The 54,427-nt window shown below is 67.4% G+C and carries 53 protein-coding genes and 1 pseudogene (1 of these 54 cut by a window edge); 27 read left to right on the top strand and 27 right to left on the bottom strand.

From position 1 onward, the window contains the following. The 6 genes from D578_RS16110 to D578_RS0103685 form a co-directional block, all read left to right on the top strand. Window positions 1-521, top strand: a 521-nt coding sequence (locus tag D578_RS16110) for an energy transducer TonB (protein ID WP_018948636.1), incomplete at its 5' end; no start/stop codon positions are given. 42 nt (window positions 522-563) lie between these two features. Next, window positions 564-1,313 carry a MotA/TolQ/ExbB proton channel family protein gene (locus D578_RS0103705; protein ID WP_018948635.1) on the top strand — a complete coding sequence of 250 codons (750 nt, stop codon included), beginning with the start codon at window positions 564-566 and terminating at the stop codon, window positions 1,311-1,313. Window positions 1,314-1,316: 3 nt separating this feature from the next. Next, window positions 1,317-1,733, top strand: a complete 417-nt coding sequence (locus tag D578_RS0103700) for a biopolymer transporter ExbD (RefSeq protein WP_018948634.1) — start codon at window positions 1,317-1,319, stop codon at window positions 1,731-1,733. Beyond that, window positions 1,730-1,903 carry a hemin uptake protein HemP gene (hemP, locus tag D578_RS15270; protein WP_018948633.1) on the top strand — a complete coding sequence of 58 codons (174 nt, stop codon included), beginning with the start codon at window positions 1,730-1,732 and terminating at the stop codon, window positions 1,901-1,903. Before D578_RS0103700 ends, hemP begins: the two co-directional genes overlap by 4 nt. A gap of 257 nt (window positions 1,904-2,160) precedes the next feature. Beyond that, entirely contained in the window at window positions 2,161-4,284 is a 2,124-nt protein-coding gene (locus D578_RS0103690; protein WP_026289157.1) for a TonB-dependent receptor domain-containing protein, read from the top strand. Between the two features lie 223 nt (window positions 4,285-4,507). Further along, window positions 4,508-4,696: a hypothetical protein gene (locus D578_RS0103685; RefSeq protein WP_018145331.1), complete on the top strand. Its 189-nt coding sequence runs from the start codon at window positions 4,508-4,510 to the stop codon at window positions 4,694-4,696. 109 nt (window positions 4,697-4,805) lie between these two features. Here the strand turns inward: D578_RS0103685 and D578_RS0103680 are convergent, their stop codons facing one another. Further along, a complete protein-coding gene (locus D578_RS0103680) occupies window positions 4,806-5,084 on the bottom strand; it encodes a hypothetical protein (RefSeq protein WP_018948631.1) in 279 nt (92 codons plus the stop codon). Window positions 5,085-5,294: 210 nt separating this feature from the next. On the opposite strand from D578_RS0103680, the gene D578_RS0103675 reads away from it, so the two are divergent. Further along, a complete protein-coding gene (locus D578_RS0103675) occupies window positions 5,295-5,969 on the top strand; it encodes a tetratricopeptide repeat protein (RefSeq protein WP_018948630.1) in 675 nt (224 codons plus the stop codon). 64 nt (window positions 5,970-6,033) lie between these two features. Here D578_RS0103675 and D578_RS0103670 read toward each other — a convergent pair whose 3' ends face one another. The 3 genes from D578_RS0103670 to D578_RS0103660 form a co-directional block, all read right to left on the bottom strand. After that, window positions 6,034-6,465: a hypothetical protein gene (locus tag D578_RS0103670; RefSeq protein WP_018948629.1), complete on the bottom strand. Its 432-nt coding sequence runs from the start codon at window positions 6,463-6,465 to the stop codon at window positions 6,034-6,036. A 53-nt stretch (window positions 6,466-6,518) separates the two neighbouring features. After that, window positions 6,519-6,734: a hypothetical protein gene (locus D578_RS0103665; protein ID WP_018948628.1), complete on the bottom strand. Its 216-nt coding sequence runs from the start codon at window positions 6,732-6,734 to the stop codon at window positions 6,519-6,521. Between the two features lie 94 nt (window positions 6,735-6,828). Further along, a complete protein-coding gene (locus D578_RS0103660) occupies window positions 6,829-7,965 on the bottom strand; it encodes a hypothetical protein (protein ID WP_018948627.1) in 1,137 nt (378 codons plus the stop codon). 102 nt (window positions 7,966-8,067) lie between these two features. Between D578_RS0103660 and D578_RS0103655 the strand changes: the two genes are divergently transcribed. From D578_RS0103655 to D578_RS0103645, 3 genes are read left to right on the top strand one after another with little or no spacing between them, the layout of a single operon-like run. Further along, a complete protein-coding gene (locus D578_RS0103655; protein WP_018948626.1) occupies window positions 8,068-8,769 on the top strand; it encodes a hypothetical protein in 702 nt (233 codons plus the stop codon). Continuing rightward, window positions 8,762-9,274: a YcgN family cysteine cluster protein gene (locus D578_RS0103650; RefSeq protein ID WP_018145338.1), complete on the top strand. Its 513-nt coding sequence runs from the start codon at window positions 8,762-8,764 to the stop codon at window positions 9,272-9,274. The genes D578_RS0103655 and D578_RS0103650 overlap by 8 nt, the downstream gene beginning before the upstream one ends. 2 nt (window positions 9,275-9,276) lie before the next feature. Then, window positions 9,277-9,762, top strand: coding sequence for a gamma-glutamylcyclotransferase (locus tag D578_RS0103645; RefSeq protein ID WP_018948625.1), 486 nt, complete (start codon window positions 9,277-9,279; stop codon window positions 9,760-9,762). Between the two features lie 187 nt (window positions 9,763-9,949). Here the strand turns inward: D578_RS0103645 and recN are convergent, their stop codons facing one another. Both recN and D578_RS0103635 read right to left on the bottom strand, forming a co-directional pair. Continuing rightward, window positions 9,950-11,611, bottom strand: coding sequence for a DNA repair protein RecN (gene recN, locus D578_RS0103640; protein ID WP_018948624.1), 1,662 nt, complete (start codon window positions 11,609-11,611; stop codon window positions 9,950-9,952). Window positions 11,612-11,615: 4 nt separating this feature from the next. Beyond that, the gene (locus D578_RS0103635) at window positions 11,616-12,494 is read right to left on the bottom strand and encodes an NAD(+) kinase (protein ID WP_018948623.1); all 879 of its coding nucleotides are present in this window, start codon (window positions 12,492-12,494) and stop codon (window positions 11,616-11,618) included. Between the two features lie 115 nt (window positions 12,495-12,609). On the opposite strand from D578_RS0103635, the gene hrcA reads away from it, so the two are divergent. The 4 genes from hrcA to dnaJ all read left to right on the top strand — a co-directional run bounded on the left by hrcA (window position 12,610) and on the right by dnaJ (window position 17,691). After that, on the top strand, window positions 12,610-13,668 hold the full coding sequence (hrcA, locus tag D578_RS0103630; RefSeq protein ID WP_018948622.1) for a heat-inducible transcriptional repressor HrcA: 1,059 nt from the start codon (window positions 12,610-12,612) through the stop codon (window positions 13,666-13,668). A 118-nt stretch (window positions 13,669-13,786) separates the two neighbouring features. Further along, entirely contained in the window at window positions 13,787-14,353 is a 567-nt protein-coding gene (gene grpE / locus D578_RS0103625) for a nucleotide exchange factor GrpE (protein WP_018948621.1), read from the top strand. A 139-nt stretch (window positions 14,354-14,492) separates the two neighbouring features. After that, a complete protein-coding gene (gene dnaK / locus D578_RS0103620; RefSeq protein ID WP_018948620.1) occupies window positions 14,493-16,424 on the top strand; it encodes a molecular chaperone DnaK in 1,932 nt (643 codons plus the stop codon). Between the two features lie 124 nt (window positions 16,425-16,548). Then, window positions 16,549-17,691: a molecular chaperone DnaJ gene (gene dnaJ / locus D578_RS0103615; RefSeq protein ID WP_018948619.1), complete on the top strand. Its 1,143-nt coding sequence runs from the start codon at window positions 16,549-16,551 to the stop codon at window positions 17,689-17,691. A gap of 377 nt (window positions 17,692-18,068) precedes the next feature. Here the strand turns inward: dnaJ and D578_RS0103610 are convergent, their stop codons facing one another. The 3 genes from D578_RS0103610 to epmB all read right to left on the bottom strand — a co-directional run bounded on the left by D578_RS0103610 (window position 18,069) and on the right by epmB (window position 23,162). Next, window positions 18,069-20,141, bottom strand: a complete 2,073-nt coding sequence (locus tag D578_RS0103610) for an EAL domain-containing protein (protein WP_018948618.1) — start codon at window positions 20,139-20,141, stop codon at window positions 18,069-18,071. 4 nt (window positions 20,142-20,145) lie between these two features. Next, window positions 20,146-22,029, bottom strand: a complete 1,884-nt coding sequence (locus tag D578_RS0103605) for a hypothetical protein (RefSeq protein WP_018948617.1) — start codon at window positions 22,027-22,029, stop codon at window positions 20,146-20,148. 89 nt (window positions 22,030-22,118) lie between these two features. Beyond that, window positions 22,119-23,162, bottom strand: coding sequence for an EF-P beta-lysylation protein EpmB (gene epmB / locus D578_RS0103600; RefSeq protein ID WP_018948616.1), 1,044 nt, complete (start codon window positions 23,160-23,162; stop codon window positions 22,119-22,121). Window positions 23,163-23,239: 77 nt separating this feature from the next. On the opposite strand from epmB, the gene efp reads away from it, so the two are divergent. From efp to dacB, 3 genes are all read left to right on the top strand, one after another. Then, on the top strand, window positions 23,240-23,803 hold the full coding sequence (efp, locus tag D578_RS0103595) for an elongation factor P (RefSeq protein WP_026289156.1): 564 nt from the start codon (window positions 23,240-23,242) through the stop codon (window positions 23,801-23,803). A 25-nt stretch (window positions 23,804-23,828) separates the two neighbouring features. Continuing rightward, window positions 23,829-24,788: an EF-P lysine aminoacylase EpmA gene (epmA, locus tag D578_RS0103590; protein ID WP_018948614.1), complete on the top strand. Its 960-nt coding sequence runs from the start codon at window positions 23,829-23,831 to the stop codon at window positions 24,786-24,788. 172 nt (window positions 24,789-24,960) lie between these two features. Beyond that, window positions 24,961-26,364 carry a D-alanyl-D-alanine carboxypeptidase/D-alanyl-D-alanine-endopeptidase gene (dacB, locus tag D578_RS0103585; RefSeq protein ID WP_018948613.1) on the top strand — a complete coding sequence of 468 codons (1,404 nt, stop codon included), beginning with the start codon at window positions 24,961-24,963 and terminating at the stop codon, window positions 26,362-26,364. 364 nt (window positions 26,365-26,728) lie between these two features. Here dacB and D578_RS0103580 read toward each other — a convergent pair whose 3' ends face one another. Then, window positions 26,729-27,298 carry a hypothetical protein gene (locus D578_RS0103580; protein WP_026289154.1) on the bottom strand — a complete coding sequence of 190 codons (570 nt, stop codon included), beginning with the start codon at window positions 27,296-27,298 and terminating at the stop codon, window positions 26,729-26,731. Window positions 27,299-27,365: 67 nt separating this feature from the next. After that, the gene (locus D578_RS0103575; protein WP_018948611.1) at window positions 27,366-27,917 is read right to left on the bottom strand and encodes a hypothetical protein; all 552 of its coding nucleotides are present in this window, start codon (window positions 27,915-27,917) and stop codon (window positions 27,366-27,368) included. 159 nt (window positions 27,918-28,076) lie between these two features. Here D578_RS0103575 and D578_RS0103570 point away from each other — a divergent pair, with 159 nt between their 5' ends. Then, window positions 28,077-28,550: a YhcB family protein gene (locus D578_RS0103570; RefSeq protein WP_018145354.1), complete on the top strand. Its 474-nt coding sequence runs from the start codon at window positions 28,077-28,079 to the stop codon at window positions 28,548-28,550. Window positions 28,551-28,851: 301 nt separating this feature from the next. Here the strand turns inward: D578_RS0103570 and D578_RS0103565 are convergent, their stop codons facing one another. The 13 genes from D578_RS0103565 to D578_RS0103505 form a co-directional block, all read right to left on the bottom strand. Further along, window positions 28,852-29,247, bottom strand: coding sequence for a hypothetical protein (locus D578_RS0103565; protein WP_018145355.1), 396 nt, complete (start codon window positions 29,245-29,247; stop codon window positions 28,852-28,854). Between the two features lie 92 nt (window positions 29,248-29,339). Then, window positions 29,340-30,065, bottom strand: a complete 726-nt coding sequence (locus tag D578_RS0103560; protein WP_018948610.1) for a glycosyltransferase family 2 protein — start codon at window positions 30,063-30,065, stop codon at window positions 29,340-29,342. Window positions 30,066-30,072: 7 nt separating this feature from the next. After that, window positions 30,073-30,795, bottom strand: coding sequence for a 3-oxoacyl-ACP reductase FabG (fabG, locus tag D578_RS0103555; protein ID WP_018948609.1), 723 nt, complete (start codon window positions 30,793-30,795; stop codon window positions 30,073-30,075). Next, window positions 30,792-31,253, bottom strand: coding sequence for a hypothetical protein (locus D578_RS0103550; RefSeq protein WP_018948608.1), 462 nt, complete (start codon window positions 31,251-31,253; stop codon window positions 30,792-30,794). The genes fabG and D578_RS0103550 overlap by 4 nt, the downstream gene beginning before the upstream one ends. 30 nt (window positions 31,254-31,283) lie before the next feature. After that, on the bottom strand, window positions 31,284-32,063 hold the full coding sequence (locus D578_RS0103545; protein WP_018948607.1) for a beta-ketoacyl synthase chain length factor: 780 nt from the start codon (window positions 32,061-32,063) through the stop codon (window positions 31,284-31,286). Beyond that, entirely contained in the window at window positions 32,060-33,247 is a 1,188-nt protein-coding gene (locus D578_RS0103540) for a beta-ketoacyl-ACP synthase (RefSeq protein ID WP_018948606.1), read from the bottom strand. The genes D578_RS0103545 and D578_RS0103540 overlap by 4 nt, the downstream gene beginning before the upstream one ends. 67 nt (window positions 33,248-33,314) lie before the next feature. Further along, complete coding sequence (locus D578_RS0103535) at window positions 33,315-35,720, bottom strand: MMPL family transporter (protein WP_018948605.1); 2,406 nt, start codon at window positions 35,718-35,720, stop codon at window positions 33,315-33,317. Window positions 35,721-36,260: 540 nt separating this feature from the next. Beyond that, on the bottom strand, window positions 36,261-36,806 hold the full coding sequence (locus tag D578_RS0103530; protein ID WP_026289153.1) for a LolA-related protein: 546 nt from the start codon (window positions 36,804-36,806) through the stop codon (window positions 36,261-36,263). A gap of 58 nt (window positions 36,807-36,864) precedes the next feature. Then, entirely contained in the window at window positions 36,865-37,764 is a 900-nt protein-coding gene (locus D578_RS0103525) for a lipid A biosynthesis acyltransferase (RefSeq protein WP_018948603.1), read from the bottom strand. Next, window positions 37,761-38,093, bottom strand: coding sequence for a hypothetical protein (locus D578_RS0103520; RefSeq protein ID WP_018948602.1), 333 nt, complete (start codon window positions 38,091-38,093; stop codon window positions 37,761-37,763). The genes D578_RS0103525 and D578_RS0103520 overlap by 4 nt, the downstream gene beginning before the upstream one ends. A 13-nt stretch (window positions 38,094-38,106) precedes the next feature. Next, a complete protein-coding gene (locus D578_RS0103515) occupies window positions 38,107-39,456 on the bottom strand; it encodes an AMP-binding protein (RefSeq protein ID WP_018948601.1) in 1,350 nt (449 codons plus the stop codon). Continuing rightward, window positions 39,453-40,067 carry a hypothetical protein gene (locus D578_RS0103510; protein ID WP_018948600.1) on the bottom strand — a complete coding sequence of 205 codons (615 nt, stop codon included), beginning with the start codon at window positions 40,065-40,067 and terminating at the stop codon, window positions 39,453-39,455. The genes D578_RS0103515 and D578_RS0103510 overlap by 4 nt, the downstream gene beginning before the upstream one ends. Next, the gene (locus D578_RS0103505) at window positions 40,064-40,336 is read right to left on the bottom strand and encodes a phosphopantetheine-binding protein (RefSeq protein WP_018948599.1); all 273 of its coding nucleotides are present in this window, start codon (window positions 40,334-40,336) and stop codon (window positions 40,064-40,066) included. The genes D578_RS0103510 and D578_RS0103505 overlap by 4 nt, the downstream gene beginning before the upstream one ends. Window positions 40,337-40,556: 220 nt before the next feature. On the opposite strand from D578_RS0103505, the gene D578_RS0103500 reads away from it, so the two are divergent. Continuing rightward, a complete protein-coding gene (locus D578_RS0103500; protein WP_018948598.1) occupies window positions 40,557-41,870 on the top strand; it encodes an NAD(P)/FAD-dependent oxidoreductase in 1,314 nt (437 codons plus the stop codon). 11 nt (window positions 41,871-41,881) lie between these two features. Next, on the top strand, window positions 41,882-42,556 hold the full coding sequence (locus tag D578_RS0103495; RefSeq protein ID WP_018948597.1) for a YdcF family protein: 675 nt from the start codon (window positions 41,882-41,884) through the stop codon (window positions 42,554-42,556). Window positions 42,557-42,729: 173 nt separating this feature from the next. On the opposite strand, the gene D578_RS0103490 is transcribed toward D578_RS0103495, so the two are convergent. Continuing rightward, complete coding sequence (locus tag D578_RS0103490) at window positions 42,730-45,507, bottom strand: valine--tRNA ligase (RefSeq protein ID WP_018948596.1); 2,778 nt, start codon at window positions 45,505-45,507, stop codon at window positions 42,730-42,732. A gap of 431 nt (window positions 45,508-45,938) precedes the next feature. Here D578_RS0103490 and D578_RS16290 point away from each other — a divergent pair. After that, window positions 45,939-46,210, top strand: a pseudogene (locus D578_RS16290) (hypothetical protein). Between the two features lie 299 nt (window positions 46,211-46,509). Here the strand turns inward: D578_RS16290 and fabA are convergent. Next, window positions 46,510-47,022, bottom strand: coding sequence for a 3-hydroxyacyl-[acyl-carrier-protein] dehydratase FabA (gene fabA / locus D578_RS0103485; RefSeq protein WP_018146069.1), 513 nt, complete (start codon window positions 47,020-47,022; stop codon window positions 46,510-46,512). Between the two features lie 93 nt (window positions 47,023-47,115). Then, window positions 47,116-47,430: a hypothetical protein gene (locus D578_RS0103480; protein WP_018948595.1), complete on the bottom strand. Its 315-nt coding sequence runs from the start codon at window positions 47,428-47,430 to the stop codon at window positions 47,116-47,118. 200 nt (window positions 47,431-47,630) lie between these two features. On the opposite strand from D578_RS0103480, the gene D578_RS0103475 reads away from it, so the two are divergent. The 6 genes from D578_RS0103475 to D578_RS0103450 all read left to right on the top strand — a co-directional run. Then, entirely contained in the window at window positions 47,631-48,965 is a 1,335-nt protein-coding gene (locus D578_RS0103475; RefSeq protein ID WP_018948594.1) for a hypothetical protein, read from the top strand. Between the two features lie 110 nt (window positions 48,966-49,075). Further along, the gene (locus D578_RS0103470) at window positions 49,076-49,777 is read left to right on the top strand and encodes a TIGR04211 family SH3 domain-containing protein (protein WP_018948593.1); all 702 of its coding nucleotides are present in this window, start codon (window positions 49,076-49,078) and stop codon (window positions 49,775-49,777) included. Window positions 49,778-50,032: 255 nt separating this feature from the next. Beyond that, window positions 50,033-52,333, top strand: a complete 2,301-nt coding sequence (locus D578_RS0103465; RefSeq protein WP_018948592.1) for a putative monovalent cation/H+ antiporter subunit A — start codon at window positions 50,033-50,035, stop codon at window positions 52,331-52,333. Next, a complete protein-coding gene (locus tag D578_RS0103460; protein ID WP_018948591.1) occupies window positions 52,330-52,755 on the top strand; it encodes a Na+/H+ antiporter subunit B in 426 nt (141 codons plus the stop codon). The genes D578_RS0103465 and D578_RS0103460 overlap by 4 nt, the downstream gene beginning before the upstream one ends. Next, entirely contained in the window at window positions 52,755-53,102 is a 348-nt protein-coding gene (locus tag D578_RS0103455; RefSeq protein WP_018146063.1) for a Na+/H+ antiporter subunit C, read from the top strand. Before D578_RS0103460 ends, D578_RS0103455 begins: the two co-directional genes overlap by 1 nt. Then, on the top strand, window positions 53,099-54,427 hold the 5' portion of the coding sequence (locus tag D578_RS0103450) for a Na+/H+ antiporter subunit D (RefSeq protein WP_018948590.1). Its footprint extends 177 nt past the window's final position; the window shows 1,329 of its 1,506 coding nt (coding positions 1-1,329); it begins with the start codon at window positions 53,099-53,101; its stop codon lies beyond the right edge, outside the window. The genes D578_RS0103455 and D578_RS0103450 overlap by 4 nt, the downstream gene beginning before the upstream one ends.

Below are 54,427 nucleotides of genomic sequence, written 5' to 3'. Positions count from 1 at the left end.
AGCCAGAGCCAGAGCCGGAGCCGGAGCCGGAGCCGGAGCCGGAGCCGGAGCCAGAGCCAGAGCCAGAGCCGGAGCCAGAGCCAGAGCCAGAGCCAGAGCCAGAGCCAGAGCCAGAGCCAGAGCCAGAGCCAGAGCCAGAGCCGGCGGCGGACTCCCCCGATGGGTTCGCGGCCAGGGAGCCGGCGGATCCGGCAGCGGAGGCGTCCGCCGGTGGGCCGGCGGGGCAGGAGGACGCGCCCTTCGAGGAGCCGGGGTTCGGGGCGGAGTACCTGAACAACCCGCCGCCGGACTATCCGCGAATCTCGTTGCGCCGCGGTGAGGAGGGTACCGTCCTGCTGCGGGTTCGGGTCTCCGCGCAGGGGCGGCCGCTGGACTGGTCGGTGGAGGAGAGCAGCGGCCACCGGCGCCTGGACGATGCCGCCGAGGCGGCGATCGAGCAGTGGGAGTTCGAGCCTGCCCGCCGTGGGGGTCGCGCGGAGGAGGGCGTGGTGTTGGTGCCGATGGACTTTTCGATTCGATGACAAGGCCGGCGCATGATGCGGTGCGCCGCCGGGGATGATTGCATGAACGAGTTCGATGTCTTCTATGTGTTTCGCCATGGCGACCCGGTGCTGGTCGCGGTCTTCGCGATCCTGCTGCTGATGTCGGTGGCGACCTGGGCGATTGCCGCGAGCAAGCTGCTTACGCTGTTTGGCGTGCGTCGCGACAACCGCGCCGCGTTGGCGGCCTTCGATGCCAGCCAGACGGCGCCAGCCTTCCACGACGCGATCCGCGACCAGCGTGGCCCGCTGGCGGTGATCGGTCAGGAGGCGTTTGCCGCGTTCGACGACTACCGTGGTGTGCGCGACGGATCGGACAAGGCCGAGCAGCGCCTGGACGACCATGTGGTGCGCCGGATCCGTCAGGCGATGGATCGCCAGTTGCTGCGGATGCAGGCCGGCAACATCGTGTTCGCCTCGGTCGGGGCGCTGGCTCCCTTTGTCGGGCTCCTCGGCACGGTCTGGGGCATCCACGGCGCCCTGATCGACATCTCACAGGAGGCCTCGGTATCGATGGATCTGGTCGCCGGACCGCTCGGCGAGGCTTTGGTGGCAACCGCGGCCGGCCTGGCCGCGGCGATCCCGGCGGTGGCCTTCTTCAACATCTTCAACCGTTCCCAGCGCCTGCTGCATCAGGATTTCGAGGCCTTCGCGCACGATGTGCATGCCCTGCTGATGCACTCCGACCTGAGGCCCGGCAATGCCCGCGAGGCACGCGACCGCCGTACCGATCCACATGCACTGCCGGATGACGGCCTGCACCAGGGGGGGTAAGCCATGGCCTTCGGACGCATGGGCGATACCGACGAGCCGATGTCGGACATGAACGTGATCCCGCTGGTGGACGTGATGCTGGTGCTGCTGGTGATCTTCATCATCACCGCGCCGGTCATCACCCACTCGGTGGAGCTGGATCTGCCCCAGGCCACCAGCGAGCCCGCCGATGAGTTGCCGGACAGCGTGACGCTCTCGCTGGACGGGAGTGGCGACATCTACTGGAACAACGATCCGGTGTCACTGGACCAGCTCCCTGCGCGCCTGCGCGAGATGGTGGCCGACCAGCCGGACGTGGCGATCTACCTGCGCGCGGACCGCGACACGCGCTATGAGCAGCTGGCTCGAGTGATGGCGGAGGTGCGCCAGTCCGGAGTGGGCCGCATGGCCTTCGTGTCCGAGCCGGAGGGCGGGCGATGAGTCCCGGAACGCACGTACCCGGCAAGTCGGCCGCGCGCGAGGAATCCGGCCCGCGCGAGATTGCCAGCGAGCAGTTGCTGGGTCGCGCGCGCCAGATCCGGATCTGCCACCGCGGCGAGTGGTACACCCTGCGCCGGACCGCCAACGACAAGCTGATCCTGACCAAGTAGCACTGCGCGATGAACACCTGCCGCGGTTCGCACCGTGGCACCTGCCAGCCAGGGGAGTCTCTCCCTCAGCCAGCCTCCAATCCGTCCTTCACCTGCGGCGTTTCGGCGTCCGTGGCGGTGTTGATGCTGTCTAGACAAGGGAGAAAACAATGGCTCGAAACCATCTGGCTACCACTCGATCCGGATTCGGCGTGGACCGTTCGCACACCACCGGCGTATGGAAACGGCGAGCGGTCGTGCTCGCGATTGCCGGTGCCGTGGGCATTCCTGCTCTCCATGCCGACGCCCCGGATACCGCGGCTGAAACCGGAACCGCAACCGAAGCCCGGCTCGCTCCGGTGCAGATCCTCGGAGACGTGAGCGCGACGCAGCGGCTGCCTGGCTCGGCGGCAGTGGTCGGGCGCGAGCAGCTGGAAACCGAAGGCACGACGGACATTCATCAGGCCTTGAAAACCGTGCCGGGTGTGTACGTTCGGGAAGAGGAAGGGGCCGGTTTGCACCCCAATATCGGTATCCGTGCAGCGCCGCCGGGGCGCAGCAGCAAGGTGACGTTGATGGAGGACAACGTGCTGATTGCCCCGGCACCGTACGCCAACCCGGCGGCCTACTATTTCCCGACCACGATGCGGATCAGCGAGATCGAGGTCCTCAAGGGCGCTCCCCTGCTGCGCCACGGGCCGCAGACGACCGGTGGCGTGATCAATCTGGTGTCCACGCCCATCCCCCGGGAGCGCGGAGGCTCCATCGAGACGGTCGTGAACGACCGCGGTGGTACCGATGTGCATGCGATGTTTGGCGATCGCTCGGGGGGCTGGAGTTACATGATCGAGACGGTCCAGCGCAGCGGGGCCGGGTTCAAGGATATCGACCGCAGCAACCGGGATACCGGATACGACATCCAGGATTATGTCGGCAGGCTCCGCTGGAACGGTGAGCGCCAGAGTGTCGAGGCGAAGATCCAGTACTCGGAGGAGACCTCGAACGAGACCTATCTCGGCCTGACCGACGAGGATTTTGCGCGCGACCCCAACCGGCGGTACGGCCTGTCCGAGATTGATCAGATGGAGAACGACCACCTCGGATTCAGTGTGACCCACGACATCGACTGGACTGACCGGGTCCGCATGACCACGACGTTGTACCGCAACGAATTCGCGCGCAACTGGTTCAAGCTGGGCGGTGGGGGTTCGTTGATTGACGAAGCCAACCAGGGCAATGCCACGGCCCGGCGAATGCTGCGGGGCGAGGAGGACGTCGCGGGACTGACGTACCGCAACAACAACCGCGAGTATGTCTCCGAAGGGGTCCAGACCGAACTGGGTATGGATCTCGGCGATCACCGGCTGCGCGTGGGGGCTCGCTATCACCAGGACGAAATGGATCGCTTCCAGCCGGACGACATCCATGACCAGGTCAACGGGTCGCTGGTCTACCAGAACACGATCATGCCCACGGGCGGCAACAATCGCTTCGAAGACGCCAAGGCGTGGAGCTTCTGGGTGGCCGACGAGTGGTATGCAAACGATCGGCTGACCGCGAACCTGCTGCTGCGTTACGAGGATGTGGAAACCTCCCGCACGCAGTACGCCGATGTGCAGCGCAACGTGGTGGACACCCGGCGCTCCAATTCCAGCAGCATCTGGCTGCCCGGGGCATCGCTGACGTACGACCTCACGGATCGGTGGCAGATGCTGGCGGGGGTCCATCGGGGTTTTGCACCCCTGGGCGGTGGGGCGACACAGGAGCAGGACCCGGAGACCAGCACGAACTGGGAACTGGGGGCGCGCTATCGGGGTAGCAATGCGTTCGTCGAGGCCGTCGGTTTCTACAGCGACTTCTCCGATTTCGTGCAGAACTGTTCGCTCGCCACGCCCTGTTCGGACGGGTCGACCTCCGGAACCTTTTCCGCCGGGGAGGCGGTGATTTCCGGGCTTGAACTGCGGGCATCCACCCGTATGGATCTGGGCTCCTTCCAGGCACCCCTGGAGGCCAGCTATACCTACACCCGTGCGGAGTACAGCGCCGACAATGCCGTTTCCGGGGTGCAAAAGGGTGATTGGTTGCAGGCGCTCCCGCGTCACCAGTTCAGTGTGCGGGTGGGTCTCGAGCACGGAAGTGGCTGGAACCACTACGCCATCGCGAAGTACGTCGACGCGACCTGCAGCAGTGACGGGTGCAACCGTGGGGCGGGCGACTTCGACCGCACCGAGTCGCTGACCACGGTGGATCTGGTGAGCCGCTACCCGCTGGGAAAGGACACGGACCTGTTCGTGCGCGCCACGAATGTGCTGGACCAGCAGAAGATGGTCTCGCGTTATCCGGACGGGGCACGGCCCAACGAACCGCGTACGTTTTCTGCAGGGCTGAAACACCGGTTCTGATCCGGCGGTTTTTAACCACTTGGTGGCCGCATCCGCGGGTGCGGTCTTTTCGTTCTTGGGAATCAGAATCGGCGGCTCGTCACATCCTGCATTCGGATTATCCAGGGAGACGGATCGTATTCGCCGCTTCTGTGTCAGAGGTGCCGAGTCCCCCGGGCTGGACTTGTAACTGTCGGGTGCTGGGGTTAATCGAGAAAGGACCTTTACGGTAAAGGAGAACACCATGTGGAAATCGCGACTGACGATCCTGATGCTCGCCCTGATGATGGCGCTAGGCAGTGCCACCCTCGCGGGTTGTGACAATCAGGGCCCGGCGGAAGAGGCCGGCGAGAACATCGACGATGCCATGGACGATGCCGGCGATTCGATGGAGGATGCCGGCGACGAGATGGAAGATACCTTCAGTAACTGATTCCCGCCCTGCAGTACGCGAAAGCCCCGGCACGCGTTGCGTGCCGGGGCTTTTTTGTGGCGGGCCAGGGGGTCAGACCAGCCGCTGGGGTGACGGCCCTGACATCGACTCAGAGGTTGTCGTCACCCTCCGGTTCCATAGAGCCGCCCTGCTCGCTCATGCCGTCGTCCCGCGGGGGCTGTTGCTGCATGCCATCGTCCCTTGGGGGCTGCTCCTGCATCTGTTCTTCCTCCATTCGTTGCTCCTGCATCTGTTGCTCCTGCATCCGTTCTTCCTGCATCTGTTGTTCCTCGAACTCCTCCATGCCCGTATCGGGGTCGGAGCAGCCCATCAGAAAGACGAGGGGTGCGATGGCCGTGGCGGCCAGAATCTTGCGGGAATGTTTCATGGCAACTCCTGTACATCGGGTTGAATGTGAGCGGAAAAAGACGTTCACTCCCATTGACAGGGATATCCCTTCTCAAGTTGCGAGAAATTCATCACATTCCCCAGTATTGGTGGGGCCGTCGTGGCGCTCATCATGTATCCCCGTGCGGTTTGTCGACGCATCACGCACCCACCGCTACAGTGCTGCCCAGGCAATTCACGGACCGTAGTGATGGCGCAATCCTTCCAACCCGACCCTCTCCTGGATCAGGCCCGCTCGGCCTGGGCCCGCGGCGAACATGACGCTGCGATGACCCTTTGGCGCCAGGGCGCCGAGGCTGGTGATCCGCAGTGCGCGTTTAATCTCGGCGTGCTGCTGGACGAGGGGCAGTACCTGCCCCGGGATCCGCTCGAGGCCGCGCAGTGGTACCAGCGGTCTGCCGAGGCCGGCTTCCCGGATGCGGCCTTCAATCTGGCGGTCCTGTTCGAGCAGGGTGATGGGCCGGAGGCGAATCCCAACGAGGCAGCGCGCTGGTTCCATATTGCGGCAGAGCGCGGGAACGCTCAGGCCATGTTCAATTTGGGGCTCAAATTCGACGAGGGTCGGGGCTTGCCGCAGGACCCGGAACAGGCGGCACAGTGGTACCTGCTGGCGGCCGAGGCTGGTGAGGGGCGTGGCGCGGCCAATCTCGCGCGTCTGTTCGCGATGGGCGAGGGCGTGGAGCGTTCCGACGTATCGGCGTTCAAGTGGTATGCGATTGCCGCGGAGATGGGGGTTGCGAGCGCGGCGCGGCACCGCGAGCGGGTCGCTCGCGAGCTGAGCCCGGAGCAGCGCCTGCATGCTGGTGAGCGTGCGCAGGAGTGGCTCCAGGGCCATTCGTCGGCTCGATCGGCTCGTCTGCAGTAGCAGGTCGGGCGCTCGCGCTGGGGTGCCGCTGAGAAAGAGGCGAGGCGTTGCGGGTAGCGTTTGGCTAGATCACTACATTCAGTTCGCGGCGCGGCTCTTCGGCCGGGCCGGCCAGGCTGACTGCCAGTTCCACGCGACGGCGCAGGGCCTCGACACCGGCACCGCCCAGCGGGCTGCCGTCCGCCGGCGGGGCCTCGGCGGAGTCATTGCCGCTTCGGAACGCCTCGATCTGGGCCGCCACGCGGGCGCGGGAGGCCATCTCCTGGTCTGATCGCGGGAAGGCCAGGCCCTGATCCTGCTCGGCATCACCGCGCCGGTTGTCGTCCTGTTCCGGACGGTCTTCAAGCGGCCGACGGGCTGCGCCGGCCTCCGGGTCGTTCAGTGGGCGTTCAAAATCGGCCGGGGTGGAGAGTTGTCCCAGGCCCAGCCGGTCACTTCCGGTCGGGCGCGTGCCGATCGGTATTGCAGCTGAGGGGTTGGAGACCGGGACTTCCATGGTGTGACTCGGCGAGCCTCCTGATCGTTCGTGGTCTTAAGCGCCGCCCGGATTCAGGCGCGCACATCCAGCAGCGAGCCAATCATCCGGTCTTCGGCCTGCAGGGTCTTCACCGAGGCCTCGATCTGGTTCTGGCTCGCGATCATGCCCACCTGGGCGCCCATGCTCTCGCGGCTGCCGGCATTCTCGGTGGCCACCGTATGTGCCTGCTGGCGCATGCTGGTCATGCCCTTCTGGATGCCTGCAAGGGAGGTGCTGCCGTCGATCATCGTTTCGAACTCGTTATGGGTTTCGGTTGCAACCGCATGACCTGATTATAGATCAATTGGTTGCACTTCACCGGAAGCCCATCCCGGCGAGGCGTCAGGAGGTGCCAAGCAAGGTCTGCAGGCGGGTTTGAACAGCCTCGCGGGCACCGGCCTGTCGTGCCTGCCATGCGGTCAGGCGTTCGCGGCGGGCCTGTCGATCAACCCCCTCCGCCAGGCGGGCAAGCACCTCTTCGGCCACCTGTTCGGGGTCCTCGCCGCGCGCGACCAGGCCGGTGTGTTCGGCCGCGATGCGCAGCCGGGTGGAGGCGTCCGGATGGCGTTCGTACTCCGCTGGGCCGCAGATCACCGCGCTGCCACAGGCCAGTGGAAGACCCAGGTCCGGAGGGGTCTCGCTGGCGGCCAGAGTGCCGCCAGGCAGGGTCACGTGGGCGCAGCTATAGGCGGCATGCAGGGTCTCGGGGTCCTCGATGTAGTAGATCCGGTTTTTACGCGGCACAAAGGACGTCATGAAACGGTTGTGGCGGACGATCGGCAGCGAGTACTTGATTGCGTCGCGGTAGACCGGCTCGTGGCGCGCCGGATCGGCCGGGGCCAGCAGCAGGATGGCCGCACTCTTGCGCAGGACCGCGAACAGCACGGCGAAGGCGAAGGCCTCCTCGCCCGGGCCGGTGTTGGGTGCCAGCAGGATCGGGTGATCCTTCTCGTGGTACTCGCGAAAGCGCTCGCAGAACCCGTCATCTCCGGATGGGGCGGGCGGCAACTCCACCGCGCCGGCGATCGGGTCGCCGATCACCTCGGCGGGGCCGGAGACGGTTGCGTCTTCGCGCGCGGCGAAGACCGCATTCCACTCGATGCCTGCCGCGCCGTCACCCTCGGCGTTGATCCAGATGCGCGGTACGCGGACGGTGCCGAGGGCGGGGCCCAGGTCGTGTTCGCCAGCGTTCAGGGGGCCGATCACCACGACGGCGCGCGGTTGCAGGCGCGCGAGGCGCGTGGCGGCCAGATTGGATCGCATCGCCAGGGCGGGGAGGCCGTCGATCAGGCCCTCGGCCTCGCGGTCCTGGCCGCAGTCGGTGACGCCCAGGGCGATGGGGCCGACGGACCTGGCCAGCTCCTGCAGCCAGTCGGCGGCGGTCTCCAGAGTGGCCCGCGGGGCCAGGACCAGGATGCGCCCGCTGCTTTCGCCGGGGACGGAGCGGGCGGTGATCCAGGCAGATAAACGTGCGAACATGGCGGGCTGTTATCCGGTCGTCGGGCGAGCGCCGCATTATACGAGGCGCCGCACAGCGCCCGCCACGGGCGGGCTACATGTTGTCTCTAGGGGAATCGCGGAATGGGCATACGCTGGATCATCGGGCTGGTGGTGATGGGGGTCATCCTGGCCCTGGCCATGTGGGTCTATTCCAACCCGGGCGGGATGCGCAGCCAACAGTTCTCCGACCTGCCCTGGCAGATCGAGGTGGGGGACCGTCAGCGTACGCGGGTGCTGGGGGTCGTTCTGGGCGAGACCACCATGGCCGATCTGATGCACCGCCTGCCGGTGCCGGATATCCGCCTGTTCGTGGATGCGGACGGCTCGCGTTCGCTGGAGGCCTATTACGTGAACGCGCGCATCCCGCCGTTCGAGGCCAATCTGATCCTGCGCCCGGATATGGACGAGGCCGCGCTGGACCGGATTCAGTCCGAAGTCACCTCCGAGCGCCCGATGCCCAGTGGCGCCCGGCGTTATGGACTGAGCGACGCCGCCCTGACCTCGCTGGGCAATGTGCCGATCGTCGAGATGAGCTACATCCCCCGCGCGCAATGGACCGAGGACCTGATCACCAAGCGCTTCGGCGAGCCGCGCGAGCGGATGCGCATCGCCTCCGATCACAGCTACTGGCTCTACCCCGAGGAGGGGCTGGTTATCCTGGTCCCGCGTCGCGGCCGCGTGCTGATGCATTACGTCACCCAGGACCGCTGGGGGCAGACGGTGGAGCGCCTGCGCGACGAGGGGCGGCGCCGTCTGGGCGAGGATCACGGGGATCATGAGTGAGTCGAACCCGACGGATGACCGCCCGTTCTGGGAGCGCCCGCTCGAGAGCCTGACCCATGCCGAGTGGGAGGCCCTGTGCGATGGCTGCGGGCGCTGCTGCCTGCACAAGCTGGAAGACGAGGACTCGGGCGAGCTGGCCTTTACCTGGCTGGCCTGTGACCTGCTCGACTGCGAGACCGGCTACTGCTCGGACTACGCGAACCGCCGCGATTTCGTGCCGGACTGCATCCAGCTGACCCGGAAGGACCTGCCGCACTATCACTGGCTGCCACCGACCTGCGCCTACCGGCTGCGCTTCGAGGGCCACCCCCTGCCGGCCTGGCACCCTCTGTTGAGCGGCGATCCGGAGACGGTTCGCCGCGCCCGCGTATCCGTGGCCGGGCGCGTGATTCGCGAGCAGGACGCCCCGGACCTGCCGCTGATCGACTATGTCGTGGACTGGCCCGGAGAGGTCCCCGAGAGCGCCCGCCTCTGGCGCCCGGTGGTACGCCTGCCGCGGGAGTAGCCATGCCGGAGATAGTGGACCTGTTCGTCTACGGAACGCTCAAGCGGGGCTTTTCGAACCACCGGGCCTTTTGTGCGCGGGCGCTGAAGATCCGTGAGGCCGCCATTGCCGGCTATCTGTACGAGTTGCCCGTGGGCTACCCGGCCGTCCGTATTCCGCAGGAACGCATCCTGCTCGAAGCGGGGCCCGACCCCACGCGGGATGCATCGCGTCAGCGTCACCACGAGGCGTCCCTGCACTGGGAACGGCCCGATGAGGGATGGGGCAGCGTCCAGGGTGAGTGGATTCGCCTGCCCGATCCGGCTCGGACCCTGCCGCTGATCGATGCCCTCGAAGGTGTGCGCCGCGACGGCCGCGGGGAGTATCGCCGCGCGCTGGTGCCCGCCCGAACGCAGGAGGGTCCACGGGCCCTGTGGGTGTACTGGATGCCGCAGTTGCCACCCGATGCGCACTATCTGCCGAACGGGGCCTGGCCGGCGAGGACTTGATCCGTACGGCGTGCTCATTACGCGGTCCTGGGGCGCCGGTGGCACGGTCCGTCAGCGGTAGGATGCCGATGAGCGCAGCGAATCGCATCGGGTGGAGCATGGGGTGAGCGCCACGTCTTGAATGATGCGATTCGCTGCGCTCATCGCATCCTACGGTTTCCCTGGTATTCGTCGTGCCGGGGAGGGGCTAGCCGGCGGCGGCGAGGAGTTCGCGGGCGTGGGTGCGGGTGGTCTCGGTGAGCTGGGTGCCGCCGATCAGGCGGGCCAGGGCCTCCACGCGGCGTTCATCGTCCAGTGGCTGGATGGCGGTGCGGGTGTTGCCCTCGGCGTGGCTTTTTTGCACTTCCAGCTGGTGGTGCGCCTGGGCGGCGACCTGGGCCAGGTGGGTCACGCAGAGCACCTGATGGCGCTCGCCCAAGCTGCGCAGCTTGCGCCCGACCACCTCGGCGACCGCGCCGCTGATGCCACTGTCGACCTCGTCGAAGATCAGCGTGGGCACGGTCTGCTGCTCGCTGGCCAGCACCTGCAGGGCCAGCCCGATGCGCGAGAGTTCGCCGCCGGAGGCGACCTTGGCCATGGGTTGCGGGGCGGCGCCAGGGTTCGCGGCTACGCGGAATTCGATGTGGTCGACGCCGTGCGCCTGCGGTTTGTCGGCGGGTTCGACCCCGATCTCGAAGTGGCCGCCGGCCATGCCCAGTTCCTGCATGGTGTCGGTAACCGACTGGCCAATGCGGCTGGCGGCCTTCCGGCGGGCCTGGGTGAGCTTCGTGGCAGCGGTATCGAAGGCCTCGCGGGTCTGCTGTTCGCGCGCCTCCAGGGCCTCAATGGTCTGATCGCCGTTCTCCAGGGCGTCCAGTTCCGTTTGCAGTTCATCGAACAGGCCCGGCAGGGCCTTGGGGTCGACCCGGTGCTTGCGCGCCAGGCGCAGGTATTCGCTGACGCGGGTATCCAGCTCGGCGAGGCGTTCCGGATCCAGCTCGATGCCGTCGGCCAGGCGGCGCAGGTGGTCGCCGGCCTCGTCGATCTGGATGCGGGCGGACTCCAACAGCTCTACCGCCGGATTGACCCGTTCGTCGTGTTGCGCGGCGTCCTGCAGGGCGTGCAGGACCTGGCCCAGCTGCGTGTCCAGCCCGCTGTCCTCCTCGATCTGCTGGCTGGCGGTCTGCAGGGCGGTGAGTACCTCGGTGCCGTGGGCGAGCTGGTTTTGTTCGGTCAGCAGTCGGGGGTATTCGTCCTGTACCGGGGCCAGCTCCGCCAGCTCGCCGCTCTGGAAACGCAGCAGATCGAGACGGTCGGAGGTGTCGGCCTGGGCCTCGCGCGCCTGGTCCAGGGCGCTCGCCGCATCGCGCCAGGCGCGGTAGGCGTCGCGTACATCGCGCGTCGGGTTGCCGTCGAGGAAGCCGTCCAGCCAGTGGCGCTGGATATCGCGCTGCAAGAGTTGCTGATGCGCGTGCTGGCCGTGGATGTCTACCAGCCATTCGCCCAGTGTGCGCAGCTGACCAACCGCGACCGGGCGCCCGTTGATCCAGGCGCGGCTCTTGCCCTGGCGGGTCAGCACGCGGCGCAGCAGAACGCTTTCGTCGTCCGCCTCGGCCAGGTCCTGTTCGGCCAGCCAGGCGCTGGCCGGGCCCTTTGCAGGCAGGGCGAACTCCGCCGACAGATCAGCCTGCTCGGCGCCCTCGCGGACCATGCCGGCATCCGCGCGGTCGCCCAGGAGCTGGCCGATCACGTCGATCAGGATGGACTTGCCGGCCCCGGTCTCGCCGGTCAGGGCGCTCAGGCCCGCGTCCAGCTCCAGTTCCAGCCGGTCGATGATCGCGAAGTCGCGGATGCTGATCAGATGCAGCATGGGTTCAGGGTTGCTCGCCCCAGCGCAGCTTGGTGCGGAGCACGCGCAGGAAGTGGTGTTCGCGGGGGTGGATCAGGGTCAGGGCCTGTTCGCGGCGATGGATGCGCAGCAGGTCGCCGGGGGCAAAATCCACGTTCTCCTGGCCATCCAGCGCGACTTGTGCCGGCGAGCGGCTGCCGCTGGACAGGCGGATCTCGATGGTGGAGCGCCCGCTGACGACCAGTGGGCGGTGATTCAGGCTGTGCGGGCAGACCGGCACCAGCACCATCGCGTCCAGCTGCGGGGTCAGGATCGGCCCGCCGGCGGACAGGGCGTAGGCGGTGGAACCGGTGGGGGTCGCGACCACCAGGCCGTCGGCGCGCAGGCGCCCGACATCCATGCCGTCGATCGCGGTGTCGAATTCGATGATGCGCACCACACTCAGCACGTGGAGGACGACGTCGTTCAAGGCGATCCCGCGGTGGATGGTGACGCCGTCGCGGATCAGCTCGGCCTCGAGCATGGCCCGTGGCTCGCGCTCGAAGGCGCCATCCAGGACCTCGCCCAGTTCCTCCGGGGCGGTGTCGGGGGAGACATCCACCAGGAAGCCGAGCCGGCCGAGGTTGATCCCCAGCAGCGGGGTGTCGGCATCCGCGGTGACGCGGGCCGTGGCCAGCAGCGTCCCGTCGCCGCCGATCACGATGAGAAGGTCCACCGCGCGGGCCAGCTCGCCCAGCGGCAGGAGCCCGACGCTGTCCGGTCGCTCGAAGCCGTCGATCTCCTGTTCCATGAAGACCTGGCGGCCGCGCTCCTGCAGCAGACCCACCAGGGTCGCGACCAGGGGCGCGGTACGCGAGTCGCTGGACTTGCCGACCAGTCCGACCTTGTTGAAGTCTGGCATCATGCCGGCATTATCCGGAAAAGGGACCGCGACTGCACCCGGGGTTTCTTGACCTGATTCCTGCACGATCCAAGACTGAACCTTTTAAGCACTCGACCGAGTGGAGCGCTGACGATCCATGGAAAACGCAACGATCAATCTGGACGCCAGGGCCCGCACCCTGTTGCGGACCCTGATCGAGAGCTATATCCGGGATGGCCAGCCCGTCGGTTCGCGCACCCTGGCCCGGACCTCCGGGCTCAGCGTGAGCGCGGCCACCGTGCGCAACGTGATGGCGGATCTTGAGGATATGGGGCTGATCCATTCGCCGCATACCTCGGCCGGGCGTATCCCGACCCCGGCCGGCTACCGGCTGTTCGTCGACAGCCTGCTGGAGGTGCGCAGCCCCTCGCCGGAGGACATCCGCGCGATCCAGTCCGGGTTCGCCCCGAACGCCAGCACCCAGGACCTGATGGACACGACTAGCAACCTGCTGTCGCGGGTCACGCGCATGGCCGGGATGGTGCGCCTGCCGCGGCATCGTAACGTGGCGCTCAGTCAGATCGAGTTCCTGCGCCTGGGCGAGGGCCGCATCCTTGCGATCCTGGTGATCGACGGCAAGGAGGTGCAGAACCGGGTACTGGAGCTGGAGCGTGACTTCAGCCAGGACGAGCTGCAGCGCATGGCGAACTACCTGAATGCCCACCTGGCCGGGAAGAGCCTGCATGCGGTGCGCGCCGAGCTGCTGCGCGAGATGCGCGACGTGCGCGAGGACCTGGACGCGATGATGCTGGCCGCGATCGACCTCGGCGAGAAGGCGGTGGGCGACGAGGACCCGGACGACGTGGTCGTGGCCGGCCAGACCCACCTGCTCGGCTACGAGGAACTGGCGGACATGGCCCGCCTGCGCCAGCTGCTGGAGGCCTTCAACGAGAAGCAGGAAATCCTCGGCATTCTCGACCAGTGCATCTGCGGCGACCGGGTGCAGATCTTCATCGGCCGCGAATCTGGACTGGACTGGTTCGAGAACTGCTCGGTGGTGACCGCGCCCTACAGCGTCGACGGCGAGGTGGTGGGTGTGCTCGGTGTGATCGGTCCCACGCGGATGTCCTACGACCGGGTGATCCCGATCGTGGACGTGACGGCCCGCCTGCTGGGCTCGGCGCTGGGCGATCACCCGGTGGATGATTCGAAGTAGCGGCCCCTTGAAACCGGGCGGAATGCCCCCAGCATCCAGATAGACAACCCAATCCACCCTGTCCGCCGGTGATCGGCGCGGCGGGCGATTCTGTTTTTCATTGATTTGCGAGGCCAGCATGTCCGAACAGCGGGAACCCCAGGAACAGCCGGAAGAACTCGAGACCCGGAACGAGGAGGCCGCCGAGGCCGAGGGCGGCACGGACGATCGGCTGCAGGAGCTCGAGGCCCTGGCCGAAGAGCGCCGCGACCAGGCCCTGCGCGCCCAGGCCGAGCTGGAGAACCAGCGCCGGCGCTTCGAGCGCGAGCTGGAAAATGCGCACAAGTACGCCATGGAGAAGTTCGCCGCCGAGATGCTGGAGGTGGGCGACTCGCTGGAGTTGGGCCTGCAGGCGGCGCGCGAGTCCAAGGATGTCGAGCGCATCATCGAAGGCGCCGAGCTGACCCTGAAGAACCTGACCCGGGTGTTCGAGAAGTTCGGCATCCAGTCCGAGGACCCGACCGGGCAACGCTTCGATCCGGAACGTCACCAGGCGATGTCCATGCAGGAAGACCCGGAGCACCCGCCGAACACCGTGGTGGCGACCATGCAGAAGGGCTACCGGCTGCAGGACCGCGTGCTGCGCCCGGCGATGGTGGTGGTCTCCAAGGCGCCGACCTCGCCGAACATCGACGAGAGCGCCTGACGTCGTCTTTTCGGGCCGGTTTTCGGGGAATCGGACACGATCCCCTTGAAAACCGGCCCCGGGGCCCCAGATTCCCGTACAAGTTGGCAGAGAAGCGTTCTCTGCAGCGCCAAATTTTTCGCATCAGGAGATTTTAGTCATGGGCAAGATCATTGGTATTGACCTCGGGACCACCAATTCCTGCGTCGCCGTAATGGAAGGCGATCAGGCCAAGGTCATCGAGAACGCGGAAGGCACCCGCACCACCCCGTCCATCGTCGCGTTCAGTGACGACGGCGAGGTGCTGGTTGGCCAGTCCGCGAAGCGCCAGGCGGTCACCAACCCGCAGAACACCGTGTTCGCTTCCAAGCGCCTGATTGGTCGCAAGTTCCAGGAAGACGAGGTCCAGAAGGACATCAAGCTCGTCTCCTACAACATCGTGAAGGCCGACAACGGCGACGCCTGGATCGAGGTGCAGGGCAAGAAGATGGCCCCGCCGGAGATCTCGGCGCGCGTGCTGCAGAAGATGAAGAAGACCGCCGAGGACTATCTCGGCGAAGAGGTCACCGAGGCGGTCATCACCGTCCCGGCGTACTTCAACGACTCCCAGCGCCAGGCGACCAAGGACGCCGGCAAGATTGCCGGGCTCGAGGTCAAGCGCATCATCAACGAGCCGACCGCGGCCGCGCTCGCCTATGGCATGGACAAGCAGCGCGGGGATCGCAAGATCGCCGTGTACGACCTGGGTGGCGGTACCTTCGACGTCTCGATTATCGAGATCGCCGAGGTGGATGGCGAGCACCAGTTCGAGGTGCTGGCGACCAACGGGGATACCTTCCTCGGTGGCGAGGACTTCGACAACCGCCTGATCGACTACCTGGTCGAGGAATTCAAGAAGGATCAGGGCATCGACATCAAGGGCGATCCGCTGGCGATGCAGCGCGTGAAGGAGGCCGCCGAGAAGGCCAAGATCGAGCTGTCCTCCAGCCAGCAGACCGAGGTGAACCTCCCGTACATCACGGCCGACAACACCGGGCCCAAGCATCTGGCGCTGAAGATCACCCGCGCCAAGCTGGAGAGCCTGGTCGAGGATCTGGTCAAGCGCTCCATCGAGCCGTGCAAGGTCGCGCTGAAGGATGCCGGCCTGTCCGCCTCCGAGGTGGATGACGTGATCCTGGTCGGCGGCCAGACCCGCATGCCCAAGGTGCAGGAAGCGGTGCAAGGGTTCTTCGGCAAGGAGCCGCGCAAGGACGTGAACCCGGACGAGGCCGTCGCGGTCGGTGCCGCGGTGCAGGCCGGCGTGCTGGGTGGCGACGTCAAGGACGTGCTGCTGCTGGATGTGACCCCGTTGTCGCTCGGTATCGAGACGATGGGTGGCGTGATGACCAAGCTGATCGAGAAGAACACCACCATCCCGACCCGGGCCAATCAGGTGTTCTCCACCGCGGAAGACAACCAGACCGCGGTGACCGTGCACGTGCTGCAGGGCGAGCGCGACATGGCCAGTGCGAACAAGTCGCTGGGTCGCTTCGACCTGCAGGACATCCCGGCCGCGCCGCGCGGCGTGCCGCAGATCGAGGTCACCTTCGACATCGATTCCAACGGTATCCTGAATGTCTCGGCCAAGGACAAGGCGACCGGCAAGGAGAACAAGATCGTGATCAAGGCCTCCTCCGGCCTGTCCGACGACGAAGTCGACCAGATGGTCAAGGACGCCGAGGCCCACGCCGAGGACGACAAGAAGTTCCAGCAGCTGGTCCAGGCGCGCAACCAGGCTGATGGTCTGGTGCACTCGGCCGAGAAGTCCCTGAAGGACCTGGCTGACCAGGTCTCCGACGACGAGCGCACCGCGATCGAGTCGGCGGTGGCCGAGACCAAGACCGCGATGGAAGGCGACGACCCCGAGGCGATCGAGCAGGCGGCGCAGAAGCTCGCCGAGGCCTCCGGCAAGCTGGCCGAGAAGGCCTATGCCCAGGGCGCGGACGCCGCGGGCGAGGCCGGGGCCGAGCAGGCCGAGGGTGGCCAGCAGGGCGACGACGTCGTGGACGCCGAGTTCGAGGAAGTCGACGACGACCAGAAAAAGCAGGGCTGATGCCACAGCCGGCGGGGCGCTCTAGCGTCCCGCCGGAACTGTTTGAACGCCGCGCCCGGGGTACTCGTGACTCCGGGCGTTTGCGTGAAGGCATTCCGCGTTCGCGCGCACGAATCAGCAGGGAATGACCATGTCACAACGCGATTATTACGAGGTGCTGGGTGTCTCCAAGGACGCCTCGGCTGCCGATATCAAGAAGGCCTTTCGCCGCCTGGCGATGAAGCACCACCCCGACCGCAACCCCGGGGATGCGGAGGCCGAGGCCAAGTTCAAGGAGGCGCGCGCCGCCTATGACGTCCTCAGCGATGATCAGAAGCGGGCCGCCTACGATCGCTACGGCCACGCCGGGGTGGACGGCAGTGCCGGCGGTGGTGGTGCCGGTGCCTCGAACTTCAGCGATATCTTCGAAGATATCTTCGGAGATATCTTCGGTGGCGGCGGGGGTGGCCGCGGCCAGCGCGCCTATCGCGGCTCGGATCTGCAGTACAACCTGGACCTGACCCTGGAAGAGGCGGTGTTCGGCACCGAGGTGAAGGTCCGTATTCCGACCACCGTCAGCTGTGAGGCCTGTGATGGCTCGGGCGCCGAGCCGGGGACCTCGCCGGAGACCTGCCCGACCTGTAATGGGGTCGGCCAGGTGCGCATCCAGCAGGGTTTCTTCTCGGTGCAGCAGACCTGCCCGCGCTGCGAGGGCGCGGGCAAGGTCGTCTCCAGCCCCTGCAAGTCCTGCCACGGCCAGGGTCGGGTGCAGGAGCAGAGCACCCTGGACGTGAAGATCCCGGCCGGGGTGGATAGCGGTGACCGCATCCGCCTGGGAGGCCAGGGCGAGGCGGGCATGAATGGCGGCCCGCCGGGTGATCTGTACGTGCAGGTGCGGGTCAAACCGCACAAGCTGTTCCGGCGCGAGGGCTCGGACCTGCACTGCGAGGTGCCGGTGTCGTTCGCCACTGCCGCCCTGGGCGGCGATTTGGAAGTGCCGTCGCTGGATGGCAGGGTCAAGCTGAAGGTCCCTGCGGAGACCCAGACCGGCAAGCAGTTCCGGGTCGGTGGCAAGGGCGTGAAGTCCGTGCACGGCGGCGGGGTTGGCGACCTGATCTGCCGCGTGGCGGTGGAGACGCCGATCAACCTGACCAAGGAGCAGAAGCAGCTCCTGCGCCAGTTCGATGAATCCACCCAGGCCGGCGGCACCAAGCACAGCCCGCAGGCACACTCCTGGCTGGACGGTGTTAAGGGGTTCTTCGAGGACCTGAACTTCTGGTCCAAGTAGGCCCGTAGGGCGACGACGATGCTTCGCACAGGCCCCGGTTTTTGCCGGGGCCTGTTGCGTTGGGGCTAGGGAGGCGCTGATTGAATCGCGCGCTCGCGCTCGAGTCGCTTTTGCGTGCGAACAAGGCGCGGCGACTGCCGTGCAGTCATTCTGCACAAGGGAGCCGCAACGCCGTGCGCGCGCCCGTTTTCGTCAACAACGGGCGGCCGAGCCCGCTCCTTCAATCACTTGTCGGGTTGGTGCCCCCCCATTTCAATGAGAATGGCCCGATCCTGCGTTGCGCCGCTTGCGGGTAGAACCACTACCCGCTGCACGACGCGCCTGGTCTCGGGAAACAGGGGGCACCAACGCGAGCGTGCGATTCAATCAGCGTCTCCCTAGGTGGAGGCGAAATCGAAGGTGGGGGCGGGCATCGGTGCCTGCAGGAAGTAGCCCTGCACAAGGTTCACGTTCAGGCTGTAGAGCACGGCGAGCACGCTGGCGTCCTCGACATAGGGCACGATGACCTGTTTGCCCTTGGCATGCGCGGCATCGGTGTGCTCGCGGATCAACTGCTGGTTCTCCTCGCTCTCGGCCAGGTTCTTCACATAGGACGGGTCCAGCTTGATGTGATCCGCCTCCAGGTGCTGCAGGAGCTGGAACGGGTTCAGCCCGCTGCCGAAGTCGTCGATGCACAGATGGCCATGCATTTCCTTTAGCCCGCGGGCGACGTGGATCGCCGGCTTCAGGTGGGTAACCACGGTGGGTTCCTTCAGCTCCACGACCACGTTGTCGGCGGGGATGCGCATGCTGTGCAGGTCGTTGTGCAGCCAGCTGACCACGGAGGGGTCGCCCAGCGAACCGTTGGTCAGTTTGAGGAAGAACTGGGTGGCCGGGTCTTTCTTCAGCTGTTCCGTCAGCGTCTGCAGCGCCGCCTTCAAGACCCAGCGGTCGATGGGTGCCGCCATCTCGGTGCGCTCGGCACTGGGCAGGAAGGCATCCGGCTCGTGGATATGCCCCTCGGCGTCACGCAGGCGCACGAAGATCGAGTAGCGCGGGCGATCGGCGCCGTGCAGGTTCACGATCGGCTGATACAGCAGTTCCAGGCGGTTGTGTTCCAGGGCGTCCTGAATGCGCAGCTTCCACTGCTGGTCGTTCTGCGCCTGGGTCATCTCGCCTTCTGCGGGACGGAAGAAGCGGTGGTTTCCGCCCCCGGCCTCCACGGCCTCTTGCAGGGCACGGTCGGCGTGGGTCAACAGTTCTTCGGTATCCACCGCCGTCTCGTCGGCGATCACGATGCCGCCCGACAGGCTGCAGTTGGTCGAGGCGTTGCCGAGTTCGAAGACACGTCCGGTGACCGCCTCCATCAGACCGTGGATGCGGGCCTCCACCTCGTTGCGCCGGGTGTCGGGGACCACGATTCCGAAGTGCTCGGCCTCCAGGCGTGCGGCGATGGCCGGGTCGGGAAAGTGATCCTCGATCAGCTTGCCGATATCGGCAAGCAGCAGATCGCTGGCGGACATCCCGACGTTGGCACGGATCTCGGGGAAGCGGTCCACCGCGAGGGTGATCAGGGCGAAGGGCTTTTCCGACTGCGCGGCCTGGCTCTGCGCGGTCTCGATCATTCCGGAGAAGTGCTGGCGGTTGTAGAGCCCGGTGACCAGGTCACGCTGCGAGAGGTAGTCGATCTTCTCGGCCAGCTCCGGGTCCTCCTGGGCCGCGTCCAGCAGCACCTGGGTGCAGGCCTCCCCCTCGACGCTGGCGGTGGACAGGCGCAGGTTGGCCTCGAACGGCGTGCCGTCAAACGCCTGCAGCTGGAAGGCCTGATGGGTCTGGTCACCTTCCTCGCCATTCTGGAAGCGGCGCAGAAGGCCCTTCAGTTCGTCGCGGCTCTCCGGGGCGATCAGGTCCATCAGCGGCAGGCCGTCCACTTCTTCCGGATCGGCAATCCCGAAGCGCTCGCGCCATGACGCGTTGGCATAAATGTGCATGCCCTCGTGCACGTAGGCGATGGCGTCGCGCGAGTTGTCCAGCAACAGCTGGCAGCGGCGTTCGGACTCCTGCAGCGAGGCGTCCATGCGCCCCATCCGCTGGCGCAGCTGGAACTGCTCGGCGGCGCGCACCGCAAGGATGCCGGCCAGTTCGTGCAGTTCGTGATCGACGAGTGCATAGGCGCCGGCCTCGTAGTCGTCTATGCGCGCGGGTTCGGGGCGCTCGGTCATGATGACCAGCGGGGTACGTCGACCGGATGCGTGCAGTGCCGCGTCGACGTGTTCCCGGGTCAGGGCCAGGCCGGGTTCGATCAGGACGATCACGTCGAAGCGCCGGCCCTCCAGCGCCTCGGCCAGGGCGTCGCTGCCGGATACCTGCTCCGGCCGGATCGCGTTGCCGCGGGTCCGGATACTGCTGATGACCTCTTCAGCCCGGTTCGGGTTGCTGGTCACGAAGAGCGTGCGAATGGTTTCGTTCATGGGGCTAGTCGTCGCCGTTGCGGGTGGTGAATGGCGGTCCGTCGTCATCCGCGAGGGCCGGTCCGTCAGCGATGTCGGGCGTCTCGCCGGCCGGCTGGCCGACCTCCAGGGCGGTCATGCGGCAGCCCACCTCGGTAAACAGCGTAGTGCCCGTGCGCTCGCTGTCCAGTTCCAGAACGCGGGCGCGCCCGTTCAGCCAGCAGACGACGCGTTTTTCATGATCGAATACCTGCGCCGGCAGGAACAGTACCGCCCCGTCGGCATCGGTGCGCTGCGGGGCGAACAGTCCTGATTGCGGGACTCCCGCCGCGATGCCATTGCGGAAATCCTGAATCTGCATGGGCAGGCAGCGATCGGCGAGAAACTCCACGCCGATGCTGATCAGACTGCCGGCCTGGTCGTCGAAGCGAATCCAGCGCAGGACCCCGATGGTCCAGCGATGGTCATCCACGGAACGCAAGCCGACGAGGTCCCCGATCAGCAAGGGCTGCTGGGGGTTGTCCAGGCGTAGACGCACGCCGCCGGCACCGATGTCGTCCACCTGCCAGTGTTCCGGGGGGTGACGCTTGGTGATCGGCCCCGTGGATTCATCGCGGCCAGCGATCTCGAGTCCGCGCCCGACATCTTCCCAGGCGGTCGCGGCGGTATTCGGCGTGTCGTCCGCGAGCGGTCGCAATTCACGCTCGCGGCCGGAGCGGTGCGGGGTGTCTACCAGGGCGAGATCCGAACCGCGCCGCGCGGTCTTTGACAGTTCGAACACGCTGACGCCGCGGTCACGTTCTTGCAGGGATTTCAGACTGGTCTCCGGCGCTTCCTCTGCCCCGGTGGCCTCCGTCTCGGGCGCGCGTCGGCTGTCCATCTCCATCAGCAGGAAATCATGGATACGTTCCAGGCCCATCACGCAGATCCGCTCCAGGTCGCTGGCGCTCTCGCGGCTGTGACGGCGGGTCGGCAGGTTCGACCACAGGCGTAACAAGTGTTCGGCCAGCGGCTGGCCCTCGCCGCGGCCGCGCGGTTCCAGGTCGTCGGGGCGCTCACGAAGGGCGTCCAGCGCCGGCGTCAGCTCAATGAAGCAGGCGGGATCGGTGGCCGGTGTCCCGCGCAGGACCAGGCCCGGGGCGTGGTCGCGGTCGAGATCGCAGCGCAGTACGGGAAGATCGGGGTGCTGTTCCGGGTCGGGGGTGGCGGTGCAGGCGAGGGGCAGCGTGTTGGCCCAGCGAGCCAGCAAGTCCATTTCGCCCATCTTCAACGCATTGGGGTCGGTGCTTCCCAGTATCATCAGCCGTGCGCTCATGGCTTCGATGCGGTCCACCTCCAGCGGACCGAAGCGCTTGTCGGTGGCGGGCCGCTCGTCGGCGATCCCCTGCTCACGCGCCAGGCGCAGCACATCGAACAGCCGCTGCCAGTGGCCAGGCGGCACGGTCTGGTACAGCCGCCAGTGGTGCATGCTCAGGGCCCCCAGCAGTGCGACTGCGGCCTGCAGGGGTGCCGTCAGGCGTTCCGCGTGGCGGTTGTCGTGCGCGTCCGCGCGTTCGCGGACCACCAGCAGCTCCGCAGTGAGGAGGGCGCGCACGGCGGCGCTGTAAACATCGGCGCGCTTGCGGCTGCGATTGCCCAGGGGCAGGGGCCGCTGGCGCAGCAGCCGCTCCATGGGCGGGAGTAGCGGCAGGAAATGATCTTCCAGTATTGCGACCAGCGTGGCTCGGGTTCCGGGGCGCAGTGCGATCGCGTTCAGCCCGTCCAGGGCCTCGCGGATGCGCTGGATGCCGAGCTCTGGCTCGCTGCCGGGCAGCTCCGCGCACCAGGCGTGCAGTGCTTGCGGGGTCTGGTGGGGGAAGCCGTCGGGACCGGCCGGTCGCACGGGCAGCTCGGGCAGGGCTTGCAGCATGGGCGTGTCCAGTGGTTGCTGGGCCGGTTGCAGGGTTCTGGCGTTACTTTAGCAGCAAACCGCGGATTCGGTGTGGATGTTGGCGGCGCTCATTTACGCGCGGGAAAGGGTGTCTGCAGGGTCTTTCCGGGTTCGCCGGGGATCTCGCGCGCCAGTCGCGGGACGAGGTAGCCCGGCAGGCGGGCATGCAGGGCGCGGTAAAGTTCGCGCGCGCGGGCATCCGGTACCTCGAAGTGGGCCGTGCCGCGGGTGCGATCGAGCTGGTGCAGATAGTAGGGCAACACGCCGAGGCGGAAGCCGGCCTCCTGCAGGTCGATCAGGGTCTCGGCGTCGTCGTTGATGCCGGCCAGCAGTACCGCCTGGTTGAGCAGCGTGACCCCAGCGGTGCGCAGGCGATCGAGCGCGGCATCGGCCGGTGCGGCGAACTCGCGCGGGTGGTTCGCGTGCAGCACCAGGATGTGCTGCAGACGGCCCTTGCCGAGCCAGGCCAGCAGGCGGTCGTCGACGCGTTCCGGCAGCACGACCGGCAGGCGTGTATGGATGCGCAGGCGTTCGAGATGCGGGATGCCGCTCAGCCGTTCCGCCAGTCGTGCCAGGCGGGTATCCGACAGGCTCAGCGGGTCGCCGCCGCTGAGTATGACCTCGCGGATATCCGGATGCGCCGCGATGTAGTCCAGCGCGGGTTCCCAATCGTCCCGGGCCGGATTGTGGTCGGCATAGTCGAACTCGCGGCGGAAGCAGTAGCGGCAATGGATGGCGCAGGCCCCGGTGGTCAGCAGCAGCACCCGGCCATGGTACTTGTGCACCAGGCCGGGGGCGGCCAGGGCCTCATGGTCGCCGACCGGGTCACTGACGAAGCCCGGGGACTCGATGGCCTCGCGCGCGTCCGGCAGGGCCTGCAACAGCAGGGGATCCCGCGGGTCGCCGGGGCGGATGCGCGTCAGGTAGCTCTCCGGGATGCGGGTGCGGAACAGTTGATGCCCGGCGTGCATGCCCGGCAGCGCCCCCGGCGGAAGCCCCAGGCGTTCCACGAGGATCTCGGGATCGGCGATCGCGCGCGCCAGCGCCTGCTGCCAGGCCGGTGTGGATGCCGGTTCGGGTGGCTGGGTTCCGCGCGGCGCGCGCGTTATCATGACGGGCTTTGTGGGCATGGATCGTTTCCGGAGGGGGCGGCATGTCCGCGCCACGCATCATCGAGGAACAGCGCGCAATGGCAACCTACAGTACCAACGAATTCAAGGCCGGTCTCAAGCTCCTGCTGGACGGCGACCCGCAGTCCATCGTGGAGAACGAGTTCGTCAAGCCGGGCAAGGGTCAGGCCTTCAGCCGGGTCAAGCTGCGCAATCTGCGCACCGGCCGGGTGCTGGAGAAGACCTTCAAGTCCGGCGAGTCGGTGGAGGCCGCCGACGTGATGGATACCGAGATGCAGTATCTCTACACCGATGGCGAGTTCTGGCACTTCATGGTGCCGGATACCTTCGAGCAGTATGCCGTCGGCGAGGCGGCGCTGGGCGATTCCGGGCAGTGGTTGAAGGAGCAGGATATTTGCACCGTGACCCTGTGGAACGGCGAACCGCTGTCGGTGGTGCCGCCGTCCTTCACCGAACTGAAGATTACCCAGTGCGATCCGGGCCTGCGCGGTGACACCGCGCAGGGCGGCACCAAGCCGGCCACGCTGGAGAGCGGCGCGGTAGTCAAGGTCCCGTTGTTCGTCGAAGAGGGCGAGACGGTGAAGGTGGATACCCGCAACGGCGAGTACGTCTCGCGCGTGTGAGCCGGAACCCGGCGGGCCCTGCGACATGACCGACTGGCGTCCGGGTGCGGCGCCGGCCCGCGCGGCGCGCGCCCGCCTGCTGGCCGGGCTGCGGGCCTTCTTCGCGGCCCGTGGGGTGCTCGAGGTCGAGACCCCGATCCTGAGTCGGGGCGCGCCGCAGGATCCGATGCTGGAGAGCTGGGAGGCACAGGCCCCCGGCGGCGAACAAGGCTACCTGCAGACCTCGCCGGAATACCCGATGAAGCGCCTGCTGGCGGACGGCGCCCCGGATATCTACCAGATCGCCCGGGTCTTCCGCGGAGGCGAATCCGGCCCGCGGCACAACCCCGAATTCACCCTGCTGGAGTGGTATCGCCTGGGCCTGGACCATCACGCACTGGCGCGCGAGGTGGTGGCCCTGATCGCGGATCAGGCCGCGCAGTCTCCCGACTGGCACGCGCCCCGGGGTTGCGAGGCGGTCGCCTATGCCGATCTGTTTCGCTCGACTTTGGGGGTGGACCCGACGGAGGCGGATGCCGTGGAGCTGGAACGGGTCGCGGGGGACCACGGACTGACCATCCGCGGCGGGCTGGACCGGGACGGCTGGCTGGATGCCCTGATCAGCCTCGTGATCGCGCCGGGTTTCCCGCCGGACCGGCTGACAATCCTGTGCGATTACCCCGAGAGCCAGGCCGTGCTCGCGCGCCCCTGCGCGGACCGCCCGGGCTATGCCGCCCGTTTCGAGCTCTACTGGGGCGGCCTGGAGCTGGCCAACGGCTACCACGAGCTGACCGATCCGGTGGTGTTCCGCAGCCGTCGCGAACGGGATATCGCGATCCGCCGTGCGCGTGGTCAGCCACTCCCCCCAGCGGATCGGCACCTGGAGGGGGCACTGGAGGCCGGGCTCCCGGACTGCGCGGGCGTGGCCCTGGGCGTGGACCGGTTGCTGATGCGTCTGTTGGGGGCGTCGCGTATCGATCAGGTGATCGACTTTCCCTGGGCGTAACGAAGACCGTCCGGAGGGCTTGTAGCGGCCGGGGTGGCGGCACACTATAGGGGCCGTTTCCGAAGGCTCTCATGCAGGATGGCTGGTCCCAATGTCCCCTTGTCTTTTTTCGCGCCGCCCCGGGCCCCGGTCCGGATCTTCTTGGTGTTTCGTATCCGCCGCCCTGATCCTGATGTTGTGGCTGGCTCCACTGGCCGCACAGGCGCAGTTCGAACATCTCCCGGGACCGCTGCAGCGGGCGATCGAGAGCCAGCGTCTGCCGCCGGCAAACGTGGGCCTGTGGGTTCAGCGGATGTCCGATGGCGCTGTACTCGCGCGCCTGAATGCCGATCAGCCATACAACCCTGCCTCCACCATCAAGCTGGCAACCTCGCTGGCGGCCCTCAACGAGCTGGGCCCGGAGTACACCTGGACCACCGAGGTGTGGGCCACGCGACCGGTGCGCGACGGTGTGTTGCGCGGCGATCTGGTGATCCGCGGGACCGGGGACCCCGGCATGGTCAGCGAGGAGCACTGGCGCATGCTGGGGCAGCTGCGTCAGACCGGGCTGCGGCGCATCGAGGGCAACGTCATTCTCGATGCCTCGCATTTCGAACTGCCACCGGGCGACCCGTCCGCATTCAACGACCAGCCGCTGCGGGCCTACAACCAGCCGCCCTATGCCCTGCACGTAAACGCCAATGCCCAGCGTTTTCGCGTGCGGCCGGAGCGGCATGGGAACGGGATCGACGTGACCGTCGATCCGCCGCTGCCGGGGCTGACGGTCGTGAATCGCCTGCAGCCGTCGCGCGGCAGCTGCGGGGCCTGGCAGCGGGGAATTCGCTTCGACGCCGACCCCGAGGCACAGCGCGTGACCCTGGCCGGCGAGTACCCGGTTAACTGCGGGGATTACGAATTGCTGCGTACGGTCCTGACACCGGAGGCCAATCACGCCGAGATGTTCCGTCTGCACTGGTCGCAGTGGGGCGGCGAGCTGACCGGCGACATTCGCCCCGGCGTGCTGCCGGTGTTGTACGACGAACCGATCCTGCGGCATACCTCGCGGCCGCTGGCGGATCTGATCCGGGTCTCCAACAAGTGGAGCTCCAACGTGATGACCCGCCACCTGCTGCTGACCCTGGGGGCGCGTCACTTCACCCCGCCGGCCACGCTGGAGAAGGGGCAGCAGGCCCTGCTGGAGTCGCTGCGCGGCCTGGGGGTCGAGGTGGGCGGCATGGTGGTCGACAACGGGTCGGGACTCAGTCGCGACACCCGCATGACGGCGCGCCAGCTGGGCCAGATCCTCGAGGGCGGATGGCAGCACCCGCACCGTCCGGAATTCCAGTCCTCCCTGGCCCTGGCCGGGCTGGATGGAACCCTGCGCAACCGCTTCCGCAATGGCAGCCAGCGCGACCTGCGCGGGCGGATGCACCTGAAGACCGGCCACCTGAACGAGGTTTCCGCGGTCGCCGGCTACGTGCGCACGCAAGGCGGGGATGATCTGGCCGTGGTGGTGCTGGTCAACGACCGCCGCGCGCATCAGGGCCTCGGCCGCAACCTGCAGGATGCCGTTCTGGAGTGGGCCCATCGCCTTTGACGCACGTCGTTTATCCACCACGAAGCGCACGAAGCAGGGCAAGCCTCGGTCGATGCGTTTCGCTACGCTCGACACATCCTACAAAGCTCCGCAACGGCACCCCGCGGCTGGACATCGTCCACCGTAGGATGCGTTGAGCACCGCGAAACGCATCATTGGACGGCACCACAGAGGACACGGAGAAGATCAGGGGTGGGGAGCGAAAGGCCTCGAAATACATCTACAGATTGTTCCCGGCCCTCGTCACTCCAAGCGTCGCCAATTTCCTTCCTTTTCTGTGTGTCCTCCGTGCCGTCTGTGGTGAAAAGGCTTTTGCCTTTCTTCGTGTCTTCGTGCGTTTCGTGGTGGTCCCGCCCTTTGGCGATCAGGGCGAGTCGATCTTCCAGTTGGACATGATCGGGAGGCGCGAGACGTCGACCTCCAGGGCCGTCAGCCAGTGCGCGACCATGCGGTTGGAGTTGTTGCGCAGGGTGTAGGCCTTGGGATGTTCGACGAAGGACATGTCCCAGGCGGCGGATTCGTGACGCGCGTCGTGGCCGGCCTGCCAGATGTTCTCCAGCTCCTCGCGCAGCGCCGTGACCCTGGCGCCGGGGACCGTTAGCAGATGAAGTTGCTCCAGCGGCACCCGCAACTGGGTCATCGCCGCGTCTTGCAGCTCGGGGCCGGTCAGGGACTGCCGGCCGAGGCCCGCCCGTGTGGGCAGGAAAAGGCCGGCCAGTCCCTGCAGGGGATTGATTCGCCGCTCGACGTAAAAGGACCAGTCGCCGTAGGAATAGCGCAGCCAGGCGTCCGGGGTCTCGGTCGGCAGGACCAGGCTGGAGTGATTGCCGTGGTCCAGAAGCGCCACGGTGACCGGGTCTTCCGGCTCTCCCGGTGGCTGCAGTGTGACCGCGGCGCAACCCTGCAGGAGCCAAAGGGCGAGTACGACCAGTATCAGATGCTGGAGGCGGAACGCGCCTCGGTCGCAGGGTCTGTAATTGCCGGAATGGCGCATGGGCTGGTCAATGATGCTCGAGCTTGCCCAGCTCCGAGAGGATCGAGAGCACCAGCGACTCGCCTTGCGAGTCCATGCCGTGGCACAGCACATCCGGGTCACGCTCGCCGTCCACCAGGCGCTTGGTGATGCCGCCCAGGCGCGCCATGTCGCCCCCGGCCCGGCTCATCTGCTCGGCCATCTGCGACAGCCAGTGCAGCGACTGGGCGTCCCCGCGGGCCGCGCCGTGGATCATCTGGGCAAGCCCCGGCGCCGCCTGGGTCGGGTCGCCGCTTTGCTCGGGGTCGGGCAGGGTGGAGGGGTCCTGCAGGCCGGCCAGGATCGCCGTCAGGATCACCGTGTCCTCGTCGTCCAGCCCCTGCAGCAGGGATGTGTCGCGTTCGCCTTCGAGCACGCGGCGGATGCGCGGGATCAAGTCGCCCCAGCCGGCCTCGTGCGCCTGGTTCAGCACCGGCTCCAGTTCGCGGCGGGTCTCCGGGTTCTGGGTGGCCTGAACCACCAGGTTGATCAGGCCGGCCTGGGCTTGGCGGATCTGCTGGGCATGTTGCGGGTCGATCATGGCGGGTCTGACTCTTGGTTGTACGGCGGATTGAAACGACTGCCGGAGGCCTTCGTGCGTTGTTTCGGCGTCCCTGTTGTGGCGAGGTTAGCATGCCCGGCAGTGCGTTCGGCGAGGGCCTGCGGCACAATGGCGGCTCCATTTGCAGAGGATGTCGTGGTGGAAGAACAGACAGCAGTGGGCCTGTGGGTGGCCCTCGGGATCCTGGCCATCGTGGTCGCCGCCCTCGTGGGTTTCTGGGTGGGCCGCGTCACCAGTGACGAGCGCAAGCTGATCCGCGAGCTGGAAGAGGAACTCGACCGGCGCATGCAGGAACTGACCCGCTACCGCAGCCAGGTCAACGATCATTTCGATCGCACGGCCACGCTGTTTGCGACCATGGCGGGTTCCTACCGCGACCTCTACCACCACCTGGCCCAGAGTGCGGAGGAACTGGCGGACAAGCCTACCCGCGATCGTCTCGAGGACCGGGCCGGGCAGCTTCTGTCGCACATGACGCGTCGCGACTACGGCGCCGGCCCCGGTGAGGCGGCCGGCGGCGCCAACGAATCGGATGCCCAGGACGACGAGCCGACCCCCAAGAGCTCCGAGGGCGAGGCACGCAAGCCGGACGAACGCCCGCGCCCTGACTGACCCGCGGCCGCGGAGTCGGTTTGTTATAACCACGGAGCACACGAAGGCACGAAGGCGCGAAGAAAACCTGAAAAGCATTACCAGGTAAAAAGCATTACCAGGTAGATGCGAAGACTGGATGATGGGAAAGACCGCAACGGAGGAGCAAGACTCTTCCGTCACCGCATTCCTTCCGATCTCCCAGCCTTCCTGTAAATGCTCTTTTACGGGTTTTCTTCGTGTCTTCGTGCGCTTCGTGGTGAAAAGCCCTTTGCCCTGCCCGCACCGCGCCGGGGTGTGCCCGACGCGGTGCGGGCAGGGCTCAGAGCGCGGAGATCTGCGCCCGGATCTGATTGTCCAGGTTCTGGATCCAGTTGTTGTAGTTGGGGTGGATGTTGCCGTCCGCGTAGTTCAGGTTGGTGCTGTCCTTGTAGCGAATGCTGTATTCACCCGCCGCATAGGGGATCTCCACTTCGGCGACGTGGTCGCGCAGCGCAAGCCGCCCTTCGAGCAGCCCCGGTTCCACCTCTTCCATGCGCCAGCCCAGCGCCGTTCCGGCGGTGCGGATGGCGCGTTCCATCTGTTCGGCGCTGGGGCGTTCACCGGCAACATCGGTGACCGTGGTATCGCTGACGTTGTGCACGGGGACCGTGCCGCGGCAGCCAGCCAGCGCGATCAGGCTGGCAAACAGGATGACCAGCAACGTCCTGGTATTCATGGCGTTTTCCTTCTGGGGTGGGTGCGTCGAGAGTGTAGACACGCGTGCCGGTGGTTTCCAAGGGCGCGGCCCGGAGCAGCGCCCTGGGGCCTTCAGCGCAACAGGCCCCGCGAGCGCAACAGCCCCAGCGGGCGCATTCCGCGGCGCAGCAGGTGGCCGGCGACCATGGCGATGATGCGCAGGGTGTCCGCGGTCGGGCGGTAGTGGCTGGGGCGGTGATTTTCCGGGTAGATGCAGCGGACCGGGATAACCCGCACCGGGAATCCCAGCCGCTCGGCCACGATCAGGGCCTCGCTTTCGAACACGAAGCCTCGCCCACGATGATGGCGCAGCTCCAGGCGCCGCAGCAGCGCCGCGGGATACAGGCGGAACCCCGACTGCGAGTCCTTTAGCGGTTGCCCCGAGGCCCACGCAATCCAGAAGTCCGCCATGCGATTGCCGAACAGTCGCAGTGGCGGGGTATGTTCGCGGCCCTTGAGTCGGGCACCCAGGATCAGCCGTTCGGGGGTGTCGCGCCAGGCAGTGACCAGGGCCGGGATCTCCGCGGTGTCGTGTTGGCCGTCGGCGTCCAGGGTCACCACGGCGTCGGCGCCGGTGGCCAGGGCATGCTGCATCCCGGCCCACAATGCGGCCGCCTTGCCGCCATTCTCGGGCTGGCGCAGCAACTCGGCCTGGTCTTCGATCAGGCTTGCGGTCGCATCCTCGGAACCGTCGTCCACCACGATCACCCGGTCCACGTGGGCGCGGGCGCCGATGACGACCTCTTCGATGGTGGCGGCCTCGTTGTGGGCCGGGATCAGGGCAACGACGTGGCTCATGACGGGATCAGGCGAGGGCACCATTGACGCCGATGACCTGACCGGACACGTAGCTGGCGCCCTCGCTGGCGAGGAAGCCGACCACACTCGCGACCTCCGCGGGCTGGCCGGCGCGGCGCATCGGCACGATGTTGCGGATGCGGTCGGCATCGAAGCTGGAGTCGCTCATCGGGCTTTCGATGATGCCGGGGGCGACCGCGTTGGCGGTGATCCCGCGTGAGGCGACTTCCTGTGCCAGCGAGCGGATCGCTCCGTGCAGCCCGGCCTTGGCCGCTGCGTAGTTGGCCTGGCCGCGATTGCCGATCTGCCCGGCGACCGACGAGATCGCGATCACCCGGCCCCAGCGGGTGGTGATCATCGGCAGCAGCAGCGGCTGGGTGACGTTGTAGAAGCCGTTCAGCCCGACGTCGATCGGTCGGTCCCACTGTTCGCGTCGCATCCCGGCCAGTGGGGCGTCGTCGTGGACGCCCGCGTTGTGCACCAGGATCTGCACCGGCTGTTCGGCGGCCAGGGGCTCCAGGGCCTCGCGGCAGGCGGCCTCGTTGGTGATGTCGAACACCCGCACTTGGGCCTGGCCGCCATCGGCGCGGATGGCCTCGGCCGTTGCTTCGGCTGCGTCGGCATTGCGATGGGCGTGCAGGATCACCTCGTGGCCGGCTGCGGCCAGGGCATGGGCGATCGCGGTGCCGATGGCGCCGCTGGCTCCGGTAATCAGGGCGCGTGTGGTCACGGGGTGTTTTCCTCGTTGGCGGGTTGCAGGATCACCGTCGCGCGGGCGCTCAGCACCGACTGGTCGCCGGCGGTGACCCGCAGGTCGTAGATCGAGCTGTTGGTATCCGACAGGATGCGTTCGGCGTGGATCTCCAGCGGGTCTTCGAGTCCGTCGAGCCGTTGGGCCTGCAGTTGCAGGTCGCGCACGGCCGCCAGGTAGCCGGCCCGGGGCGGGCTGCCATCCGCCAGCAGCGCCCCGTGCACGGCCATGCCCTGGGCGCCGAATTCCAGTGCCGCCAGGGCGTGCAGGCCGCCTTCCCCACGCAGTGGGTTGGCCGGATCCCGGTGGCTGTCGGCACGGCAGTGGATGGCGTCGTCGGACCATGCCTCTACCGAATCCAGCAGGCACATCGCCCCGGCGTGCGGCAGCAGCCGGCAGATGGCGTCGTGATCCAGGGTTTCGGGTCGGGATGGCATGCGCGGGATCTTCCTGATCCAAGCGATTGTTCAGGGCTCGATGCGGATGCTCAGCGACCGGCCCAACGGGGCATCAAGCGTAACATGGCCGGCCGTGCCCCGGGCCAGTTGTTCCAGCAGGGGCAGGGCGCGTGCCGCCGGGTTGCTCGCGCGCAGGGCCTCCAGTTCGTCCGTTGCGCAGCGATCGGCCACGGCCGCCCCCCCGAGATCCATCTGCAGCCGCCAGGGGGCGCCCTCCACCGGCCCCAGGCGCAGGGCGACCGCGAACGCATGGGGGATCGGACGCACGCGGATGAAGGTGTCCATCGACGGAACGTCGTAGCAGGTCAGCAGCACTTCGCCACCTTCGCATTGTTGCAGCGTCGCGGCCTCCAGCAAGCCGGCGGCCACCGTGGCGTTGTAGCCGGATACGGCGGTCGCCGGGGCCGGATTGCGGGTGGCGATCGACCAGTTTCCGGCCGCGGCGTTGTGCACCGAGTTGTGGAACTGGACCGGCGAGACCACCGGCTCCGGCTGGGTGAGCGCGTCGCAGATGCGATCAATGATGTCCATGTCGCCGGAGGACGAGGCGAAGACGCTGCGCAGCTGGCTGCGATCGCTGTCGGTCGTGGCCTCTTCCGCCACCTTCAGGGCCAGGCGGATCGTGGTTGTGGTGCGTCGACGCTCGTTGGCGGGGAGCAGCCGCACCGGCGGGATGTTGATCGCGTCGCCGGCCAGAGGTGCCGTGCCGGCGAGGATGGCGCGGGCGGTCTCGAAGTCGCCCAGTCCCGGGCCCAGCAGCCCGACCGCATGCAGACCGATGGTGTTCATTGCGGTGCCTCCAGCAGCAGGCTGCAGTTGTTGCCGCCGAAGCCGAAGGCATTCACCAGTACCCGCTGCACCGGGCGTGGCTCCGCCTCGGCCCGGGCATCCAGGTCAAGCTCCGGGTCCAGTGTATGCAGCCCGGCCGTGGGCGGTACGAAGCCGCCGGCGAGGCTGGCCAGTGCCTGCGCCACGCCGACCGCGCCGGCCGCCCCCAGGGTGTGTCCGGTCAGGCCCTTGCTGCCGACCGCGCGCGGGGTCGGGCCCAGGCTGCGCACCAGGGCGCGCGCCTCGGAGCCGTCGTTGGCCGGGGTCGCGGTGGCGTGCATCAGCACGTAGTCGATCTCGCCCCCCCGGCGTCCGGCACGTTCCAGGGTCTGTTGCAACGCGGCAGCGGCACCCAGGCCTTCCGGGTGCGGGGCGGACATGTGGTGGGCATCGCTGGATTCGCCGTAACCGGTCAGGAGGGGGCCGCGGGCATCCGCGGAGGGGCGCTCCAGCAGGAAGAAACCGGCGGCCTCGCCGATGGAGATCCCGGCCCGGTCGCGATCCAGCGGGGTGCAGGGCTGCGCGGCCACCAGCTGCAGGGCGTTGAAGCCGTACAGCGTCATGCCGCACAGGCTGTCGACTCCGCCGACCACCGCTGCATCGCAAAGCCCCGCCGCGATATAGCGCCGGGCATCGGCAAAGACCTTGGCGCTGGACGAGCAGGCGGTGGAGACCACCATCGCCGGCCCGGACAAGCCGAACCGGGTGGCCACGAAGTCGGCCAGCGAGAACATGTTCTGGGTGTGCTGGTAGTCGTAGTCCGGCGGCAGGGCCCCGGTCTGCGGATCACGCCGGTGGTAGGCGGCCTCGGTGGCAGCGATGCCGGAAGTGCTGGTGCCCAGCAATACGGCCACCCGGTCGGCCCCGTAGCGGTCCGCCGCGGCGGCCACCGCCTCGGCGAAGCCGTCCTGGCGCAGCCCCAGTTCGGCCAGCTGGTTGTTGCGACACTGGAACGGGGCCAGGGCGCCCTCCAGGGCGATGGCCTCCACGCCCGGCACGCGGCCGACGTAGGTGTCCAGGTTGACGCTCTCCAAGTCACAGGCACGCAGTCCGCTGGTGCCGTTGCGCAGGGCCTCGGCGTTGGCGGCGATCCCGGTGCCGGCGGCACTCGTCAGGGTGTGGGCAGTGATGACCAGGGGGTCCATGGACGGGCGTATCTGCGGGTTGTGGCCGGAGGAGTCTCCGGGTGGATTGGGCCGGTTCGGCGTTTCTTCAGGCAGTTTGCCGGCGGCTGGCCTCGGGGGCCAGCAGGGCCGCCGCGAGGAAGGAAAATACCACGCCCAGCACCACCGTGAGGCCCATGGCCTGCAAGACCGGAAGGCTGGACAGGGCCAACAGACCGAACACCACCAGCGTGGACAGCGCACACACGCTGACCGAGCGCAGGTTGCGCAGGCGCGCGGCGGCATCCCGCAGCGGGCGGCTGAAGAACACTGCGTAATCCAGGCACAGCCCAGTGATCAGCAGTAACGCGATCAGGTGGAACAGCGACAGCTGGATGCCCAGCAGGATCAGCGTGGCCAGGGTCAGCAGCAACCCGGTGCCGACCGCGGTCAGGATACGCAGGCTGCGTCCCGGCGCCCGGGTGACGACCAGCAGCAGGAGTGCCACCGCGACCATTCCCAGCGCCAGTCGTTGCAGGGCCTCGACGCGAAAGCCGATCACCAGTTCCTCGGAGGCGCGGAAGAAGTCGATGTGGCGGATACCCACCCCGTCCAGCTCCGGCGCATCGGCCAGAGGCGCGTCATCGGCCCAGCGGGCCAGGGCATCGGCGTCATGGACGCCTTGGAGGCGTACCCACGCGATCCAGCCAGTGCCGTCATCGCGGGGCTGGAGCAGGGGTTCCAGGGCATTGCGCAGCGGCCCGTCGGGAAGACCCTCGGGTTCCAGCAGGTCTTGCTGGCGGGCCGTCTGGATGTCGTTCACGAAGGGCTCGAAGGCCCCGTCGCGAAACCCCAGCCCTGCGCTCGCCACCCCCAGGCGTTCGCGCAGGGCGTCGGGTTCCGGCAACGCGGCCTGGCGCACGCGCTGCAGTGCCCGGCTGGGCAGAACGTCCGCGGCATGGCCGAACCCGTCCAGGGCCCCAGTCTCGCGCAGGGCCTCCAGGCCCGGCGTCAGGGCCTCGCTGGCGCGCAGGGCTTGCTCCGGCGTTTCGCCGCTGATCAGCAGGGCGTGGCGGACATCCGGTAGCCCCAGGGCGCTGCGCAGGTCCTGGTCGAGCGCGACCTGGTCCTCTGGCACCGGGTGCAGCGCGGACAGGCGATCCTCCCAGGGGAAGGGATCGGCACTCGCCACCACGATGACCGCGGCCAGGGCCAGCAGGGCCAGGCCCCAGCGCGCGATGGTAGGGGGCTGGGCGAGACCCGTCGGCAGGGGCAGGCGCAGCGGCGGCAGGCCCTCGCGCTGCAAGCGGGCGGGGACCAGCGTTGGCAGGACCCAGCGGGTGACCACGGCGGCCACGGCCACACCGGTCAGCACGAACAGCCCGAGCTGGGCCATGCCGGAGAACCCGGTCATCGCCATCAGGGCGTACACCAGTACGGTACTGCCGGCCCCCAGGGCAATGGCGGGCCACAGCTCGCGCGCGACCTGCGGTAGGCGCCCGTCGCCGGGTTGTTCGCCGCCGGGCGGTTCACCATCGGGGCGCTGCGCATGGGCAAACAGGTGTAGCGGGTAGTCGAGGGCAATCCCCAGCACGGTGATGCCGAAGGCCAGCGCGATCCCGTGCAGGTGTCCGAAGACCAGCGTGACCACGGCGGCGGCGATCAGGATGCCGCTGGCCAGTGGCACGGCTGCCAGCCAGACCGGGTGCGGATGGCGGAACACCGCCAGCAGCAAAAGCGCCAGCGCGACGCTGGCACCGGCGGTGATCCAGGTGACCTCGCCGCGGATGGTGGCGCGAGAGTCCACCGCGATCACCGCCGGGCCGGCCATCTGCAGCTGCAGATCCGGTTCGTCGAGGTCGCGGAAGGCCGCGTGCGTGCGTTCGATCAGGGCGGCCTGGGCATCCAGGTCCATGCCGTCGGCCGCGCTGCGCAGCACCAGCAGGGCCCGTCCCCGGTCGGGGGTGACCCAGACGCCTTCGGGGCCGGTCGTCGCCTGGCCACCGGTGGCGGCGAGCTGCTCCAGGACGATCCGGGCCTCCGCGGTGGGATCGCGCGGGATCAGTTCCCGCGGCAGTTCCGGGACGGCGCTGGCGAGGTCGTCACGGCGGGCCTCCAGGTGTTCGCTCAGGCGGTCCTGGCTGAAGTGTTCGGCGTTGACCTCGGCGCTCAGCAGGTAGCGATGCTCGATCAGGAAATCCAGCGCCGGGTCGTCGGGGTCGAGGCGGCCGTTGTGGATGCCGGCGACGTCGGGGGCATCCTCCAGGGCGGCGACCAGGGCATCGCTGGCTGCCGCCCGCTCGCGGGTCTCGCCACCGGCGATGGCCAGTAGCAGCATGCGTCCGGCGGGGCCGGCCCCGGGGTCCAGGGCGACCCCGTCCGCGCTGACCGGGTCCGGGGCAAAGCCCTGGAGGTCGGTGACCAGTTCGCCGCGCAGGGTCAGCGTCAGCGTGGCCAGGAGCAGGGCGGCCAGCCAGAGCGTCAGGGCAACGCGGGAGGGGTGCCGGCGCAGCAAGGACTAGTGGTCCTTCAATGGGATCATTGCGGGTTCAGCGCTCCTGTGGCGTTTCGCTGCAAGGCGCGGTGCGCAGGCAATGGCCGTAGCCCTTGGCAAGCGCCGCAACGCCGCAGCGGAGCGCCACAGGAACGCCCGAAGGGTTGGTCTGTCAACGCCCATGGCGGCGTTCCGGCTCTTGTAAAGGGCTACGGCCATTCACTGCGAGCCGCGCCTTGCCCTGAACGTTGACAGACCAACTGAACCCGCAATGATCCCATTGAAGGACCACTAGGGAAACACTGATTAATGTGCACGCTCGCGCTCGAGTCGCTTTTGCGTGCGAACAAGGCGCGGTGACTGCCGTGCAGTCATTCTGCACAAGGGAGCCGCAACGCCGTTCCCGCGCAAAAGCGGCCGAGCCCCTTCGGGGTTGGCACCCCAGGTTCCCCGATCCTGCGTTGCGCCGCTTGCGGGTAGAACCACTACCCGCTGCACAGCGCGCCTTGTCTCGGAAAACCTGGGGTGCCAACGCGAGCGTGCACATTGATCAGTGTTTCCCTAGTCCGCGTACTGTGGGGGTTCGAAACGCATGCGGCTGTGGTGACCGCCGGCCTCGACGGTGACCAGTTCGCGCAGTTCACCGTCGGCGCCTTTCAGGGTCAGTTCGGGGACCATGCGGCGCAGGGCACGATCCCGCGGGACGAGCTCCAGGGTCCAGGCGTCGATGTCGCCCGTGACGTCGATCTCGAAGTCGGCCTCCAGCGTCTCGCGGTCGCCGGTCAGCAGGGCGCGGAACAGCCCGGCCAGGGTGGCCAGGGCGGGCTGTTCGTTGAGGTCGATCTCGCGGCTGGTGCCGCGGCGTTCCAGGGTTAGGGTGTCGCCCTCGATGTGCACGGTCTCGCCACGCGGGCCGTCGACCTGGCGGACGAGGGTGTCGGGGGGCTCGAAGGCCAGCGAGCCCGAGCGGGTCTCCGGGAATTCCAGCATCGGGTCGTCGCGGCGCTCTTCGAACGCGAGGGTCGCGGCGCGCTCGGTGGTCAGGGCTTCGAGCAATGCGCCGAGGGTGTCGTTGGCCAGCGCCGATACAGGGACGAGCAGGCCCAAGGCCAGGATCAGCGTAATGCCGGACTGACGGATACGCGGGCCAAAGCCATGGGCCCGCCTATTTGGATGCATCGTCCCAGAAATCATAGAAGTTGAACCAGTTGTAGGGGGCCTCGCGCACCCGCGCCTCGAGGCGATCGGCGTAGCGCTGTACCCAGTGTGCCAGGGCTGCATCGCGCTGCCCGCGCGGGGCCTCGATGGTCTCGGCGAAGGGTTCAAAGAAGATATCGTAGCGGTTGCCCCCGCGATAGAGCCCGAAGCACAGGATCACCGGGACCTTGAGCACCGCGGCCAGCAGCAGCGGGCCTTGCGGGAACAGCGCAGTGTCGCCGAGGAAGTTGCAGGCGACCATCTTGTCGCTCTCGGCGACGCGGTCGCCCAGCGTCGCGATCAGCTCGCCGCGATCCAGGCACTCGCGGGCCTGGATCAGGGTCTCGGTGCGCCCCAGCGGGATCACCGACGCGGCGACCTCGGGATTCAGGGCCTCCAGGACCTGGGTGATGCTCTGGTTGTGGTCGTTGTACATCAGGACCTTGACCGGGAAATCGTACTTGCCCACCGCCAGTGCGCGCAGGGCCTCGAAGCTGCCCAGGTGCGCGCCCAGCAGGATCGCGCCTTGGCCGCTGTCCACGTGTTCCAGGAAGGTCTCGCGGTTGTGTACCTGGATGTCCAGGCAGTCGTCTTTGCCGGCGAGCAGGAAGACGCGGTCTAGGGTGACCGCAGCGAAGCTGTGCAGGTGCCGCGCCAAATCGCCCAGGCGCGGTTCGCGCCCCAGGACGCGGCGCAGGTAGTTGCGACTGTGGCGGCGCGACTGCGGTGCGAACAGCAGGAAGTAGGCCGTGATCGGGTAGAGCAGGATGCGGCTGGCGCGGCGCCCGAGATTCAGGGCGATCCAGAGAATGATGCGCAGGGCCAGGGGCGAGCCCCGTTCCGCCTGCTGAAACCAGCCGCGGCTCATGCGTCCGGGGTGTCGTGGGTCGTGATCAGCTGGCCGGCACAGAAGGTGACAGGGGGCTCGGCACTCGCCGCGACCACCCGGAAGGCCTGACGGCCACTGCGCCCGGGCGGATCGATCTCGACCCGGAATTCCGTTTCGGGTCCCAGGGGCGCGAGGAACTTGACCTGGGGGAGGGCCTCGACCGGCCCGAGACCGTGGGCGTGGGCCACCGCCGCGACTTGGTCGAGGATGACCACGCCGGGCACCACCGGGTGACCGGGGAAGTGTCCGGGCAGGGACGGGTGATCGGCCCCGATGCGGCGAATGGTGGACTGGATGAGGGTCTGCATGAGCGCGGGCGGGTCAGGCGCACTGAGCGTGATAAGCCAGCAGGTCCAGCAGGACCTGGCGCGGCAGCTTGCCGGTGGCCGATCGTGGCAGGTGTTCGACGCGGACCAGCGGGCGCGGCAGGAACAGCGGGTCCATGCACTCGGCCAGTGCGGCCTGGATCTCGGCCTCGCCGCGATTCGGCGCCACCACCAGGGCGGCCAGCCGGTTTACGCCATGCGCGACCTTGTCGGTGTCCGGCGGAATGAACACGCCGTCGAGTACCCCGGGGATTGCGTTCAGCCGGCGGTTGAGATCAGCCAGCGAGGCGCGCTTGCCGGCGATGTTCAGTTGATCGGTCAGGCGCCCTTCCATGCGGAAATGGCGGCTGTCCCGGACCTCGATGTGGTCCGGAAGCGGGACCGCTTCGGGGTGCTGCGGCCCCTGGGCGCAGGCAAGGCCGTCGTCATTGCGGTGCAGTTGCACCCCGGGGTAGGCCGTCCAGTCGGACTCGCGGGTGGTGCGGCGGGTGGCGATGGCGCCGGCCTCGGTGCAGCCGTAGATCTCGTCCAGGCGGCAGCCGAACACCCGCTCGGCCTGGCCGGCCGTTTCCGGGTCCAGGGGCGCGGTCGCGCACAGGATGCGTTCCGGTGTTGGCCACTCCAGCCCCGCACGCAGGCAGGCGTTTAGATGAAAAGGTGTGGTTACCAGTATGGCCGGGGCGCATTCAGTCAGTGCAGCACGCACGTCCCCGGGGTAGAACGGGCGCCCGGCCAGCAGGGCCGCGTTCCCTAGCAGGGCGTAAAGGAGCGTGGACTCCAGGCCGTACATGTGCTGCGGCGGGACGGTGCCGACCAGGGTGGGGCCGGAGCCATCCACCAGCTCGAAGCACTCCAGCGCCTGCCGGGTGACGGCATGCAGGGCATCCCAGCTCCGCGCGTGGACCGTGGGGGTGCCGGTGCTGCCGGAGGAGAAGGCGAGAATGGCGGTCTGGTCGGCGGGAATCTCGGGCATCGGGCCAGTGGCCTCGCCGGCCTCGCCGCGGGCAGACACCCGCAGGACCGGGACTGCGATCTCGGCGTCCGGGCCGTCGACCAGGGCGGGGGCGTCCGGGTACTGACTGGCGATCTCGGCCAGGGTGGTGCTCCCGCGGTTCGGGGGCAGCAGGTTGATCTGGCCGCGTAGCAGGATCGCGGCAAAGGCGACCGCGAAGTGGTAGCGATCCTGGCACAGGTTAAAGGCCGCCCCCGCCTGCGGCAGGCGGGCGGCCAGCGCCTGCGCGTCGGCGAGGAAGGCGGCGCGCGAGATCGCTCGATCGCCGATGCGCGCCAGCGGTGCGGGCGTGTCGGCGATCAGCGGTCGAGTGACCCGCGGGGTATCTGTCACGGGTGCCTCAGCATCCGGTGGTGATCGACTCGCGCCAGTTCCATCAGATAAGCCAGGAAGCCGTAGTGCGGCTCGTCGCGCAGTAGCCAGCGGCGCAGCGGATACTCCAGCAGGAACAGGCCGGCCAGCAAAAGGTAGTTGATCCCGTTGGCAAACAGCGCCCAGGTTGTGGCGGAGGCGAACAGCCCCAGCCAGGCGGACACGATCGCCAGTCCGGCGCACAGCAGGGCCCAAGTGATGGTGAGGTTGCGGGTGTAGCGGTGCACCGCGGGGGTGTCGGAGGCCCCCATGGCCAGGGCGTAGCGCGTGATCAGCGGGATGGAGTCGCTGCGCAACGAACGCGCGAACAGAAGCGACAACAGCCCCATGATTAGCACCGGCAATGCGTACAGCAGCCAGGTGGCAATCCCGCCGAGCAGCAACAGGCTTATGCCCACGGCCAGGCTCGCGGCCAGCACGCCACGTCCGGTGGTGGTCAGCGAGGCCCACGCAGCCACCAGGATCAGGGTGGCCAGGATCGCCAGCGGCAACAGCGGGATCTCGAAGGTCACGCCGAGGACGACCGCGACCGGGTAGCTCAGGGCTACGCAGGCGGCGAGTGGGGTGTTCACGACGTGGCTCGGTTGGCCTCGATATGGGCGCTCAGCGCACGCAACGACGCGAAGATCTCGCGGTTGTTTTCGTCGTCCGAGCGGATCTGGACGCCGTAGGCGCGAGAGATGGCCAGGGCCAGCTCCAGGGCATCGATGGAATCCAGCCCCAGTCCTTCACGGAACAGCGCATCTTCCGGCTCGATCTCCTCCGGCGCGACGTCCTCCAGATTAAGGCTGTCGACGATCAGTCGGGCAACTTCCTGTTCGAACGCTGTTTGTGATGGCACGTGTTCCCCCGGTGCAATGATGTGCGCATTCTGTGATCGCCTCCGAACTTGCAGTTCGCGCGACGGCCACCCTGCTGTGGGCGCCGATGATACCCACACCCGAGGGGCCGTGGTACCCTCGCGACCAGTCCGGGTCGCCGTTCTGGGGTTGCGGGCGGGCAAGCGGAGACGTGATTTGAGACAACCGGGACAGGAAGCCGTAACCGACGGGCGCTGCCAGGTGGTGGTGATCGGAGGAGGCCCGGCCGGATCCACGGTGGCCTCCCGGCTAGCGCAGAAGGGGCGCGACGTGGTGCTGCTGGAAAAGGCCCGGCATCCGCGTTTCCATATCGGCGAATCCCTGCTGCCGATGAACTTGCCGCTGTTCGAGGAGCTGGGCGTGGCCGAGGCCATCGAGGCGATCGGCATCCCCAAGTACGGGGCCGAGTTCACCATCCCCGAGGCGCCTGACGCGCCGCGCACCTATTACTTCGAGCGCGCCCTGAACGACGATACGCCCGCGTCGGCCTTTGAGGTGCGGCGCTCGGAGTTCGACCACCTGCTGCTGGAGAATAGCGCGCGCCTTGGCGTGCGGGTGCTGGAAGAGGTCACCGTCTTCGACGTCGCCCTGGCCGATCCCGCTAGGGGCGGGACCCAGCAGGTCACCGCGCGCGACGCATCCGGCAACACGCTGGAGTTCGAGGCCGATTTTGTGGTCGACGCCTCCGGCCGCGATACCTTTCTGGCCCGCCGCCTGGACCTGAAGGCGCGTAACCCGGAACACAACAGCGCCGCGATCTTCGGGCACTTCAACAACGTGCCCCGCCGCCTCGGGCGCGATGCCGGCAACATCAGCATTTACTGGTTCCAGCACGGCTGGATCTGGATGATCCCGTTGCGCGACGGAGCGATGAGCGTGGGCGCGGTCTGCTTTCCCGAATACCTGAAGACGCGCAAGACCAAGCCCGAGACGTTCCTGTGGGACACGCTGAAGCTCTGCCCGCCGGCCTTCGAACGCATGCAGGGCGCGGAACTGGCCGGCCCGGTCAATGCCACCGGCAATTTCTCCTACCGTTCCAGTCAGGCCCACGGCCCCGGTTATCTGCTGGTCGGCGATGCCTTCACCTTTGTTGACCCGGTATTCTCCAGCGGGGTGTATATCGCGATGTCGGGGGCCTTCCGCGCCGCCGATGCGGTGGATCGCTGCCTGGAGCATCCGGCGCGCTCCACACGCTATCTGCGTGCCTTCGAGCGCGACGTGCGTCGTGGCGTTCGCCGTTTCTCCTGGTTGATCTACCGCTTCAACAGCCCGGTGATGCGCAAGCTGTTCATGGGCCCGCGCAATACCTTCGGGATGGAGCAGGCGGTGATCTCGCTGCTGGCCGGCGATGTCTACCGCAACACCCGTGTGCAGTGGTCCCTGCGTGCCTTCAAGACGGTGTACTACGTGCAGATGGCGCTGAACCTGCCGCGGGCGCTGGCCTTCTGGGCGCGGCGCCGGCGCAACGCGCGGTTGCACTTCACCGGCGGCACTACGCCCGAAGATGAGGCCTGAGCGGGATTCCCGTGGGCGCGGCGCGCATCAAATTGAGTCGCATCGGGCCGGATGGCCTGGCGACCTTTGCGCTGTCGAATCTGATCATCCTCGCCACCGGCGGCCTGTCGTGGCTGGCGCTGTGGCTCTACACCCTGCATTGGTCAAGGCGCCTGCGCTGTCCCGGGAGCGGGCAATGCATCCTGGTGCTGGGGCAGCAGCTGGAGTCGGGGGCACCCGGTCCGGGCTATCGCCTGCGCCTGCTGCGCGCCGTGCGTCTGGCGCGCCGGAACCCCGATGCCCGGATCCTGGTGCTGGGCGGGCAGACCTCCGCTGGGGCCCCTAGCGAGGCGGCCGCGGGCGCAGCCTTCCTGCAATGCCACGGGGTCGCGGCGGCGCGCATCCGTACCGAAGACGCCTCGCGGCATACGCTGGAGAATCTGCGCAATGCGCGCGATCTGCTGACGGAGACGCCGGAGGCGGGTGACGCGCCCCTGGTGCTGGTGACCAGTCGCTTTCACCTCGCCCGGGCAGTGGCCATGGCGCGCGGCATGGGATTGCGAGTCTGCCCCTGCCCGGCGGAGCCGGGCTCGCGGGTATCGGCGGCGCGACTGGCGCGCGAATGCTGGATGCTGCACTGGTACCACACCGGCCGCACGCTGGCGCGCCTGATCCGCCACCGGAGCATGCTCGAACGCATCAGCTGATTGTTCACCACGAGGCACACGAAGACACGAAGAAGGGCAAGAGCGATCAACAGGGATTAATGGGCCCTGGTCCTGGTCGGAGGCTATTGCCGTCTTGGGTGCCGCCCGGTCCGCGAGCCAAGATCCTTCCGTTCTTCTTCATGCCTTCGCGTGCCTCGTGGTGAAAAGCGCCCTCACATCGCGCGGATGCGTTCGCGCTGGGCAGCGAGCTGGTCGCGGGTGGCGTGCATCTCGGCGACGCGGTCGCGTTCCTTCTGCACCACGTCGGCCGGGGCGCGGTCGACGAAGCTCGCGTTGGAGAGGCGCTTCTCGCTCTGCTCGAGGTTCTTGTCGAGCTTGGCGATCTCCTTGTCCAGGCGTGCCAGCTCGGCGTCCTTGTCGATCAGGCCGGCCAGCGGGATCAGCAGCTGCATGTCGTCGACCAGGGCCATCGCCGATTCCGGGGCCTCGTCGGTGGCGTCCAGCCAGGTGACGCTCTCCGGCTTGGCGAGGAACTCCAGCAGACCACGGTGGCGCGTGTAGCGCTCCTGGTCGGCGTCGGTCCAGTTCTTCACCAGCACCGGCAGCGGCTTGCCCGGGGCGATGTCCATCTCCGCGCGGATGCGGCGCAGCCCGGTGATGAAGTCCTTCACCCAGTCGAGCTCGGCGGTGGCAGTCGCGTCCCGCGGGAACCCGTCGCGGCCGGGCCAGGGGCGCTGCACCAGGAACTCGATGTCGTCGCCAATGCCGGCGTGCGGCTTCACGCTGGTCCAGATCGCCTCGGTGATGAACGGGGTGACCGGGTGCAGCATGCGCAGCAGGGCCTCCAGAACGGTGGCCAGGGTATTGCGTGTGGCGCGCTTGACCGCCTCCGGCGTGGCCTCGTCGTTGAGGACCGGCTTGGTCAGCTCCAGGTACCAGTCGCAGTAGTCGTGCCAGGTGAACTCGTAGAGCGTCTGCGCGGCGAGGTCGAAGCGGTAGGCGTCGAGCTGCTGCGTGGCGGTCTCGGCGGTCGCGGCCAGGCGGTCGAGGATCCAGCGATCCGCCAGGGTGCGGTGTTCGGCAGTGTCGTCCGCGGCCGAGCAGTCGTGCCCCTCGACGTTCATCAGTACGAAGCGCGAGGCGTTCCACAGCTTGTTGCAGAAGTTGCGATAGCCCTCGATGCGGCCGAGGTCGAACTTGATGTCGCGTCCGGTGGTGGCCAGGGCCGCCAGGGTGAAGCGCAGGGCATCGGTGCCGAACGCGGGGAAGCCGTCGGGGAAGGCCTTGCGCGTGGCCTTCTCGATCTTCTGCGCCATCTGTGGCTGCATCAGGCCGCGGGTGCGCTTGGCCACCAGGTCGTCGGCGCTGATGCCGTCGATGAGGTCAATCGGGTCGATCACGTTGCCCTTGGACTTGGACATCTTCTGGCCTTCCGAGTCGCGGATCAGGCCGGTCACGTAGACCTCGCGGAAGGGCACGTCTCCCATGAAGTGCTCGCCCATCATGATCATGCGGGCGACCCAGAAGAAGATGATGTCGAAGCCGGTGACCAGCACGCTGGTCGGGTAGAAGTCCTGGAGCTCCTGCGTATTCTCCGGCCAGCCGAGGGTGGAGAACGGCCACAGCGCCGAGCTGAACCAGGTGTCCAGCACGTCCTCGTCCTGTTCCAGGGCCACGTCCGCGCCCAGGCCGTGCTTCTCGCGCACTTCGGACTCGTCGCGGCCCACGTACACGTTGCCGTCCGCGTCGTACCAGGCCGGGATGCGGTGGCCCCACCAGATCTGGCGCGAGATGCACCAGTCCTCGATGTTGCGCATCCATTCGAAGTAGGTCTTCGACCAGTTCTCCGGCACGAAGCGGAAGCGGCCGTCCTCCACCGCCTTGATCGCCGGCTCGGCCAGCGGGCCGGCCTTCACGTACCACTGGTCGGTCAGGTAGGGCTCGACCACGGTGCCGGAGCGGTCGCCGCGCGGGACCATCAGCTTGTGGTCGTCGATTTTTTCCAGCAGCCCTTCTGTATCCAGGTCGCCGACAACCTTCTGCCGGGCCTGGTAGCGGTCCAGCCCGCGATAGGCGGCCGGCACGTTGTCGTTCATGCAGGCGTCGATGGTCAGGATGTTGATCACCGGCAGGTCGTGGCGCTGGCCCATGGCGTAGTCGTTGAAGTCGTGCGCCGGGGTGATCTTCACGCAGCCGGAGCCGAACTCGGCCTCGACATAGTCGTCCGCAATGATCGGGATCTCGCGCCCGACCAGCGGCAGCCGGATCGTCTTGCCGATCAGGTGCTGGTAGCGCTCGTCCTCCGGGTGCACTGCGACCGCGGTGTCGCCCAGCATGGTCTCCGGGCGCGTGGTCGCGACGGTCAGATGGCCGGAGCCGTCGGCCAGCGGATAGCGGAAGTGCCACAGGTGGCCGACCTCTTCCTCCGACAGCACCTCGAGATCCGACAGCGCGGTGTGCAGCACCGGATCCCAGTTGACCAGGCGCTTGCCGCGGTAGATCAGGCCCTCCTCGTGCAGCCGCACGAAGACCTCGCGCACCGCCTCGGACAGCCCGTCGTCCATGGTGAAGCGCTCGCGCGACCAGTCCATGGAATCGCCCAGGCGGCGCATCTGGCGGGTGATGGTGCCGCCGGATTCGGCCTTCCAGTCCCAGACGGCCTCGAGGAACTTCTCGCGCCCGAGGTCGTGGCGGCCCTTGCCGTCGGCGGCCAGCTGGCGTTCGACGACCATCTGCGTGGCGATCCCGGCGTGGTCGGTGCCGCCCTGCCACAGCGTGCGGTCGCCGTGCATCCGCCGGTAGCGGATCAGGGTGTCCATCAGCGTGTGCTGGAAGGCATGCCCCATGTGCAGGGTGCCGGTCACGTTCGGTGGCGGCAGCAGGATGCAGTAGTTGGCCTCGCCCGTCGCCGGCGGCGCGAAGATATTCGCGGCCTCCCAGCGGTCGTACTGGGTCTGCTCGATGCTCTTGGGGTCGAAGCTCTTGTCCATGATCGCGGGCGCGCTCGGGTCGGGGTGTGGGGAAAGCCGCGCATTATAACGGCGTGGCGCGCCGCCCGCCCGGGGCCTGCAGCGTTGGCCGGCTGTCTGCCGTGCAGGCTGGCCCTGGTTCGTCGTTGGGTGTTTACAGTGGCTTCGGTCCGCATACTGCCAGGCGCTGACTCGCCAGCGCGCCGCGAGGTACTTCTTTGATCGTGCAAAGAAGTACCCAAGAAACACGCCCGACTGCCGCGACCCCGGCCCGCTGCGCGGGCCGGGGTTTCCCTCGCTCCGAGGCTTTTCGCGGGCGGCGCTGAACTCGCTACGCTGCGCCTCGCTCAGACATCCAGCCCCCTGAATCCCGCGACAAGCCTCTCCGCTCGGCGCGACGGCAACGGGGAGGTAGGTCCAAACAACGGCTATCCCAGCGATAGTGATCGTGGATGAAGGCTGGGCTGTCGAACATCCCGGGCACGCTCGGCCTTCGGCCATGGCGTGCCGCATCCGCGGAGCGGGTGCCGGGGGCGTAGGATGTGATGAGCGAAGCGAATCGCATCAGGGTTTCGCACGACGTGGGGAACGGTGCGTTTCGCTGCGCTCAACCGCACCCTACGGGGTACCGTCTGTTTTGACCTTCTCCTCCCGTATGGAGCCCCTTGCGGAAGGGGCCTCGGGCCGGCCAGTTAGAAATGGACACGGGGCGCTGGATGTCTGAGCGGAGCCGTAGGCTTCGCGAGTTCAGCGCCGCCGGCCCGAGGACCCTGGAGCAAGGTTCCCGGGCAAAATCCGGGTGCCCTTCTTTGGGCACTTTCTTGGGCAAGCAAGGAAGTGCCTCGGGGTGCGCTGGCGAGTCAGCGCCAGGCAGGTGGCGGACCGGAGGTACGGAAACACAGAGGACGAACCGGGACCAGCCTGACCCGGCAGGCGGCCCGACGAAGGCACCGTAAACACCAGCGACGAACCGGGGCCAGCCCGGGCCTAACGGCAGGGAGTAGGTGCCGGGTGCTGGCGGGTCTAGAAGTTTTCGGTGGAGGTGAACAGGCCGACGCGGAGGTCGTGGGCTTCGTAGATCGGGCGGCCGTCGACCTTGACGATGCCGTCGCCGATGCCGAGGACCAGCTTGCGCGAGATTACCCGTTTCATGTCGATGTGGTAGGTGACCTTCTTCGCGGTGGGCAGGACCTGGCCGGTGAACTTGACCTCACCCACGCCCAGGGCGCGGCCGCGGCCCGGGTTGCCGAGCCAGGCCAGGTAGAAGCCGACCAGCTGCCACATCGCGTCGAGGCCGAGGCAGCCGGGCATTACCGGGTCACCGGGGAAGTGGCAGGCGAAGAACCAGAGGTCGGGGTTGATATCCAGTTCGGCGATCATTTCGCCCTTGCCGTACTGGCCGCCGTCGCTGTTGATCTCCAGGACGCGGTCCATCATCAGCATGTTGGGGACCGGCAACTGGGCGTTGCCCGGGCCGAACATGTCGCCGTAGCCGCAGGCCAGGAGTTCGTCGCGATCGTACTGATTCTTCTGCATGGGAGCGCCGCTCGGGGAAAAGGCCGGTATTGGACCGAAACCCGCGCGCAAAAGCAATTGCGGCGGGCTTTGGTGGCGCTGACGGGCCGGTCGTCAGGCGTCGGAGGGATACCGTAGCAGTTCGGCGAGGGTGAAGAAGCGATCGCCCCGCAGGTAGCCAGCCTGGATGTCGGCGGTCAGGGCCGTCGGGCGCCCCTTGCCGTCGCGTTCGGCGACCCAGGGCGCGGGCACGGTATCCAGGATGTGCGTGCAGGCCAGGCGCCCGTCATCCAGATGGCTCGCATGGACCTCGCCGGTGCGGCGGTCGCGGAAGGCCGGGAGCCAGCCGGCGGTGAACCCGGCATCCAGCCAGGCGGGGTTCTCGGTGCGGGCCGGTGCGGGTGCCGGCAGGAGGTCGAGGCTGAGCATCGCGAAGTCTCCGGGGATTTAATCCGGATATCGGCGCGGCTGGCGCAAACTTGAGTACGGATCCTTCCGGACGCCGGCAGGCGTGGGGGCGTTGCGACATAATCGGAGCGTGAAGACGGAGGCCCGAGTTGCGCTGGAGGGTGCGGGCACCGACCATGCCGTAAAACAATAAGCAAGGGGTCGTCGTGGCGGTCACTGTAATGCTGTGGGTAGTGGGGGTGGTTGTCGCGATTATCGTGCTCGATCTGGCGCGGCGACCTCTGCGGCGATTGCTGGTGGGCCTGACTGGAGGGATTACGCGCCTGGTCTGTGCCCTGCGGCGTCAGGTGCTGCATCTGCGCGATGCGGCTCAGCGCTGGCACCAGGCGCATCTGGCGAGGCTGGAGGCGGAGCGCGTCCATGTCGCGGTGCATGCTCTGGAGCGACGTTACGCTCGGCTGGTGGGCCATGATCTGGCCGAGATCCCGGATCTGCGCCAGCAGGTCCACGAGACGCTGCGCCAGCTGGAAGACGCCTACGCCCGCGACGAGGGGCGCTTGTCCGCCGAGCCGGGCTGGGTCAGCCGGCTGGAGGCGCTGGTGAGCACGCCAGTCGGCGATAGCCCGCAGGGGCAGCGTCTGGGGCAGGACATGCAGGAGACGGTGCTGCGCATCGCTCGCCTGGGTATGGAGGAGCACCGCCAGGTGGCCCGTGGCCTGTTGTCGGCACGCCGCCGCATGGAGGCCCCGTTGCACGAGCTGACCGGGCGCCTGGAGCAAGTGCACCGCCGACTGGCGGACTTGCAGCGCCAGGGGGAGCGTCTCGACAACGGCCTGACTCGTTGCGAGAGCCGCGACCATCCGGCGCACCGACAGTGGCCGGCGTATGCCCAGGCGGGCAGCCAGTGGCTGCTGGGCGTTGCCGGACTGGCGCTGACGGGTGTCGCAGTGATCGTGTACCAGCGCCTGTTCGACCCGGCCCTGGGCTTGCAATTTCCGGCTTCCATGGAGGCCGGCGGAGTGGCCTTCCCGGATCTGGTGGTTGTGATCCTGTTGGGGGCGGCTGCGGTCTGTGGCTGGCTGCTGGCCGAGGCGCGCGGTGTCTCGCGGCTCCTGCCACAATCCCTGATGGACGGCAGTGAGGGCGTGCGCCGCGCCCTGGTGGCGGTGGCTGCGGTGGCACTGGCCGCGCTGGCGCTGGTCTCCGGATTCGGCGGTTTCCACCTGGAGTGGGTGGCTTACCGCCAGGAAATGGTCGATACCCTGCTGGCGGGGGGCGAGGCGCCACCGGTGACGCTGGATCTGTTCGAACAGTCGGTGGGGGCGATCCTGGGCCTGGTGATACCGCTGATCGTTGCGCTGGCACCGGTCTGGCTAGTGGGCGTCCTGCAGGCGACCCGAGTGATGCTGGGTGGACTTCTGAGCTTGCTGCTCGCCGTGCTGGCCGGGATCCTGTATCTGCTGGCGGTGATGGCGGCGCAGATCCGCCGACTGGTGCCCATGGCCTTTGACCTGCTCACGTTTCCGTCGCGGATCGTGCGCGAGCAGTTCTTGTAAGGCTTGCGGCAATTGTTATGTGAACTCGATCAACCCCTGGCGTGGCCTGGCACGCGCCGCGCCGATACCGCTGTAGAATGCGGCGCCGTTGATCCCTGACGAATCAAGAGATGGCAGAAGACATGACGACGAATGGGTGGCCGATGCGCGCGGTGTTGCTGGTTCTGGGTGGGTTGCTGATGGTGGCCTGGAGCGGCGCAGCCGCTCAGGAGACCCGGTACATCAGCGAGGAGCTGGAGGTTGGGGTGCGCGGCGGCCCGTCGAACCAGAACCGGATCGTCAGCTCGGTACGTGCCGGACAGCCCGTGGCCGTGATGGAGCAGTCGGGTGACGGGTGGAGCCGGGTGCGCCTGCCCAGCGGCAACGAGGCCTGGATCCTGACCCGCTACCTGCAGGACGAGCCGCATTCGCGTGAACGGTTGGAGGAGGTCGAGGCGGAACTGGCCGAGATCCGTTCCGGCGCGGATAGTCAGGAGGGCCGGATTGCGGAACTGCTGGACCGGCGCAATGCGTTGACCGCGGAACGTGACGAACTGGAGGCGCAGCTCGCGGACATGGAATCGGAGCTGGAAGAGCTGCGCGATATCGCCTCGCGGCCGCAGGAAATCCAGCGCGAGAATCGCCGTCTGGAAGAGAACCTGATCGAAGCCCGCGACTCCGGCGACGAGTATCGCCGTCAGGTCGAGGTGATGCAGGCGGACAGTCAGCGCAAGTGGTTCATGACCGGGGCGCTGGTCACGGTGGGCTCGGTGATCCTCGGGATCATCCTGACGCGCATCCCCTCGCGCCGCCGTCGCAGCGAATGGAGCTGATACCGGGGTTTTGATCGGCGCTTTCCTGAGACCGGTTCTTTTGGTTTGGCAGGGCCGGTGTCAGCGTGTCTTTCCGGGCTTGCGCGAGGAGCATCACGTTTCTTGCGCGACCCCGGCCGAGTCGGTAGGCTTCCGCGACCGATTTGACCCTGGGGTGCCTTGAGCGGCTCCACGAGTCAGGATTGGAAGGACCCCTCACATGCGCGGTCGCGGCCGCGTGCCTTGGCCCGGAACTGAAAGGACTGAGCTGACCGGATGCTGTACGCAATTCTGTCAACGTTCCTGGTGGCGGCGTTTGCGCCCACGATCCACCGCCTGACCGGCCGCGGAAGCGGCTGGGTGCTGGGCCTGTTGCCGGCCGGGCTGTTCGTCTATTTCCTGAGCTTCCTGCCGGCGGTTTCCAGCGGCGAATCCATCGTGCTGGCCTGGCCCTGGCTGCCGGGGCTGGATATCCAGCTCTCGTTCCTGGTGGACGGCCTGTCGCTGCTGTTCGCGCTGCTGATCTCGGGCATCGGCTTCTTCATCGTCACCTACGCCGGGCGCTATCTCGAGAAGGATCGCGACCTCGGGCGCTTCTACGTGATCCTGCTGGCCTTCATGGGCTCCATGCTCGGGCTGGTTCTGGCGGATAACCTGATCGCGATGTTCGTGTTCTGGGAGCTGACCAGCATCACGTCCTACCTGCTGATCGGCTACAACCACGAGAACGCGGATGCCCGCAAGTACGCGCTGCAGGGGCTGTTCGTAACCGTCGGCGGCGGCCTGGCAATGCTCGCCGGCATCATCATGCTGGCGATGGCCGGCGGCTCCTACGAGATCTCCGAGATTCTCTCCAACGGCGACGTGGTGCGCGAGCATGCGCTGTATCTGCCGCTGTTGTTCCTGATCCTGCTCGGGGCCTTCACGAAGTCGGCGCAGGTTCCGTTCCACTTCTGGCTACCGCGCGCGATGGCGGCGCCGACGCCAGTCTCCGCCTACCTGCACTCGGCGACCATGGTGAAGGCCGGCATCTACCTGCTGGCGCGCCTGAATCCCTCGCTCGGTGGCACGGATGTCTGGTTCACCACGCTGGTGTTGGTCGGCTCGGTGACCATGTTCACGGGTGTGTTCCTGGCCTACCGCTCCACGGGCGTGAAAAAGGTGCTGGCGTATTCCACGGTGATGGCGCTGGGCACCCTCACCATGTTGATCGGTATCGGCACCGAGACCGCGCTGATGGCGGCGATGGCCTTCCTGCTGGCACATTCCCTGTACAAGGGCGCGCTGTTCATGGTCGCGGGCATCCTGGATCACGAGGCCGGGGCCAAGGACTTCCTGCAGACCGGCGGGCTGCGCAGCGCACTGCCAGTGACGGCGGCATTCACGATCCTCGCGGCGTTGTCGCTGGGGGGCGTGATCCCGCTGTTCGGCTTCGTCGCCAAGGAGCTGATGCTGGAGTCGGTGCTTGGGGCTCCGGGGCTGGTCGGCATCCTGACCCTGCTGGCGGTGCTGACCGCGATCCTCGGGGTGGCGGTCGCCGCGATCGTCGGCATCCGGCCGTGGTTCGGGCCGAAGGTGGAAACACCCAAGACCCCGCAGCACGACGCCCCGGTGGCGATGCTGGCCGGTCCCGCGGTGCTCGCCAGCCTGGGCCTGATCTTTGGCCTGGGGCCGGGCCTGGCCGACGAGGGCCTGATCAACGCGGCCGCGGCCAGCGTGCAGGGCGCGCCGGTCGACGGCTATCTGTCACTGTGGCACGGCCTGAACTGGCCGCTGGCGATCTCCGCCTTCAGCCTGTTGGCCGGTGGGGTTCTCTACTGGCGCTGGGAACAGGCGCGCCGCGCGCTGGCCTGGGTCGATCGCGCCGCCGAATACGGCCCGGAGAAAGGCTATTTCAAGATGATGGACGGCCTGGTGTGGCTGTCCGAGTGGCAGACCCGGGTGCTGCAGAACGGCTATCTGCGCTATTACGTGATCGTGATCGTCGTGGTGACCGCGGCTCTGGTCGGGGTCACCGCCCAGCTGTTCGAGGTCGGGGTCGGGTCGCTGAACTTCGAGGGCCTCCAGATCCACGAGATCGCCATCCTGGCGGTCCTGGTGGCCTCGGCGCTGTTCGCGGTTCTGACCCACTCGCGGCTGGGTGCGGTGGCCGCCCTGGGCTCGCTGGGCTTCACCGTGGCGCTGGTCTACGTGCTCTACAGTGCGGCGGACGTCGGCATCACCCAGGTGCTGGTCGAAACCCTGACCGTGATCCTGCTGGTGCTGGTGCTGTTCCGGCTGCCGGGTTTCCTGAACCTGTCGTCCACCGCGCTGCGCCTGCGTGACGCCGGGATCGCGCTGGTGATGGGCGGCATGATCACGCTGCTGATCCTGAGCACCGTGGATGCGCGGTTGTTCGACTCCATCTCGCAGTACTTCATCGACGAGTCGGTGCCGTCCGGTTACGGCCGCAACATCGTTAACGTGGTGCTGGTCGACTTCCGTGCACTGGATACCCTGGGCGAAATCTTCGTGCTGGCGCTGGCGGCGATCGGGGTGTACGCGATGCTTCGTTTCCGCGCGGAGGACCGCCGATGAACATGCATTCCCTGATCCTGCGCACCACGGGACATTTCCTGCTGCCGCTGCTGTTGCTGTTTTCCGTGTTCCTGCTGTTGCGCGGGCACGACGAGCCGGGCGGCGGTTTCATTGGTGGGCTGGTCGCGGCCGCCGCGATCCTGCTGTACCTGTTTTCGATGGATACCGAGTCGGCACGCAAGGTGCTGCGGGTGGACCCGCGTGATCTGCTGGGTGCCGGCATGGTGCTGGCGGTGATCAGTGCCATTCCCGGCGTATTTCGCGGGCAGGCCTTCTTTACCGCCCAGTGGTGGGAGTTCACTGCGCCGATCTTCGGCGAGATGAAGCTCTCGACCGTGCTGATCTTCGATATCGGGGTGTACCTGGTGGTCATTGGCTCGGTGCTGACCATCATGCTCAACCTCGCGGAGGCGGAGGACTAATGGAAGTCGTCATGGCCTTCGTGGTCGGCGGTCTCTATGCCGCGGCCATCTACATGATGCTGCGCCGCTCGATCGTGAAGCTGGTGATCGGGCTGGTGCTGCTGTCGAATGCCGCCAACCTGCTGATCTTTACCGTCGCCGGTATGACGTCGGGTGCGCCGCCACTGATCTCGCCCGGGGATACGGTGCCCGAGGGGGTCGCCGCCGACCCCCTGGCGCAGGCAGTGGTGCTGACTGCGATCGTGATCGGTTTCGGGGTGCTGGCGTTTGCCGTGGTGCTGATCCACCGCGCCTACGAGGTGGTGCAGGCCGATGACATGGACCAGATGAAGGACACCGATCGATGATGATGTCCGTGGCCCTCCCGATCATCGTGCCGCTGCTGGTCGGTGCGCTGTCGGTGATGCTGTGGCGTTCGCACTTCGCCCAGCGCGCCCTCGGCGTGCTTGGTACCGGATTGATGCTGGCCGTGAGCATCTGGCTGCTGGCGGATACCTGGGAACACGGGCACGTGGTGATGGAGATGGGCACCTGGCCCGCCCCGTTCGGCATCGTGCTGGTCTCCGACATGCTGGCGGCGATCATGGTCTTGCTGACCGGCATCATCGGCTTCGCCACGGCGATCTACTCGCTGTCCGGCATTGGCAAGATGTCGGAGAAGTTCGGTTACTACCCGCTGCTGCACTTGCTGCTGGCAGGGGTGAACGGCGCGTTCCTCACCGGCGACATCTTCAACCTCTACGTGTGGTTCGAGGTGATGCTGGTCGCCTCGTTCGCGCTGCTGATCCTGGGTGGCGAACGCGCGCAGATGGAAGGGGCGATCAAGTACGTCACCCTGAACCTGCTGTCGTCGATGATCTTCCTCACGGCGATCGGCCTGACCTACGGGCTGACCGGCACCCTGAACATGGCGGATATCGCCGACAAGCTGTCCACCGTCGAGGACACCGGTCTGGTGACCGTGATCGCGATGCTGTACCTGGTCGCGTTCGGGGTGAAGGCGGCGGCGTTCCCGTTCTTCTTCTGGTTGCCGGCGTCCTACCACACGCCGAAGGTGGCGGTCTCCGCGCTGTTCGCGGCGTTGCTGACCAAGGTCGGGGTGTACGCGCTGTACCGCGTGTTCACGCTGATCTTCAATCAGGAAGTCGATTACACCCACGAGATCCTGCTGTGGGTGGCGGCGGCGACCATGCTGACCGGCGTGCTCGGGGCGGCCGCGCATTACGAATTCCGGCGCATCCTGTCGTTCCACATCATCAGCCAGATCGGCTACATGATCATGGGTCTGGCGCTGTTCACGCCGCTGGCCCTGGTGGGCGGGGTGTTCTACATCATGCATCACATCATCGTGAAGGCGAATCTGTTCCTGATCAGCGGGATCACGTTCGTGATGAAGGGCACCCACGAGCTGAAGCTGATGGGCGGGATCTACCGCACGCATCCGATGCTGGGTGTGCTGTTCCTGATCCCGGCCTTGTCGCTGGCAGGGCTGCCGCCGCTGTCCGGTTTCTTTGCCAAGTTCATCATCATCCGTGCGGGTATCGAGGCCGAGGCTTACTGGGTGGTGGCGGTCGCGCTGGTGGTCGGGTTGCTGACGCTGTACTCGATGATCAAGATCTGGGCCGAGGTGTTCTGGAAGGCGCAGCCCGAAGGGGTCGAGGGCCAGACGCAC

The sequence above is a fragment of the Thioalkalivibrio sp. ALMg11 genome (assembly GCF_000377905.1).
Classification (GTDB): Bacteria; Pseudomonadota; Gammaproteobacteria; order Ectothiorhodospirales; family Ectothiorhodospiraceae; genus Thioalkalivibrio.
Note: the sequence above shows the minus strand (reverse complement) of the source record. Positions and strands in the feature narration are given on the sequence as shown.

Excerpts from the sequence above, each read along its gene's own strand:
- D578_RS0103705 (WP_018948635.1), top strand. The coding sequence starts at position 564 with ATGAACGAGTTCGATGTCTTCTATGTGTTTCGCCATGGCGACCCGGTG.
- D578_RS0103700 (WP_018948634.1), top strand. The coding sequence starts at position 1,317 with ATGGCCTTCGGACGCATGGGCGATACCGACGAGCCGATGTCGGACATG.
- hemP (WP_018948633.1), top strand. The coding sequence starts at position 1,730 with ATGAGTCCCGGAACGCACGTACCCGGCAAGTCGGCCGCGCGCGAGGAA.
- D578_RS0103685 (WP_018145331.1), top strand. The coding sequence starts at position 4,508 with ATGTGGAAATCGCGACTGACGATCCTGATGCTCGCCCTGATGATGGCG.
- D578_RS0103680 (WP_018948631.1), bottom strand. The coding sequence starts at position 5,084 with ATGAAACATTCCCGCAAGATTCTGGCCGCCACGGCCATCGCACCCCTC.
- D578_RS0103675 (WP_018948630.1), top strand. The coding sequence starts at position 5,295 with ATGGCGCAATCCTTCCAACCCGACCCTCTCCTGGATCAGGCCCGCTCG.
- D578_RS0103670 (WP_018948629.1), bottom strand. The coding sequence starts at position 6,465 with ATGGAAGTCCCGGTCTCCAACCCCTCAGCTGCAATACCGATCGGCACG.
- D578_RS0103665 (WP_018948628.1), bottom strand. The coding sequence starts at position 6,734 with ATGATCGACGGCAGCACCTCCCTTGCAGGCATCCAGAAGGGCATGACC.
- D578_RS0103660 (WP_018948627.1), bottom strand. The coding sequence starts at position 7,965 with ATGTTCGCACGTTTATCTGCCTGGATCACCGCCCGCTCCGTCCCCGGC.
- D578_RS0103655 (WP_018948626.1), top strand. The coding sequence starts at position 8,068 with ATGGGCATACGCTGGATCATCGGGCTGGTGGTGATGGGGGTCATCCTG.
- D578_RS0103650 (WP_018145338.1), top strand. The coding sequence starts at position 8,762 with ATGAGTGAGTCGAACCCGACGGATGACCGCCCGTTCTGGGAGCGCCCG.
- D578_RS0103645 (WP_018948625.1), top strand. The coding sequence starts at position 9,277 with ATGCCGGAGATAGTGGACCTGTTCGTCTACGGAACGCTCAAGCGGGGC.
- recN (WP_018948624.1), bottom strand. The coding sequence starts at position 11,611 with ATGCTGCATCTGATCAGCATCCGCGACTTCGCGATCATCGACCGGCTG.
- D578_RS0103635 (WP_018948623.1), bottom strand. The coding sequence starts at position 12,494 with ATGATGCCAGACTTCAACAAGGTCGGACTGGTCGGCAAGTCCAGCGAC.
- hrcA (WP_018948622.1), top strand. The coding sequence starts at position 12,610 with ATGGAAAACGCAACGATCAATCTGGACGCCAGGGCCCGCACCCTGTTG.
- grpE (WP_018948621.1), top strand. The coding sequence starts at position 13,787 with ATGTCCGAACAGCGGGAACCCCAGGAACAGCCGGAAGAACTCGAGACC.
- dnaK (WP_018948620.1), top strand. The coding sequence starts at position 14,493 with ATGGGCAAGATCATTGGTATTGACCTCGGGACCACCAATTCCTGCGTC.
- dnaJ (WP_018948619.1), top strand. The coding sequence starts at position 16,549 with ATGACCATGTCACAACGCGATTATTACGAGGTGCTGGGTGTCTCCAAG.
- D578_RS0103610 (WP_018948618.1), bottom strand. The coding sequence starts at position 20,141 with ATGAACGAAACCATTCGCACGCTCTTCGTGACCAGCAACCCGAACCGG.
- D578_RS0103605 (WP_018948617.1), bottom strand. The coding sequence starts at position 22,029 with ATGCTGCAAGCCCTGCCCGAGCTGCCCGTGCGACCGGCCGGTCCCGAC.
- epmB (WP_018948616.1), bottom strand. The coding sequence starts at position 23,162 with ATGATAACGCGCGCGCCGCGCGGAACCCAGCCACCCGAACCGGCATCC.
- efp (WP_026289156.1), top strand. The coding sequence starts at position 23,240 with ATGGCAACCTACAGTACCAACGAATTCAAGGCCGGTCTCAAGCTCCTG.
- epmA (WP_018948614.1), top strand. The coding sequence starts at position 23,829 with ATGACCGACTGGCGTCCGGGTGCGGCGCCGGCCCGCGCGGCGCGCGCC.
- dacB (WP_018948613.1), top strand. The coding sequence starts at position 24,961 with ATGTTGTGGCTGGCTCCACTGGCCGCACAGGCGCAGTTCGAACATCTC.
- D578_RS0103575 (WP_018948611.1), bottom strand. The coding sequence starts at position 27,917 with ATGATCGACCCGCAACATGCCCAGCAGATCCGCCAAGCCCAGGCCGGC.
- D578_RS0103565 (WP_018145355.1), bottom strand. The coding sequence starts at position 29,247 with ATGAATACCAGGACGTTGCTGGTCATCCTGTTTGCCAGCCTGATCGCG.
- D578_RS0103560 (WP_018948610.1), bottom strand. The coding sequence starts at position 30,065 with ATGAGCCACGTCGTTGCCCTGATCCCGGCCCACAACGAGGCCGCCACC.
- D578_RS0103550 (WP_018948608.1), bottom strand. The coding sequence starts at position 31,253 with ATGCCATCCCGACCCGAAACCCTGGATCACGACGCCATCTGCCGGCTG.
- D578_RS0103545 (WP_018948607.1), bottom strand. The coding sequence starts at position 32,063 with ATGAACACCATCGGTCTGCATGCGGTCGGGCTGCTGGGCCCGGGACTG.
- D578_RS0103540 (WP_018948606.1), bottom strand. The coding sequence starts at position 33,247 with ATGGACCCCCTGGTCATCACTGCCCACACCCTGACGAGTGCCGCCGGC.
- D578_RS0103525 (WP_018948603.1), bottom strand. The coding sequence starts at position 37,764 with ATGAGCCGCGGCTGGTTTCAGCAGGCGGAACGGGGCTCGCCCCTGGCC.
- D578_RS0103520 (WP_018948602.1), bottom strand. The coding sequence starts at position 38,093 with ATGCAGACCCTCATCCAGTCCACCATTCGCCGCATCGGGGCCGATCAC.
- D578_RS0103490 (WP_018948596.1), bottom strand. The coding sequence starts at position 45,507 with ATGGACAAGAGCTTCGACCCCAAGAGCATCGAGCAGACCCAGTACGAC.
- fabA (WP_018146069.1), bottom strand. The coding sequence starts at position 47,022 with ATGCAGAAGAATCAGTACGATCGCGACGAACTCCTGGCCTGCGGCTAC.
- D578_RS0103480 (WP_018948595.1), bottom strand. The coding sequence starts at position 47,430 with ATGCTCAGCCTCGACCTCCTGCCGGCACCCGCACCGGCCCGCACCGAG.
- D578_RS0103475 (WP_018948594.1), top strand. The coding sequence starts at position 47,631 with ATGCTGTGGGTAGTGGGGGTGGTTGTCGCGATTATCGTGCTCGATCTG.
- D578_RS0103470 (WP_018948593.1), top strand. The coding sequence starts at position 49,076 with ATGGCAGAAGACATGACGACGAATGGGTGGCCGATGCGCGCGGTGTTG.
- D578_RS0103465 (WP_018948592.1), top strand. The coding sequence starts at position 50,033 with ATGCTGTACGCAATTCTGTCAACGTTCCTGGTGGCGGCGTTTGCGCCC.
- D578_RS0103460 (WP_018948591.1), top strand. The coding sequence starts at position 52,330 with ATGAACATGCATTCCCTGATCCTGCGCACCACGGGACATTTCCTGCTG.
- D578_RS0103455 (WP_018146063.1), top strand. The coding sequence starts at position 52,755 with ATGGAAGTCGTCATGGCCTTCGTGGTCGGCGGTCTCTATGCCGCGGCC.